At 71.3% G+C, this 52,887-nt stretch carries 17 protein-coding genes and 1 tRNA gene (1 of these 18 cut by a window edge); 14 read left to right on the top strand and 4 right to left on the bottom strand.

Annotated features, from left to right (window positions below; translation table 11 throughout):
- From ACZ4VF_RS34970 to ACZ4VF_RS34915, 12 genes are all read left to right on the top strand, one after another.
- Positions 1 to 7,965, top strand: a 7,965-nt coding sequence (locus ACZ4VF_RS34970) for an SDR family NAD(P)-dependent oxidoreductase (RefSeq protein ID WP_467931072.1), incomplete at its 5' end; no start/stop codon positions are given.
- Between the two features lie 45 nt (positions 7,966 to 8,010).
- The gene (locus ACZ4VF_RS34965; RefSeq protein ID WP_467931070.1) at positions 8,011 to 18,426 is read left to right on the top strand and encodes an SDR family NAD(P)-dependent oxidoreductase; all 10,416 of its coding nucleotides are present in this window, start codon (positions 8,011 to 8,013) and stop codon (positions 18,424 to 18,426) included.
- Positions 18,427 to 18,462: 36 nt separating this feature from the next.
- Positions 18,463 to 28,446 carry a type I polyketide synthase gene (locus ACZ4VF_RS34960; RefSeq protein WP_467931079.1) on the top strand — a complete coding sequence of 3,328 codons (9,984 nt, stop codon included), beginning with the start codon at positions 18,463 to 18,465 and terminating at the stop codon, positions 28,444 to 28,446.
- A gap of 4 nt (positions 28,447 to 28,450) precedes the next feature.
- On the top strand, positions 28,451 to 29,233 hold the full coding sequence (locus ACZ4VF_RS34955; protein ID WP_467931069.1) for an arylamine N-acetyltransferase family protein: 783 nt from the start codon (positions 28,451 to 28,453) through the stop codon (positions 29,231 to 29,233).
- 17 nt (positions 29,234 to 29,250) lie between these two features.
- A complete protein-coding gene (mhpA, locus tag ACZ4VF_RS34950) occupies positions 29,251 to 30,885 on the top strand; it encodes a bifunctional 3-(3-hydroxy-phenyl)propionate/3-hydroxycinnamic acid hydroxylase MhpA (protein ID WP_467931068.1) in 1,635 nt (544 codons plus the stop codon).
- A gap of 95 nt (positions 30,886 to 30,980) precedes the next feature.
- Positions 30,981 to 31,931, top strand: coding sequence for a class I SAM-dependent methyltransferase (locus ACZ4VF_RS34945; protein WP_467931066.1), 951 nt, complete (start codon positions 30,981 to 30,983; stop codon positions 31,929 to 31,931).
- Between the two features lie 96 nt (positions 31,932 to 32,027).
- A complete protein-coding gene (locus tag ACZ4VF_RS34940; RefSeq protein ID WP_467931065.1) occupies positions 32,028 to 39,863 on the top strand; it encodes an SDR family NAD(P)-dependent oxidoreductase in 7,836 nt (2,611 codons plus the stop codon).
- The gene (locus ACZ4VF_RS34935; protein ID WP_467931064.1) at positions 39,860 to 41,332 is read left to right on the top strand and encodes a tryptophan 7-halogenase; all 1,473 of its coding nucleotides are present in this window, start codon (positions 39,860 to 39,862) and stop codon (positions 41,330 to 41,332) included. Before ACZ4VF_RS34940 ends, ACZ4VF_RS34935 begins: the two co-directional genes overlap by 4 nt.
- A 148-nt stretch (positions 41,333 to 41,480) precedes the next feature.
- The gene (locus tag ACZ4VF_RS34930) at positions 41,481 to 42,356 is read left to right on the top strand and encodes a PhzF family phenazine biosynthesis protein (protein WP_467931062.1); all 876 of its coding nucleotides are present in this window, start codon (positions 41,481 to 41,483) and stop codon (positions 42,354 to 42,356) included.
- A gap of 286 nt (positions 42,357 to 42,642) precedes the next feature.
- Positions 42,643 to 43,050 carry a hypothetical protein gene (locus ACZ4VF_RS34925; protein WP_467931061.1) on the top strand — a complete coding sequence of 136 codons (408 nt, stop codon included), beginning with the start codon at positions 42,643 to 42,645 and terminating at the stop codon, positions 43,048 to 43,050.
- A 909-nt stretch (positions 43,051 to 43,959) separates the two neighbouring features.
- Positions 43,960 to 44,163, top strand: coding sequence for a cold-shock protein (locus ACZ4VF_RS34920; RefSeq protein WP_356317676.1), 204 nt, complete (start codon positions 43,960 to 43,962; stop codon positions 44,161 to 44,163).
- A 58-nt stretch (positions 44,164 to 44,221) separates the two neighbouring features.
- Positions 44,222 to 44,298 (top strand) — tRNA-Met (locus ACZ4VF_RS34915).
- Positions 44,299 to 44,484: 186 nt separating this feature from the next.
- On the opposite strand, the gene ACZ4VF_RS34910 is transcribed toward ACZ4VF_RS34915, so the two are convergent.
- The 3 genes from ACZ4VF_RS34910 to ACZ4VF_RS34900 all read right to left on the bottom strand — a co-directional run bounded on the left by ACZ4VF_RS34910 (position 44,485) and on the right by ACZ4VF_RS34900 (position 48,325).
- Positions 44,485 to 45,360 (bottom strand): geranyl diphosphate 2-C-methyltransferase, encoded by an 876-nt coding sequence (locus tag ACZ4VF_RS34910; protein ID WP_467931060.1) that lies wholly within the window; start codon positions 45,358 to 45,360, stop codon positions 44,485 to 44,487.
- Between the two features lie 15 nt (positions 45,361 to 45,375).
- On the bottom strand, positions 45,376 to 46,830 hold the full coding sequence (locus ACZ4VF_RS34905) for a family 2 encapsulin nanocompartment cargo protein terpene cyclase (protein WP_467931058.1): 1,455 nt from the start codon (positions 46,828 to 46,830) through the stop codon (positions 45,376 to 45,378).
- Positions 46,831 to 46,909: 79 nt separating this feature from the next.
- A complete protein-coding gene (locus ACZ4VF_RS34900; RefSeq protein WP_467931057.1) occupies positions 46,910 to 48,325 on the bottom strand; it encodes a family 2B encapsulin nanocompartment shell protein in 1,416 nt (471 codons plus the stop codon).
- An 884-nt stretch (positions 48,326 to 49,209) separates the two neighbouring features.
- On the opposite strand from ACZ4VF_RS34900, the gene ACZ4VF_RS34895 reads away from it, so the two are divergent.
- Both ACZ4VF_RS34895 and ACZ4VF_RS34890 read left to right on the top strand, forming a co-directional pair.
- Complete coding sequence (locus ACZ4VF_RS34895; RefSeq protein ID WP_467931056.1) at positions 49,210 to 50,646, top strand: carotenoid oxygenase family protein; 1,437 nt, start codon at positions 49,210 to 49,212, stop codon at positions 50,644 to 50,646.
- Between the two features lie 720 nt (positions 50,647 to 51,366).
- Entirely contained in the window at positions 51,367 to 51,882 is a 516-nt protein-coding gene (locus ACZ4VF_RS34890) for a transglycosylase SLT domain-containing protein (RefSeq protein ID WP_467931055.1), read from the top strand.
- 193 nt (positions 51,883 to 52,075) lie between these two features.
- Here the strand turns inward: ACZ4VF_RS34890 and ACZ4VF_RS34885 are convergent, their stop codons facing one another.
- Positions 52,076 to 52,887 carry the 3' portion of a cupin domain-containing protein gene (locus tag ACZ4VF_RS34885; protein ID WP_467931053.1) on the bottom strand. Its footprint extends 118 nt past the window's final position, so 812 of the gene's 930 nt are visible here — the last part of the coding sequence; its start codon lies beyond the right edge, outside the window — the gene reads right to left on this strand; the stop codon is at positions 52,076 to 52,078.

The raw sequence follows: 52,887 nt of genomic DNA, 5'->3' as shown, positions 1-52,887 counted from the left end.
GTGGTGGCGCGGCGTAGTCAGGTGATTGCGTCGTCGCTTGCTGGTGGGGGTGGGATGTTGTCGGTGGGTTTGCCGGTGGGTGTGGTGGAGGGGCGGTTGGGTGGGGGGTTGTCGGTTGCCGCGGTGAATGGTCCGTCGTCGGTGGTGGTGGCGGGTGGGGTGGATGTGTTGGGGGTGTTGGAGGAGGAGTTGCGTGCGGAGGGGGTGCGGGTTCGTCGGGTGCCGGTGGATTACGCGTCTCATTCGGTGGAGGTGGAGCGGGTCGAGGGTGAGTTGGCGGGGGTGTTGGAGGGTGTGTCGGCGGTGTCGTCGGGGGTGCCGTTTTATTCGACGGTGACGGGTGGGGTGGTGGATACGGCGGTGTTGGACGGGGGTTATTGGTATCGGAATCTGCGGGAGCGGGTGCGTCTTGAGGAGGTGACGCGTGCGTTGTTGGGGGAGGGGCGTCGGGTGTTCGTGGAGGTGAGTCCGCATCCGGTGCTGGGTTTTGTGCTTGCGGAGACGATGGGTGCGGTGGGTGTGGACGGCCTGGTGGTGGGGTCGTTGCGGCGTGGTGAGGGGGGTTTGGAGCGGTTCTTGCGGTCGGTGGGTGAGGTGTTCGCGGGGGGTGTGGACGTCGACTGGACAGCGGCGTTCGACGCGGGGTCCGCGCGGCGGGTGGAACTGCCGACGTATCCCTTCCAACACCAGAACTACTGGCTCGACGCCAACGACGTTCCCGCCGTCGAGGCCGATCCCGTCGACGCCGCCTTCTGGGCCGCCGTCGAAGCCGGCGACACCGACGCCCTCGCCGACGACTTCCAGGTCGAGGCCTCCGTACTCGGCGAAGTCCTGCCCGCACTCTCCTCCTGGCGCCGCCGCAGGCAGGAAGGGTCCGTCGTCGACGGATGGCGCTACCACCTCGGCTGGGACCGGATCGACACCACCGGCACCCTCACCGGCACCTGGCTCATAGCCGTCGGCACCGACGGCGGCCCGCTCGCCGATGCCGTCGCCACCGGTCTCACCGAACGCGGCGCGCAGACCGTGCGCGTAGAGGTCGACACCGAGAACACCGACCGGGATGCGCTGGCCGCCGCCCTGCCCGACGAGCCCCTCACCGGAATCGTGTCGCTCCTCGCACTCGACGGACGACCGCACCCCACACACACCACCTGGTCGCGCGGCACCATCGGTACCGTCACCCTCGTCCACGCCCTCGGCGACACAGGCATCGAGGCACCCCTGTGGGCGGTCACGGCCGGCGGCGTCGCCGTCGCCGACCCCGCCGAGCTGACCGACGTCTCCCAGCACGTCATGTGGGGCGTCGGCACCGTCCTGGCCCTGGACAACCCCCGGACCTGGGGCGGCCTCGTCGACCTGCCCTCCGCCACCGGCGAACCCGACCCGCACACCCTCGACCTGCTGTGCACCGCCCTCTCCGGAGCCGACGACGAGGACCAACTCGCCGTACGGCCGGACGGCCTGTACGCCCGCCGCATGCACCGCGCCCCGCTGGACGGCGCCCCCGCCCCGAAGCCCTGGACGCCGCGCGGCACCGTACTGATCACCGGTGGCACGGGCGGCACGGGAGCCCACGTCGCCCGACGGCTGGCCGAACAGGGCGCCGAACACCTCGTACTGACCAGCCGGCGCGGCCCCGACGCCCCCGGCGCGGATGAACTGCGGGCCGAGCTGGAGGCCCTCGGCGCCCAGGTCACCATCACCGCCTGCGACATCGCAGAACGCGACGCGGTCGCCGCCCTCCTCGACGCCGTACCCGCCGAACGGCCGCTGACCGCGGTCCTGCACCTCGCGGGCTCGCCCCAGACCGAATCACCCCTGTCCAGGCTCACGGTCGAGCAGTTCGCCGAGATGGGACGTGCCAAGATCGCCGGTGCCCGTCACCTGGACGACCTGCTCGGCGACCGCGACCTCGACGCCTTCGTCCTCTTCTCCTCCGGCGCCGCCGCCTGGGGCAGCAACGGCCTCACCTCGTACGCCGGGGCCAACGCCCACCTCGACGCGCTGGCACACCACCGTCGCGCCCGCGGGCTGACCGCCACCTCCATCGCCTGGGGCGCCTGGGACGGCGGCGGCATGGTCGACGCGTCCATGGCGAGCGAGTTCGCCAAGCTCGGCGTCACCCTGATGGACCCGGACCTCGCCGTCACCGCACTGGTGCAGGCCGTCGAGCACGACGAGACCCACGTGGTCGTCGCCGGCATCGACTGGAGCCGCTTCGCCCCGGCCTTCACGCTCTCCCGTCCCCGCCCGCTGCTGCGCGGCCTGCCCGAGGTCGCCGAACTCCTCGCCGCCGGCACCCAGGACCGCCCCGACACCGACGGGTCCGCCCTCCGCGCCGAACTGCTGGAGCTCTCACCGGCCGAACAGGAACGCCTGCTGGTCCGCCTGGTACGCACCGAGGCCGGAGCCGTCCTCGGCCACGCGGACGCCGAAGGCGTCGAGGAGGAGAGGGCGTTCAAGGAGATCGGGTTCGACTCGGTCACCGCGGTGGAACTGCGCAACCGTCTCAACGCCGCCACACGACTGCGGCTGCCCGCCACCCTCGTCTTCGACTACCCGAGCCCCAGGGCCCTCGCCGACCACCTTCGCGCGGAACTCGTCGGCGACCGTACCGCGGACCTCGTCGGCGACCGGACCGCCGCCGCCCAGCCCGTCGTCACACCGTCCCCCGTGACCGACGACCCGATCGCGATCGTCTCCATGAGCTGCCGCCTCCCCGGCGGCGTCACCTCGCCCGAGGACCTGTGGACCCTGCTCGTCGAGGGCCGCGACGCGCTCGCCGACTTCCCCGCCGACCGCGGCTGGAACCTGGACGGCCTCCTCTCCGACGACCCGGACGCCCCCGGCACGACGTACGTCCGCAAGGGCGGCTTCCTGCACGGAGTAGCCGACTTCGACGCCGACTTCTTCGGCATCAACCCCCGTGAAGCGCTGGCGATGGACCCGCAGCAGCGGCTGCTGCTGGAGACCTCCTGGGAGGTCTTCGAGCGTGCGGGCATCGACCCGACCTCACTGCGGGGCAAGGACGTCGGTGTCTTCACCGGCATGGGAGCACAGGACTACACACCCCGCCTCGGCGGCGGCACCGAGGGCACCGAGGGCTACGCCCTGACCGGCAGCGCGGGCAGCGTCGCCTCCGGCCGCGTCTCCTACGCCCTGGGCCTGGAGGGACCCGCGCTCACCATCGACACCGCGTGCTCCTCGTCGCTGGTGGCGATGCACTCCGCGATGCAGGCCCTGCGCAACGGCGAGTGCTCACTCGCCCTGGCCGGCGGCGTCGCCGTCATGTCCAGCCCCGGAGTCTTCGTCGAGTTCTCACGTCAACGGGGCCTCGCACCGGACGGACGCTGCAAGGCGTTCGCCGAGGGCGCGGACGGCACGGGATGGGCCGAGGGCGTAGGCGTCCTCCTGCTGGAGCGCCTGTCGGACGCTCGCCGCAACGGCCACGAGGTGCTGGCGGTGGTCCGGGGCAGTGCGGTGAACCAGGACGGAGCGTCCAACGGCCTGACCGCGCCGAACGGTCCTTCACAGCAGCGCGTGATCCGGCAGGCGCTGGCGAACGCCGGCCTGTCGGCGGCCGAAGTCGACGCGGTCGAGGCGCACGGCACGGGTACGGCGCTGGGTGACCCGATCGAGGCCCAGGCCCTGATCGCCACCTACGGCCAGGAGCGACCGGGTGATGACCGTCCGCTGATGATCGGGGCCCTGAAGTCGAACCTCGGTCACACCGGCGCCACCGCGGGTGTGGCGGGTGTGATCAAGATGGTGCAGGCGATGCGGCACGGTGTGCTGCCCAAGACGCTGCACGTGGACGCGCCGTCGTCGAAGGTGGACTGGTCGGCGGGTGCGGTGGAGTTGCTGACGGAGTCGCGGGCCTGGCCCGAGGCCGACCGTCCTCGGCGTGCGGGTGTGTCGGCGTTCGGTATCAGCGGCACGAACGCGCATGTGATCCTGGAGGGGGTCGAGCCCGCGGCTCCGGCGGAGCGTGTGGTGGCGCCGGACGATGTGGTGTCGGACGGTGTGGTGCCGCTGGTGCTGTCGGGCAAGTCACCGGAAGCCGTGCGTGCGCAGGCGGAGCGGTTGGCGGGTTTCCTGGGTGAGGGTCCGGGGGTGCGTCTGACTGATGTCGCGTATTCGCTGGCGACGACGCGTGCGCGTTTCGATCACCGTGCGGTGGTGGTCGCGGGCTCGGTGGACGAGGCGCGGGAGGGCCTGGCGTCGTCGGTGCGTGCGCAGGCCGTGGTCCCGGGCCGTCTGGGTGTGCTGTTCACCGGCCAGGGGTCGCAGCGAGTGGGTATGGGTCGTGAGTTGTATGCCGCCTTCCCGGTGTTCGCGGATGCCTTCGACGAGGTGTGCGCGGCCGTCGACAAGAGTCTGGGCTGCTCGCTCAAGGACGTGGTCTTCGAGGGTGGGGACCTGATTGATGAGACGCGGTATGCGCAGCCGGCTCTGTTCGCTGTCGAGGTGGCGCTCTTTCGTCTTGTCGGGTCGTGGGGTGTGGTTGCTGATGTTCTGGCGGGTCATTCGGTCGGCGAGGTGACGGCTGCGTATCTGGCGAGCGTGTGGTCGCTGGAGGACGCGGCGGCGCTGGTGGTGGCGCGTGGCCGGCTGATGCAGGCCTTGCCCGCTGGTGGGGTGATGGTCGCGGTGGAGGCGGCGGAGGACGAGGTCACGCCGTTGCTGACATCGGGCGTGAGCGTCGCCGCGGTGAACGGGGCGGCATCGGTGGTGCTGTCGGGTGACCAGGTGGAGGTCGAGGCGGTGGTGGGCCGTCTTGAGGGGCGGCGGGTGAAGCGCTTGAGGGTCTCGCATGCCTTCCACTCGCCGTTGATGGATCCGATGCTGGAGGAGTTCCGGCAGATCGCGGCCGGGCTGACCTACCACCGGCCGTCGCTTCCGGTGGTGTCGAACCTGACCGGTGAGCTGGCGGATCCGGAGCGGCTGTGTTCGCCGGAGTACTGGGTGGAGCACGTGCGGGGCACGGTCCGCTTCCACGACGGTGTGCAGGCTATGCGGGCGGAGAAGGTCTCGACCTTCTTGGAGTTGGGCCCTGATGGTGTGTTGTCGGGGATGGTGGCGGAGGACTGTGTGCCGTCGCTGCGGCGGGATGTGTCCGAGGACCGCGCCCTGATGGCGACCCTGGGCCGGCTGCACACGCGTGGTGTCGACGTCGACTGGGAGAAGGTCTTCTCCGGCACCGGCGCCCACCGCGTGGCCCTGCCCACGTACGCCTTCCAGCACCAGCGTTACTGGCTGAATCCGACGCCGTCCGGCGGGGACCCCGCACTGGCGGCTGGGCATCCTCTGCTCGACATCGTCGTGGGTGTGCCCGACACCGGTGGCGTGGTCGCCACGGGGCGCTTGTCGCTTGCCGCGCAGCCGTGGCTGGCGGATCACACCGTGGCGGGTGTGGTGACGCTGCCGAGTGCTGCTCTGGTGGAGTTGGCGATTCGGGCGGGGGACGAGGTCGGTGCGCGTTCTCTGCGTGAACTGATCACCGACACTCCGCTGGTGGTCCCTGATCACGGTGGAGTGCGTATCCAGGTGTCTGTCGGTGAGGACACGGACGGTGTGCGGCCGGTGGCGGTGTATTCGCGGCCGGACGACGCCGAGCCCGACACGCCCTGGGTGCGCCATGCGAGCGGTCAGCTAGGTGAGGACGCGCCGGTTCCGGACGCCGCCTTCGGGGTCTGGCCGCCGGAGGGGGCGCAGCCTGTCGACCTGACCGGTTTCTACGCGGACCAGGCGGCCGCAGGTTATGGGTACGGGCCGCTGTTCCAGGGGCTCAGGTCGTTGTGGACGCTGGGCGAGGACATCTACGCCGAGGTCGCGCTCCCGGAGGAGGATGCGGAGGCGGCGGCCGGGTTCGGTGTGCATCCCGCGCTTCTCGACGCGGTCCTGCACTGCGGGGCCTTCACGGAACGGAAGGCCGAGGAGGGCAAACTCATCCTGCCCTTCGCGTGGAACGGAGTGACGCTGCACGCCTCCGGCGCGGCCGCCCTGCGGGTGCGCATGACGCCCACCGGACCCGAATCCGTCACGCTCGAACTCGCCGACGGCGAGGGCGCCCCGGTCGCGTCGGTGGAGTCCCTCGTGCTGCGGGCGGTGGCTGATGACCAGTTGAGGGTGTCCGGGGCGGGTGACGGTGGGTCGCTGTTCCGGGTGGAGTGGTCGCCGATGGCGGTGCCGGTGTCTGAGGGTGCGGGCGGTGTCGAGGTGGAGGTCTTGGAGGTTCCCCGGTCGGGCTCTGTGGATGCCGTGGTTGTGCGTGAGGTGTCGGCTGGTGTTCTGGCTGGGGTGCAGTCGTTCCTTGCGTCGTCGGGTGGGGGCCGGTTGGTGGTGGTGTCGCGGGGTGCGGTGGTGGCTGGTGGTGATGCCGGTGTGGTGGATCCGGTGGCGGCTGCGGTGTGGGGGTTGGTGCGTTCGGCGCAGGCGGAGAGTCCTGGGCGGGTGGTTTTGCTGGATGTGGGTGTGGGGGGTGTGGTGCCGGCGGGTGGGGTGCTGGCGGGTGTGGCTGGTGGTGGTGAGTCGCAGGTCGCGTTCCGCTCGGACGGGATGTTCGTGCCGAGGCTGGTGGGTGCCGGGGTGGTGCGTGCCGGGGTGGAGCGGTCTGCGGGGCGGTCGGTGTTCCGTGCTGGTGGGACGGTGCTGGTCACCGGCGGTACAGGAACGCTGGGTGGCCTGGTGGCCCGGCATCTTGTCACGGCGCATGGTGTGCGCAACTTGCTGTTGACGAGCCGTCGTGGTCCGGAGGCGCCCGGCGCCCGGGAGCTGACGGCGGAACTGGAGGCGGCGGGAGCGACGGTCACTGTCGTGGCGTGTGATGTGGCGGATCGTGAGGTGTTGGCGGGGTTGTTGGCGCGGGTGCCTGTGGATGCTCCGTTGGTGGGGGTGGTGCATACCGCGGGTGTGTTGGATGACGGGGTGTTCTCGGGTCTGACCGCGGAGCGGTTGGCGGGGGTGTTCCGGCCGAAGGTGGACGCGGTGTTGGCGTTGCATGAGGCGACGCGGGGCGTGGATCTGGATGCGTTCGTGTTGTATTCGTCGGCGTCGGGTGTGCTGGGTGGTGCGGGTCAGGGGAATTACGCGGCGGCGAACGCGTTTGTGGATGCTTTCGCGGGGTGGCGTCGTGGGCAGGGTCTGCCGGCGGTGTCGTTGGCGTGGGGGTTGTGGGGTGAGGCGAGTGCGATGACAGGTTCGCTCGGGGAGTCCGATCAGGCGCGGATGCGGCGCAGTGGTATCCGGCCGCTGTCCGCGGCAGAGGGCATGGCACTCTTCGATGCCGGCCTCACCGCCGACGAACCCGCCCTGGTACCCGTCAAGTTCGACCTCCCCACCCTCAGCGCACAGGCCGCGGCGGGCGAGGTGCCGCCGATGCTGCGAAGCCTGGTCCGCCGGCCGCGCCGGATCGTCCGCACCGGTGCCACCGATCGCGCCGGCGCTGCGCCCGGAGAGACCCTGATCGACCGGCTGGGGACGATGGCTCACTCCGAGCGGCAGCGCGCCCTGGTCGACCTGGTCAGCGCCGATGCCGCGGCCGTGCTGGGCGGACGCCGGCGCAACGCGATCGCGCCGGACCGTGCCTTCAAGGACCTCGGTTTCGACTCGCTCACAGGTGTGGAACTGCGCAACCGGCTCGCCGCGGCCACGGGTCTCCAGCTCCCCGCCTCGGCGGTGTTCGACTATCCGACGCCAGCCGCCCTCGCCGACGTCCTTCTGGAACAACTCGGCGTCTCACCGATGTCCGTGCTCGCCGAACTGGACCGGCTGGAAGCGGCGTTGAGCAGTACGTCGCTGGACGATGACGTGATGGCCCAGACGGCCAAGCGCCTGCAGACCTTGGCCTCCCGGTACGCGTCGTCCGGTGCCCCTGCGGAGGACGAGGCGCACTTCGACCTGGACTCCGCCTCCGACGACGAACTCTTCAGCTTCGCGGAGAACGAGCTCGGCTCTTCCTGACAGCAGCGCCGGCCCACCACACCTGTTGAGCAGGAGGAACTTTCGATGAGCACGAACGACGACAAGCTGCGCGACTACCTCAAGCGAGCCCTCGCCGACCTCAGCCAGGCACGCAAGCGGCTGCGCGAGGTCGAATCCGAGAAGACGGACCCCATCGCGATCATCGCCATGGGCTGCCGTCTCCCGGGCGGCGTCTCCTCGCCGGAGGAGCTGTGGGAGCTGGTCGCCGGGGGCCGCGACGCCATCTCGCCGTTCCCGACCGACCGCGGCTGGGACGTGAACGGGCTGTTCGACCCCGACCCCGAGCGCCCCGGCAGGTCGTATGTCAGGGAGGGCGGTTTCGTCACCGACGCAGCGGAGTTCGACGCCGCCTTCTTCGGGATCAGCCCGCGCGAGGCCGTGGCGATGGACCCACAGCAGCGGCTGCTGCTGGAGACCTCCTGGGAGGTCTTCGAGCGTGCGGGCATCGACCCGACTTCGCTGCGTGGCCGCAACGTGGGTGTGTTCGCCGGTACCAAGCCGCAGGACTACATCCCCAGCCTTGAAGGCGGGGAGTCCAGCACCGAGGGGTACGCCTTGACCGGCAGCGCCGGCGCGGTCACCTCCGGCCGTGTCTCGTACACCTTCGGCTTCGAAGGCCCCGCGGTCTCCATAGACACCGCCTGCTCCTCGGCGCTGGTCGCCATCCACCTGGCCGCCCAGGCACTGCGCAGCGGGGAATGCTCGCTCGCGCTCGCCGGCGGTGTGTCCGTGATGGCCACGCCGGGCGCGTTCGTGGCCTTCTCACGGCAGCGAGGGCTGGCGGCGGACGCTCGCTGCAAGGCGTTCGCCGAGGGTGCGGACGGTACGTCGTGGGCCGAGGGTGTGGGCCTGGTCCTGCTGGAGCGCCTTTCGGACGCTCGCCGCAACGGCCACGAGGTGCTGGCGGTGGTCCGGGGCAGTGCGGTCAACCAGGACGGAGCGTCCAACGGTCTCACCGCTCCCAATGGCCCCTCGCAACGACGCGTCATCCGCCAGGCACTGGCCAACTCAGGGCTGCTCGCCGCGGACGTCGACGCGGTGGAGGCGCACGGTACGGGTACGGCGCTGGGTGACCCGATCGAGGCGCAGGCCCTGATCGCGACGTACGGCCAAGGGCGCCCGGCGGACCGGCCGCTGTGGCTCGGCTCGGTGAAGTCCAACCTCGGTCACACCCAGGCGACCGCGGGTGTGGCGGGTGTGATCAAGATGGTGCAGGCGATGCGGCACGGTGTGCTGCCGAAGACGCTGCACGTGGACGCGCCGTCGTCGAAGGTGGACTGGTCGGCGGGTGCGGTGGAGTTGCTGACGGAGTCGCGGGCCTGGCCCGAGGCCGACCGTCCTCGGCGTGCGGGTGTGTCGGCGTTCGGTATCAGCGGCACCAACGCGCACGTCATCCTGGAAGCCGTCGAGAACGACCGTCCCGAGCCGACCAAGACGCGCGGTGTCGTACCCCTCGTTCTCTCGGGCAGGACGGCCGACGCGGTGGACGCGCAAGCCCGGCGCCTAGCCGACCATCTGGAACGGCACCCGCAGGTGAGCCTCACGGACACGGCCTACTCCCTGGTGACGACGCGTGCGCGTTTCGATCACCGTGCGGTGGTGGTCGCGGGCTCGGTGGACGAGGCGCGGGAGGGTCTGGCGTCGTCTGTGCGTGCGCAGGCCGTGGTTCCGGGTGGTCTGGGTGTGCTGTTTACCGGCCAGGGGTCGCAGCGGGTGGGTATGGGCCGTGAACTGCACGATGTGTTCCCGGTGTTCGCGGATGCGTTCGACGAGGTGTGCGCGGCCGTCGACAAGAGTCTGGGCCGCTCGCTCAAGGATGTGGTCTTCGAGGGCGGCGACCTGATCGACGAGACGCGGTATGCGCAGCCGGCCCTGTTCGCCGTCGAGGTCGCGCTCTTCCGTCTCGTCGGGTCGTGGGGTGTGGTTGCTGATGTTCTGGCGGGTCATTCGGTCGGTGAGGTGACGGCTGCGTATCTGGCGGGCGTGTGGTCGCTGGAGGACGCGGCGGCGCTGGTGGTGGCGCGTGGCCGGCTGATGCAGGCCTTGCCCGCTGGTGGGGTGATGGTCGCGGTGGAGGCGGCGGAGGACGAGGTCACGCCGTTGCTGACCGCTGGTGTGAGCGTCGCCGCCGTGAACGGGGCGGCCTCGCTGGTGCTGTCGGGTGACCAGGTGGAGGTCGAGGCGGTGGTGGGCCGTCTTGAGGGGCGGCGGGTGAAGCGGCTGAGGGTCTCGCATGCCTTCCATTCGTCGTTGATGGATCCGATGCTGGAGGAGTTCCGGGAGATCGCGGCCGGGCTGACCTACCACGAGCCGTCGCTTCCGGTGGTGTCGAACCTGACCGGTGAGCTGGCGGATCCGGAGCGGCTGTGCTCGCCGGAGTACTGGGTGGAGCACGTGCGGGGCACGGTCCGCTTCCACGACGGTGTGCAGGCTATGCGGGCGGAGAAGGTCTCGACCTTCTTGGAGTTGGGCCCTGATGGTGTGCTGTCGGGGATGGTCGCGGGGGACTGCGTACCCTCCCTGCGGCGGGACGTCCCCGAGGACCGCGCCCTGATGGCGACCCTGGGCCGGCTGCACACGCGTGGTGTCGACGTCGACTGGGAGAAGGTCTTCTCCGGTACCGGCGCGCACCGCGTGGCCCTGCCCACCTACGCCTTCCAGCACCAGCGTTACTGGCTGAATCCGACGCCGTCCGGCGGGGACCCCGCACTGGCGGCTGGGCATCCGTTGCTCGACATCGTCGTGGGTGTGCCCGACACCGGTGGCGTGGTGTGCACCGGCCGGCTCTCCCTGGCAGCGCAGCCGTGGCTGGCGGATCATGCGGTGTCGGGTGTGGTTCTGCTGCCGGGTACCGCCCTGGTGGAACTCGCGGTCCGTGCGGGCGACGAGGTCGGTGCGCGTTCCCTCAGCGAACTGATCATCGAGGCGCCTGTGGTGATCCCCGACGCCGGCTCTGTTCGTGTCCAGGTGTCCGTTGGCGAGGACACGGGCGGTGTGCGGGCGGTGGCGGTGTATTCGCGGCCGGACGACGCCGAGCCCGACATGCCCTGGGTGCGCCATGCGAGCGGTCGACTCAGTGCGGAGGCTCCTGCTCCCGCGGCCCCTCTCGGCATCTGGCCGCCGGAGGGCGCGGCGGCTGTGGCGGTGACGGACCTGTACGAAGAGTTGGCTGACCGCGGTTATGGCTATGGGCCGGTGTTCCAGGGGTTGCATGCGGTGTGGCGGCGTGGGGACGAGGTGTTCGGCGAGGTCGCTTTGCCGGCGGGTGAGGTGGAGTCGGCGGGTGGGTTCGGTCTGCATCCGGCGCTGTTGGATGCCGCGTTGCATGCGGGAGCTTTCCTGGGTGAGCGGGGGCCTGAGGGTGGGGGGTTGTTCCTGCCGTTCGTGTGGAGTGGTGTGTCGCTGCATGCCGCGGGTGCGTCGTCTCTGCGTGTGCGGCTGACGTCCACGGGGCCGGAGTCGCTGTCGCTGGATCTGGCCGATGGTGAGGGTGCGCCGGTGGCGTCGGTGGAGTCCCTTGTGCTGCGGGCGGTGGCTGAGGAGCAGTTGAGGGCGCCCGGAGCTGGTGGTGGGTCGCTGTTCCGGGTGGAGTGGTCGCCGATGGCGGTGCCGGTGTCTGAGGGTGCGGGCGGTGTCGAGGTGGAGGTCCTGGAGGTTCCCCGGTCGGGCTCTGTGGATGCCGTGGTTGTGCGTGAGGTGTCGGCTGGTGTTCTGGCTGGGGTGCAGTCGTTCCTTGCGTCGTCGGGTGGGGGCCGGTTGGTGGTGGTGTCGCGGGGTGCGGTGGTGGCTGGTGGTGATGCCGGTGTGGTGGATCCGGTGGCGGCTGCGGTGTGGGGGTTGGTGCGTTCGGCGCAGGCGGAGAGTCCTGGCCGGGTGGTTTTGCTGGATGTGGGTGTGGGGGGTGTGGTGCCGGCGGGTGGGGTGCTGGCGGGTGTGGCTGGTTGTGGTGAGTCGCAGGTGGCGGTGCGTTCGGACGGGTGGTTCGTGCCGAGGCTGGTGCGTGCCGGGGTGGAGCGGTCTGCGGGGCGGCCGGTGTTCCGTGCTGGTGGGACGGTACTGGTCACCGGTGGTACAGGAACGCTGGGTGGCCTGGTCGCCCGGCATCTCGTGGCCGCGCACGGTGTGCGCCACCTGTTGCTGACGAGCCGTCGCGGTCCGGAGGCGCCCGGCGCCCGGGAGTTGACGGCGGAACTGGAGGCGGCGGGAGCGACGGTCACCGTCGTGGCGTGCGACATGTCCAAGCGCAGGGCGGTGAAGAAGCTTCTCGCGACCGTCTCGCCCGACGCGCCGCTCACCGGGGTCGTGCATACGGCGGGAGTTCTGGACGACGGTGTGATCGAGAGCCTTACACCGGAGCGGATCGGTACCGTCTTCCGGCCGAAGGTCGATGCGGCACTGAACCTGCACGAGCTGACACGCGACATGAACGTGGACGTGTTCGTCCTGTTCTCCTCGGCCGCCGGTGTGATCGGAGGTCCGGGGCAGGGCAACTACTCGGCCGCGAACGCGTTCCTGGACGCCTTCGCCCAGTGGCGTCGCGCGCAGGGCCTGCCGGCGCTGTCGCTGGCCTGGGGTCTGTGGGCCGAGTCCAGCGCGATGACGGGGTCGCTGCAGGAGTCGGACCAGGCGCGTATGCGGCGCAGCGGTATTCGGCCGCTGTCGGCCGAGGAAGGCATGGCACTCTTCGACACCAGCCTCGCCGTCAACGAACCCAGCCTTGTTCCCGCCAAGTTCGACCTCCCCACCCTCACCGAGCAGGCAGGCAATGGTCAGTTGCCTCTGATGATGCGGGGGTTGGTGCGTCTGCCGCGTCGTGTGGTGAGTGGTGCGGTGGTGGCTGGTGGGGGTGTGGGGGATTCGTTGGTGGGCCGGCTCGCCGTGCTGTCTCGTGAGGGGCAGGAGCGTCATCTGGTGGAGTTGGTGCTGGGTGAGGTCGCGGGAGTGTTGGGGCATGCGGACGCGGCGAGTATCGGTGCCGGGCAGGCGTTCAACGATCTGGGTTTTGATTCGTTGACGGCGGTGGAGTTGCGGAACCGGTTGGGTGCCGTGACGGGGCTGGGGCTGTCGGCGACGCTGGTCTTCGATTATCCGTCGCCGGTGGTGTTGGCGGAGTTCTTGCGTGGGGAGTTGGTGGGCGAGGACGAGGGCCAGGCCGCGGGGGCGGTGGTCGGGGGTGTGGTGTCTGCTGCTTCGGTGGCCGATGATCCGGTCGCGATCGTGGCGATGGGGTGTCGTCTGCCGGGTGGGGTGGGTTCGCCGGAGGATCTGTGGCGTCTTGTGGTGGAGGGGCGTGAGGGGATCTCGGAGTTTCCGGAGGACCGGGGCTGGGATGTGGCGCGGTTGTTCGATCCTGATCCTGACCGGGTGGGTAAGTCGATGGTGCGTCATGGTGGGTTCCTGCATGATGCGGGGGAGTTCGATCCGGGGTTCTTCGGGATCAGTCCGCGTGAGGCGTTGGCGATGGATCCGCAGCAGCGGTTGCTGTTGGAGACGTCGTGGGAGGTGTTGGAGCGGGCGGGGATCGATCCGACGTCGCTGAAGGGCAGCCGCACCGGCGTCTTCGCCGGCGCCATGTACCACGACTACAGCGAGGCGGTTGCCGCCGGCAGCCTCGTGTCCGGCCGCCTCTCGTACACGCTCGGGTTCGAGGGTCCCTCCGTCACGGTTGATACGGCGTGTTCGTCGTCGCTGGTGGCGATGCACTCCGCGATGCAGGCCCTGCGCAACGGCGAGTGCTCGCTCGCGCTCGCCGGCGGCGTCGCCGTGATGTCCACGCCCATCGCGTTCGTACAGTTCTCGCGGCAGCGGGGTCTGGCGGCGGACGGCCGGTGCAAGTCGTTCGCGGCCGGTGCGGACGGTACGTCGTGGGCGGAGGGTGTCGGCCTGGTCCTGCTGGAGCGCCTGTCGGACGCTCGCCGCAACGGCCATGAGGTGCTGGCGGTGGTCCGGGGCAGTGCGGTCAACCAGGACGGTGCGTCCAACGGTCTGACCGCGCCGAATGGTCCTTCGCAGCAGCGTGTGATCCGGCAGGCGTTGGCGAGTGCCGGTCTGTCGGCGGCTGATGTCGACGCGGTCGAGGCGCACGGTACGGGCACGTCGTTGGGTGACCCGATCGAGGCACAGGCCCTCATAGCCACCTACGGTCAGGAGCGACCGGGTGATGACCGCCCCTTGTGGCTGGGGTCGTTGAAGTCGAACATCGGTCATGCACAGGCCGCGGCCGGTGTGGCGGGTGTGATCAAGATGGTGCAGGCGATGCGCCACGGTGTGCTGCCGAAGACGCTGCACGTGGACGCCCCTTCGCCGAAGGTGGACTGGTCGGCGGGTGCGGTCGAACTGCTCACCGAGTCACGGGAGTGGCAGACACAGGAGAACCGTCCTCGGCGAGCTGCGGTCTCCTCCTTCGGTATCAGCGGCACCAACGCGCATGTGATCCTGGAGGGGATCGAGCCCGAGGCTCCGGTGGAACGTGCGGATTTACCGGACGGTGTGGTGCCGCTGGTGCTGTCCGGCAGGACGGCCGACGCGGTGGACGCGCAGGCCCGGCGCCTGGCCGACCATCTGGAACGGCACCCGCAGGTGAGCCTCACGGACACGGCCTACTCCCTGGCGACGACGCGTGCGCGTTTCGATCACCGTGCGGTGGTGGTCGCGGGCTCGGTGGAGGAGGCGCGGGAGGGCCTGGCGTCGTCGGTGCGTGCGCAGGCCGTGGTTCCGGGCCGTCTGGGTGTGCTGTTTACCGGCCAGGGGTCGCAGCGAGTCGGCATGGGCCGTGAACTGCACGCTGCGTTTCCGGTGTTCGCCGATGCGTTCGACGAGGTGTGCGCGGCCGTCGACAAGAGTCTGGGCTGCTCGCTCAAGGATGTGGTCTTCGAGGGTGGGGACCTGCTGGATGAGACGCGGTATGCGCAGCCGGCTCTGTTCGCCCTGGAGGTGGCGCTCTTCCGTCTTGTCGGGTCGTGGGGTGTGGTTGCTGATGTTCTGGCGGGTCATTCGGTCGGTGAGGTGACGGCTGCGTATCTGGCGGGCGTGTGGTCGCTGGAGGACGCGGCGGCGCTGGTGGTGGCGCGTGGCCGACTGATGCAGGCCTTGCCCGCCGGCGGGGTGATGGTCGCGGTGGAGGCGGCGGAGGACGAGGTCACACCGTTGCTGACCGCTGGTGTGAGCGTCGCCGCCGTGAACGGGGCGACTTCGCTGGTGCTGTCCGGTGACCAGGTGGAGGTCGAGGCGGTGGTGGGCCGTCTTGAGGGGCGGCGGGTGAAGCGGCTGAGGGTCTCGCACGCCTTCCATTCGTCGTTGATGGATCCGATGCTGGAGGAGTTCCGGGAGATCGCGGCCGGGCTGACCTACCACGAGCCGTCCCTTCCGGTGGTGTCGAACCTGACCGGAGACCTGGCCGACCCGCAATGGCTGTGCTCGCCGGAGTACTGGGTGGAGCACGTGCGGGGCACGGTCCGCTTCCACGACGGTGTGCAGGCTATGCGGGCGGAGAAGGTCTCGACCTTCTTGGAGTTGGGCCCCGATGGTGTGCTGTCGGGGATGGTGGCGGAGGACTGCGTACCCTCCCTGCGGCGGGATGTCCCCGAGGACCGCGCTCTGATGACGACCCTGGGCCGGCTGCACACGCGTGGTGTCGACGTCGACTGGGAGAAGGTCTTCTCCGGTACCGGCGCGCACCGCGTGGCCCTGCCCACCTACGCCTTCCAGCACCAGCGCTACTGGCTGAACTCGAACGTGTCTTCCGTTGATCCCGCGTTCGCGGTCGAGCATCCGCTGCTCGACTCGGTCATCAGTGTTCCCGACACGGGAGGTGTCCTCGGCACGGGTCGGTTGTCACTTGCCGCCCAACCGTGGCTGGCGGATCACGCCGTGTCCGGCACGGTCCTGCTGCCGGGAGCGGCATTGGTCGAATTGGCCGTTCGTACTGGTGATGAGGTCGGCACGGGGGAGCTGCGGGAGCTCGTCATCGAGGCTCCGCTGGTGGTTCCCGACGCCGGCTCTGTTCGTGTCCAGGTGTCCGTTGGCGAGGACACGGGCGGTGTGCGGTCGGTGGCGGTGTATTCGCGGCCGGACGACGCCGAGACCGATGTGCCGTGGGTCCGTCATGCCACGGGTCAGCTCGGTGAGGACGCGCCGGTTCCGGACGCCGCCTTCGGGGTCTGGCCGCCGGAGGGGGCGCAGCCTGTCGACCTGACCGGTTTCTACGCGGACCAGGCGGCCGCCGGATACGGCTATGGGCCGGTGTTCCAGGGGTTGCATGCGGTGTGGCGGCGTGGGGACGAGGTGTTCGGCGAGGTCGCTTTGCCGGCGGGTGAGGTGGAGTCGGCGGGTGGGTTCGGTCTGCATCCGGCGCTGTTGGATGCCGCGTTGCATGCGGGAGCTTTCCTGGGTGAGCGGGGGCCTGACGGTGGGGGGTTGTTCTTGCCGTTCGTGTGGAGTGGGGTGTCGCTGCATGCTGCGGGTGCGTCGTCTCTACGTGTTCGGCTGACGTCCACGGGGCCGGAGTCGCTGTCGCTGGATCTGGCCGACGGTGAGGGTGTTCCGGTGGCGTCGGTGGAGTCTCTTGTGCTGCGGGCGGTGGCTGAGGAGCAGTTGAGGGTGTCCGGGGCTGGTGGTGGTGGGTCGCTGTTCCGGGTGGAGTGGTCGCCGATGGCGGTGCCGGTGTCTGAGGGTGCGGGCGGTGTCGAGGTGGAGGTCCTGGAGGTTCCCCGGTCGGGCTCTGTGGATGCCGTGGTTGTGCGTGAGGTGTCGGCTGGTGTTCTGGCTGGGGTGCAGTCGTTCCTTGCGTCGTCGGGTGGGGGCCGGTTGGTGGTGGTGTCGCGGGGTGCGGTGGTGGTTGGTGGTGATGCCGGTGTGGTGGATCCGGTGGCGGCTGCGGTGTGGGGGTTGGTGCGTTCGGCGCAGGCGGAGAGTCCTGGGCGGGTGGTTTTGCTGGATGTGGGTGTGGGGGGTGTGGTGCCGGCGGGTGGGGTGCTGGCGGGTGTGGCTGGTTGTGGTGAGTCGCAGGTGGCGCTCCGTTCGGGTGGGATGTTCGTGCCGAGGCTGGTGCGTGCCGGGGCGGTGCGGTCTGTGGGGCGGTCGGTGTTCCGTGCTGGTGGGACGGTGCTGGTCACCGGCGGTACAGGAACACTGGGTGGCCTGGTGGCCCGGCATCTTGTCACGGCGCATGGTGTGCGCAACTTGCTGTTGACGAGCCGTCGTGGTCCGGAGGCGCCCGGCGCCCAGGAGTTGACGGCGGAACTGGAGGCGGCGGGGGCGACGGTCACTGTCGTGGCGTGTGATGTGGCGGATCGTGAGGTGTTGGCGGGGTTGTTGGCGCGGGTGCCTGTGGATGCTCCGTTGGTGGGGGTGGTGCATACCGCGGGTGTGTTGGATGACGGGGTGTTCTCGGGTCTGACCGTGGAGCGGTTGGCGGGGGTGTTCCGGCCGAAGGTGGATGCGGTGTTGGCGTTGCATGAGGCGACGCGGGGCGTGGATCTGGATGCGTTCGTGTTGTATTCGTCGGCGTCGGGTGTGCTGGGTGGTGCGGGTCAGGGGAATTACGCGGCGGCGAACGCGTTTGTGGATGCTTTCGCGGGGTGGCGTCGTGGGCAGGGTCTGCCGGCGGTGTCGTTGGCGTGGGGGTTGTGGGGTGAGGCGAGTGCGATGACGGGTTCGCTCGGGGAGTCCGATCAGGCGCGGATGCGGCGCAGTGGTATCCGGCCGCTGTCCGCGGCAGAGGGCATGGCACTCTTCGATGCCGGCCTCACCGCCGACGAACCCACCCTGATACCCGTCAAGTTCGACCTCCCCACCCTCAGCGCACAAGCGGAAGCCGGTCGACTGACTCCCATGCTGCAGGGCCTGGTGCGCCGGCCTCGGCGTGCTGCCGCCGCGGGCGTACCTGTCGGTGCCGACTCCTTCTCGGCCCGATTGGCGGGGCTCCCGGAGGAGGAGCAGTCCGAAACACTGCTGAATCTGGTCCGCGACGAAGTCGCCGTCGTACTCGGGCACGCCGACGCCGAGAACATCACTCCGGGACAGGCATTCAGCGACATGGGATTCGACTCGCTCACCGCGGTCGAGCTTCGCAACCGCCTGAGCGGGCTGACGGGCATCCAGCTGCCCGCCACCCTGATCTTCGACTACCCGTCACCCGCCGCGATCACCGAGTACCTGCGCGCCGAACTGGTTCCGACCGCTGCGACCGGAGCTGTGGAGCTCACCGACGTGGACGAGGCCGAGCTGCGTAAGGTCCTCGCTTCCGTCCCGCTCAAGCGGCTCGAAGAAATCGGCGTACTACGGCAGTTGATGCACCTGGTGGCTGCGGTCCCAGGAGCCGCGGATCACGGTGCGGCTATTGCCGACTCTTCGGAAGTACGGCAGAACGCCGCACACCTGATCGCCGACATGGACGTCGCCGACCTCATCGAACGCGCGATGGGCAACACCCACAACTGAGCCCGCCGCGGCCTACGGAGGATTCCAAGAATGTCTGTGTCCCAGGACCAGCTTGTCGCGGCACTGCGCGCCTCGCTCACGGAGAACGAGCAACTCAAGGAGGAACGCGACCGGGCCCTCGCAGCCTCTTCCGAACCGATCGCGATCGTGTCGGCCGCGTGCCGACTGCCCGGTGGCGTCTCCTCACCGGAGGACCTGTGGCGTCTCGTGGTCGAAGAACGTGACGGCATCACACCGTTCCCGGAGGACCGAGGCTGGGACGTCGAAGGCATCTACGACCCCACCCCCGGCCTGGCCGACAAGTCCTACGTTCGCGAGGGCGGCTTCCTCCACGAGGCCGGGGAGTTCGACCCGGCGTTCTTCGGGATCAGTCCGCGTGAGGCGTTGGCGATGGATCCGCAGCAGCGGTTGCTGCTGGAGATGTCGTGGGAGGTGCTGGAGCGGGCGGGGATCGACCCGACCTCGTTGAAGGGCAGCCGCACGGGCGTCTTCGCCGGAGTGATGTACCACGACTACGAGGCGGCCGTGGCCGCCGGCAGCATCGTCTCGGGCCGGGTGTCGTACACCTTCGGGTTCGAGGGTCCGGCGGTGACGGTTGATACGGCGTGTTCGTCGTCGCTGGTGGCGATGCACTCCGCGATGCAGGCCCTGCGCAACGGCGAGTGCTCCCTCGCGCTGGCCGGCGGCGTCGCCGTCATGGCCCAGCCCGGGAGCTTCATCGAGTTTTCGCGGCAGCGGGGGCTGGCGGCGGACGGCCGGTGCAAGTCGTTCGCGGCGGGTGCGGACGGTACGTCGTGGGCGGAGGGTGTGGGCCTGGTCCTGCTGGAGCGCCTGTCGGATGCTCGCCGTAATGGCCATGAGGTGCTGGCGGTGGTCCGGGGCAGTGCGGTGAACCAGGACGGTGCGTCCAACGGTCTGACCGCGCCGAATGGTCCTGCGCAGCAGCGTGTGATCCGGCAGGCGTTGGCGAGTGCCGGTCTGTCGGCGGCTGATGTCGACGCGGTGGAGGCGCACGGTACGGGTACGTCGTTGGGTGACCCGATCGAGGCGCAGGCCCTGATCGCGACGTACGGTCAGGAGCGACCGGGTGATGGCCGCCCCTTGTGGCTGGGGTCGTTGAAGTCGAACATCGGTCATGCACAGGCCGCGGCCGGTGTGGCGGGTGTGATCAAGATGGTGCAGGCGATGCGCCATGGTGTGCTGCCGAAGACGCTGCACGTGGACGCCCCTTCGCCGAAGGTGGACTGGTCGGCGGGTGCGGTCGAACTGCTCACCGAGTCACGGGAGTGGCAGACACAGGAGAACCGTCCTCGGCGAGCTGCGGTCTCCTCCTTCGGTATCAGCGGCACCAACGCGCACCTCATCCTGGAAGCCGTCGAGAACGACCGTCCCGAGCCGACCAAGACGCGCGGTGTCGTACCCCTCGTTCTCTCGGGCAGGACGGCCGACGCGGTGGACGCGCAGGCCCGGCGGCTGGCCGACCATCTGGAACGGCACCCGGAGGTGAGCCTCTCGGACACGGCCTACTCCCTGGCGACGACGCGTGCGCGTTTCGATCACCGTGCGGTGGTGGTAGCGGGCTCGGTGGATGAGGCGCGGGAGGGTCTGGCGTCGTCGGTGCGTGCGCAGGCCGTGGTCCCGGGCCGTCTGGGTGTGCTGTTCACCGGCCAGGGGTCGCAGCGGATGGGTATGGGCCGTGAACTGCACGCCGCCTTCCCGGTGTTCGCCGATGCGTTCGACGAGGTGTGCGCGGCCGTCGACAAGAGCCTGGGCCGCTCGCTCAAGGACGTGGTCTTCGAGGGCGGCGACCTGATCGACGAGACGCGGTATGCGCAGCCGGCCCTGTTCGCCGTCGAGGTCGCGCTCTTCCGTCTCGTACGGTCCTGGGGCGTGCGTCCCCACTGTCTTGCCGGTCATTCGGTCGGTGAGGTGACGGCTGCGTACCTGGCGGGCGTGTGGTCGCTGGAGGACGCGGCAGCGCTGGTGGTGGCGCGTGGCCGGCTGATGCAGGCCTTGCCGGCCGGTGGGGTGATGGTCGCGGTGGAGGCGGCGGAGGACGAGGTCACACCGTTGCTGACCGCTGGTGTGAGCGTCGCCGCCGTGAACGGGGCGGCCTCGCTTGTGCTGTCCGGTGACCAGGTGGAGGTCGAGGCGGTGGTGGGCCGTCTTGCGGGGCGGCGGATGAAGCGGCTGAGGGTCTCGCACGCCTTCCACTCGCCGTTGATGGATCCGATGCTGGAGGAGTTCCGGGAGATCGCGGCCGGGCTGACCTACCACGAGCCGTCCCTTCCGGTGGTGTCGAACCTGACCGGAGAGCTGGCCGACCCGCAACGGCTGTGCTCCCCGGAGTACTGGGTGGAGCACGTGCGGGGCACGGTCCGCTTCCACGACGGCGTCCGCGCCATGCGCGAGCAGAAGATCACCACCTTCCTGGAACTGGGCCCCGATGGTGTCCTGTCGGCAATGGTCGAGCAGGACTGCGTACCCTCCCTGCGGCGGGACGTCCCCGAGGACCGCGCCCTGATGACCACCCTGGGCCGGCTGCACACGCGTGGTGTCGACGTCGACTGGGAGAAGGTCTTCTCCGGTACCGGCGCGCACCGCGTGGCCCTGCCCACCTACGCCTTCCAGCACCAGCGCTACTGGCTGAACCCGGCGCCGTCAGGCGGGGACCCCGCACTGGCGGCCGGACACCCCTTGCTCGACACGGTGATCAGTGTTCCTGACACGGGTGGTGTCGTATCCAGCGGCCGACTCTCCCTGGCAGCGCACCCGTGGCTGGCGGATCATTCCGTGTCCGGAACGGTCCTGCTGCCGGGTACCGCCCTGGTGGAACTCGCGGTCCGTGCGGGGGACGAGGTCGGTGCGCGTTCTCTGCGGGAATTGATCATCGAGGCGCCTGTGGTGATCCCCGACAAGGGCGCGGTACGCATCCAGGTTTCCGTCGGTGAGGAGACGAACGGTGTACGGCCGGTGGCGGTGTACTCGCGGCCGGACGACGCCGAGTCCGACACGCCCTGGGCGCGCCATGCGAGCGGTCAGCTAGGTGAAGACGCGCCGGTTCCGGACGCCGCCTTCGGGGTCTGGCCGCCGGAGGGGGCGCAGCCTGTCGACCTGACCGGTTTCTACGCGGACCAGGCGGCCGCAGGTTATGGGTACGGGCCGCTGTTCCAGGGGCTCAGGTCGTTGTGGACGCTGGGCGAGGACATCTACGCCGAGGTCGCGCTCCCGGAGGAGGATGCGGAGGCGGCGGCCGGGTTCGGTGTGCATCCCGCGCTTCTCGACGCGGTCCTGCACTGCGGGGCCTTCACGGAACGGAAGGCCGAGGAGGGCAAACTCATCCTGCCCTTCGCGTGGAACGGAGTGACGCTGCACGCCTCCGGCGCCACCGCCCTGCGGGTGCGCATGACGCCCACCGGACCCGAATCCGTCACGCTCGAACTCGCCGACGGCGAGGGCGCCCCGGTCGCGTCCGTCGAGTCCCTCGTACTGAGGGCGGTCGCAGAGGACCAGGTCAAGGCCGCCGGCCGAACCGGTACCGGGACGGACTCCCTGTTCTCCGTCGAATGGACCGCGCTGCCGGACGGGGCGACGGCCGGCGCCGCCGCCGCGGTCGTCCCGCACACCGTGTCCATGGCCATGGACATCGAGGAGCTGGTGCGGTCCGGCACGTCGATGCCCGACGTACTGGTCGTCGACGCCGTCGACGGTGTCGTCAGCCCCGAACGGGCCCGGGGCCTCGTCGGCCGTGTCCTCGGCATCCTCCAGGCGTTCCTTGCCGCGCCGGAACTCGATGCCTCGCGCCTGCTCGTCGTCACGCGCGGCGCGGTCGGTGTCTCCGACGACACCGAGGTGACCGACCCGGCGGGCGCCGCGGTCTGGGGTCTGGTGCGCGCGGCGCAGGCCGAGAACCCGGACCGCGTCCTCCTCATGGACGTGGACGAGATCCAGGCGTCCCGGCCGGCCCTGGCGGGCGTACTGGCCACCGGAGAACCGCAGGTAGCGGTGCGCGCCGGTGCCCTCCACACACCCCGGCTGGTGCGGGCGGCGGCCGATTCCGGTACCGGGCCCGAGCTGGACCCCGAGGGCACGGTACTGGTCACCGGCGGTACAGGAACACTCGGCGGCCTGGTGGCCCGGCATCTCGTGGCCGCGCACGGTGTGCGCCACCTGTTGCTGACGAGCCGTCGTGGTCCGGAGGCGCCCGGCGCCCGGGAGCTGACGGCGGAACTGGAGGCGGCGGGAGCGACGGTCACCGTCGTGGCGTGCGACATGTCCAAGCGCAGGGCGGTGAAGAAGCTTCTCGGGATGGTCTCGCCGGATGCACCGCTGACCGGGGTCGTGCATACGGCGGGAGTTCTGGACGACGGTGTGATCGAGAGCCTCACACCGGAGCGGATCGGTAGTGTCTTCCGGCCGAAGGTCGATGCGGCACTGAACCTGCACGAGCTGACACGCGAGATGAGCGTGGACGTGTTCGTCCTGTTCTCCTCGGCCGCCGGTGTGATCGGAGGTCCGGGGCAGGGCAACTACTCGGCCGCGAACGCGTTCCTGGACGCCTTCGCCCGGTGGCGTCGCGCGCAGGGCCTGCCGGCCGTCTCACTGGCCTGGGGGCTCTGGGCCGAGTCCGCCGGCATGATCGCGACGATGAGCGAGTCGGACCGGGCCCGCATGGGCCGGGGCGGAGTCCTCCCGCTGGCCACCGAGGACGGCATGGCCCTGCTCGACACGGCCCTGGCCGGCGAGGCGTCCACCCTTGTGCCGCTGAAGTTCGACTTCGCCGCCCTGACGGAGCAGGCACGGGCGGACCGATTGCCGCCGGTGCTGCGGGGGTTGGTGCGTCTGCCGCGTCGTGTGGTGAGTGGTGCGGTGGCGGCTGGTGGGGGTGTGGGTGATTCGTTGGTGGACCGGCTCGCCGTGCTGTCTCGTGAGGGGCAGGAGCGTCATCTGGTGGAGTTGGTGCTGGGTGAGGTCGCGGTGGTGCTGGGGCATGCGGACGCGGCGAGTATCGGTGCCGGGCAGGCGTTCAACGATCTGGGTTTTGATTCGTTGACGGCGGTGGAGTTGCGGAACCGGTTGGGTGCCGTGACGGGGCTGGGGCTGTCGGCGACGCTGGTCTTCGATTATCCGTCGCCGGTGGTGTTGGCGGAGTTCTTGCGTGGGGAGTTGGTGGGCGAGGACGAGGGCCAGGCCGCGGGGGCGGTGGTCGGGGGTGTGGTGTCTGCTGTTTCGGTGGCCGATGATCCGGTCGCGATCGTGGCGATGGGGTGTCGTCTGCCGGGTGGGGTGGGTTCGCCGGAGGATCTGTGGCGTCTTGTGGTGGAGGGGCGTGAGGGGATCTCGGAGTTCCCGGAGGACCGGGGCTGGGATGTGGCTCGGTTGTTCGATCCTGATCCTGACCGGGTGGGTAAGTCGATGGTGCGTCATGGTGGGTTCCTGCATGATGCGGGGGAGTTCGATCCGGGGTTCTTCGGGATCAGTCCGCGTGAGGCGTTGGCGATGGATCCGCAGCAGCGGTTGCTGTTGGAGACGTCGTGGGAGGTGTTGGAGCGGGCGGGGATCGATCCGACCTCGTTGAAGGGCAGCCGCACCGGCGTCTTCGCCGGCGCCATGTACCACGACTACGCCACCAACCTCACACGCGTACCGGAGGAACTGGAGGGATTCCTCGGCAACGGCAACGCGGGCAGCTTCATCTCGGGCCGGGTGTCGTACACCTTCGGGTTCGAGGGCCCGGCGGTGACGGTTGATACGGCGTGTTCGTCGTCGCTGGTGGCGATGCACTCCGCGATGCAGGCCCTGCGCAGCGGTGAGTGCTCGCTCGCGCTGGCCGGTGGCGTCGCCGTCATGGCCACGCCCGGCAGTTTCGTGGAGTTCTCGCGGCAGCGGGGCCTGGCGGCGGACGGCCGGTGCAAGTCGTTCGCGGCCGGTGCGGACGGTACGTCGTGGGCCGAGGGTGTGGGCCTGGTCCTGCTGGAACGTCTGTCGGACGCGCGCCGCAACGGCCACGAGGTACTGGCCCTGGTGCGGGGTGCGGCCATTAACCAGGACGGTGCGTCGAACGGCATCACCGCGCCGAATGGTCCTTCGCAGCAGCGTGTGATCCGGCAGGCGTTGGCGAGTGCCGGCCTGTCGGCGGCTGATGTCGACGCGGTCGAGGCGCACGGCACGGGTACGTCGTTGGGTGACCCGATCGAGGCGCAGGCCCTGATCGCGACGTACGGTCAGGAGCGACCGGGTGATGACCGCCCCTTGTGGCTGGGCTCGTTGAAGTCGAACATCGGTCATGCACAGGCCGCGGCCGGTGTGGCGGGTGTGATCAAGATGGTGCAGGCGATGCGCCATGGTGTGCTGCCGAAGACGCTGCACGTGGACGCCCCCTCGCCGAAGGTGGACTGGTCGGCGGGTGCGGTCGAACTGCTCACCGAGTCACGGGAGTGGCCGCAGGTCGACGGTCGCCCCCGTCGCGCCGCCGTCTCCTCCTTCGGTCTGAGCGGTACGAACGCGCATGTGATCCTGGAGGGGGTCGAGCCCGAGGCTCCGGTGGAACGTGCGGATCTGCCGGGCGGTGCGGCGCCGGATGACGTGGAGCGGGACGGCCTGGTGCCGGCTGGAGTGGTGCCGCTGGTGCTGTCCGGCAGGACGGCCGACGCGGTGGACGCGCAAGCCCGGCGTCTGGCCGACCATCTGGAACGGCACCCGGACGTGAGCCTCGCAGACACGGCCTACTCCCTGGCGACGACGCGTGCGCGTTTCGATCACCGTGCGGTGGTGGTCGCGGGCTCGGTGGACGAGGCGCGGGAGGGCCTGGGGGCGTCGGTGCGTGCGCAGGCCGTGGTCCCGGGCCGTCTGGGTGTGCTGTTCACCGGCCAGGGGTCTCAGCGGATGGGTATGGGCCGTGAGTTGTATGCCGCCTTCCCGGTGTTCGCCGATGCGTTCGACGAGGTGTGCGCGGCCGTCGACAAGAGTCTGGGCCGCTCGCTCAAGGATGTGGTCTTCGAGGGCGGCGACCTGATCGACGAGACGCGGTATGCGCAGCCGGCCCTGTTCGCCGTCGAGGTGGCGCTCTTCCGGCTCGTACGGTCCTGGGGCGTGCGTCCCCACTGTCTTGCCGGTCATTCGGTCGGTGAGGTGACGGCTGCGTATCTGGCGGGCGTGTGGTCGCTGGAGGACGCGGCGGCGCTGGTGGTGGCGCGTGGCCGGCTGATGCAGGCCTTGCCGGCCGGTGGGGTGATGGTCGCGGTGGAGGCGGCGGAGGACGAGGTCACACCGTTGATGACCGCTGGTGTGAGCGTCGCCGCGGTGAACGGGGCGGCCTCGCTGGTGCTGTCGGGTGACCAGGTGGAGGTCGAGGCGGTGGTGGGCCGTCTTGAGGGGCGGCGGGTGAAACGGCTGCGGGTCTCGCACGCCTTCCACTCGCCGTTGATGGATCCGATGCTGGAGGAGTTCCGGCAGATCGCGGCCGGGCTGACCTACCACGAGCCGTCCCTTCCGGTGGTGTCGAACCTGACCGGTGAGCTGGCGGATCCGGAGCGGCTGTGCTCGCCGGAGTACTGGGTGGAGCACGTGCGGGGCACGGTCCGCTTCCACGACGGCGTCCGCGCCATGCGCGAGCAGAAGATCACCACCTTCCTGGAACTGGGCCCCGATGGCGTCCTGTCGGCAATGGTCGAACAGGACTGCGTACCCTCCCTGCGGCGGGACGTCCCCGAGGACCGCGCCCTGATGACGACCCTGGGCCGGCTGCACACGCGTGGTGTCGACGTCGACTGGGAGAAGGTCTTCTCCGGCACCGGCGCCCACCGCGTGGCCCTGCCCACCTACGCCTTCCAACACCAGCGCTACTGGATCGAAGGCGGCGAACCCGCCACTCGCGGGAGCGGGAGCGGGAGCGGGAACGGAACCGGGACCGGGAGCGAAACCGGACCCGTGGCCGATCCGGTCGACGCGGCGTTCTGGGACATCGTGGACAGCGGTGACGCCGACTCGCTGGCGCGGTCCCTGCGGCTCGAGGCGACAGCCCTGGACGGTGTGCTGCCCGCCCTCTCCTCGTGGCGCCGTCGCCACCGGGACCAGGCGGTGCTGGACGGCTGGCGGTACCGCATCGACTGGCAGTCCGTCACGGACTCCCTGGCACCGGGCGCGGCCGACGCCGACGGCACATGGCTGATGCTGGTGCCCGCGGGGCAGGCCGAGGCGATGGCGGAGGCCACGAGTGCTGCGCTGACCGCGCACGGCGGCCGTGTCGTCCGGGTGGAGGTGGACGGTCAGGACCGGAACGGCCTGGCGGAGCTCGTCCGGGCGTGTCTCGACGCGGTGCGGGGCGTACCGGCCGGCGTGGTGTCCCTGCTGGCGCTCGACGAACGGCCGGACGCCGGCCACCCCACCCTGTCCCGGGGTACGGCGGCCACCATCACCCTCGTCCAGTCGCTCAGGGATCTGGACGTCACCACCCCGCTGTGGTGCCTGACCTCGGGTGCCGTGGCGGTCCGGGAGGACGGGGAGGTGAGGAGTGAGACCCAGCCCATGCTGTGGGGGCTCGGCACCGTACTCGCCCTCGATCACCCCAGGACCTGGGGCGGGCTGGTCGATGTGGCCGACGGGCCGGACGAGACGGCGCTGGGCCGGCTGGTCGCCGTGCTCTGCGGCGAGCACGGCGAGGACCAGGTGGCGATCCGGCCCTCGGGTGCGTACGCGCGCCGTATGATCCGCGCCGCGTCCGCCACGGCCGACAGCACGGCGTCCGGGGAGCCCTGGACACCGCGGGGAACGGTCCTCGTCACCGGTGGCACCGGCGGTATCGGCGCCCACGTGGCACGCTGGGCCGCGGGCCGGGGCGCCGAGCACCTGCTGCTGCTCAGCCGCCGCGGCCGCTCCGCCGAGGGGGCGCAGGCACTGGAGGCGGAACTGACCGCGCTCGGCGCCCGCGTCACCGTCGCGGCCTGTGACGTGACCGACCGGGCGGCGCTCGCCGAGGTGATCGCGGGGGTACCGTCCGACGTCCCCGTCTCCGCTGTCTTCCACACGGCCGGCGCCGCACAGGAGCCCAGGCAGCTGCCGGACAGCACCGTGAAGGAGTTCGCCGAGGTGGGCCGGGCGAAGGTCGCCGGTGCCGTACACCTGGACGCCCTGCTCGCCGACCACCAGCTGGACGCCTTCGTGTTGTTCTCCTCCGGAGCCGCGGCCTGGGGCGGTACGGGCCAGGGCGGCTACGCCGCCGCCAATGCCTTCGTCGAAGGGCTGGCGCGTCGCAGGCGTGCCCACGGGAGGCCGGCGACCGCCGTGGCCTGGGGGGCCTGGGGCGGTGGCGGCATGGTCGACGCCTCCGTGGCCGAGGAGTTCGCCGAGGTCGGCGTCGAGCTGATGCGTCCCGAACTCGCGGTCGAGGCCCTGGGCCTGGCGATCGAGCGTGACGAGGGGCACCTCGTGGTCGCGGGCATCGACTGGTCGCGGTTCGCACCGGCCTTCACGGCCGCCCGGGAACGTCCGCTGCTGCGCGGCCTGCCCGAGGCCGCCGCTCCCGGTGCCGCCACCGCCGGCACCGGCGCCGGCAAGGACACGGGGACCGGGGACGACGGCGAGGCGCTGCGGGCGCGGCTGCTGGGCACTTCCCCGCAGGAGCGGCTGACGGTACTGACCGACCTGGTGCTGGCGGAGGCCGGGCAGGTACTCGGCCACGCCACCGGCTCGACGGCCGTCGAGGACGGGGTCGCCTTCCTCGACGTCGGCTTCGACTCGCTGACCGGTCTCGAACTGCGCAACCGGCTGAACCGGGAGTCGGGACTCGATCTGCCGCAGGGCCTGATCTTCGACTTCCCCACCGCAGGCATGATCGCCGAGCTGATGCTCGACGCCCTGGAGCCCGCACTCACCGTCACACCGGAGGCGGTCGCAGAGGAGATCGGCAAGCTGGAATCGGCGCTGACCCCGGCGCTGCACGACGACGCGTCACGTGCGCGGGCCGTCTCGCGGCTGCGCGAGCTGCTGGCCAAGTGGGACCACACGGAGAAGGGAGCGTAACCGGATGTTCCAGGTCGAGACCTACCTGCGCCGTCTGGGTTTCACGGAGGTGCCCCGGCCCAGCGTCGAGACGCTGCGCCTCCTGCACAAGAACCACCTGATGTCGCTGGCCTACGACAGCAGCCACTTCATCGACAGCTTCACCGGCTTCCGCAACGTCGTCGACATCGACATCGACGCCACGTTCCAGGCGATCGTCGTCGACGGCGCGGGCGGCGTGTGCCACGACCTGAGTGGTCTGTTCCGCAGGCTGTTGACGGAACTCGGCTACGACGTCTCGATCCTGGCCGCGGCCCAGCGCTGGCCCGACGGGAAGTTCGGGCCGGACTTCGAGCACACCTTCACCGGCGTGCGGCTCGACGGGGAGACCTGGCTCGTCGACGTGGGATTCGCCGGCCCGTCGTACCTGGAGCCGCTGCGGATGACCGACGAGGTGCAGTACCAGTTCGGCTGTGCCTATCGGCTCACCGCGGACGGCACGCGTCACGTACTGGAACGCAGGGCCGCCACCGGCGACTGGCGGCCGGTGTACCGGTTCGAGCTGACGGACCGGGCCGTCTCCGACTGGGACGACCCGCGGGACACCGCCGCCGAGCAGATCGTGAAGAAGTCGCTGTTCGCCAACACCGTGCTGCGTGGCCGCGCCACCGACAACGGGCAACTGGTCCTCACCGGCAGGCGGCTGCTGACGGTGGAGAACGGCCACGAGACGATGCGCACCCTGATCGACAAGGAGGAGTTCGAGAACGTGGTGAAGAACATCCTCACCGGCACGGGCAACGGCTGAGGCGGGGCCGGACCGAGATGACATCGGAAACGCACACCGCCCGTACCGACGCCGGCGCCGCCACCGACACGGACGTCGCCGTCGTCGGCTACGGCCCGGTGGGACAGGTGCTGGCGATCCTGCTGGCCCGGCGGGGCTGGCGGGTCACCGTCGTGGAGCGCTGGTCCCGGCCGTACCCCATGCCGAGGGCGGTCGGCTTCGACGACGAGGCCGCCCGCATCCTGGCCGCCGCCGGCATCGGACCTTTCCTCGGCACGTTCGGGGAGAACTCGCGGGACTACGCCTGGCGCAACGCCGCCGGCGACACCCTCCTGCACCTGGAGAGCTCCGAGAACGGCCACTGCGGCTGGCCGCAGGCGACGGCCGTGTACCAGCCGGGACTGGAGGCCACACTGATCGACCGCGGCGCCGACTTCCCGAACCTGCGGGTCGTCCGCGGGCAGGAGGTCGTCGAACTCGACGACCGTGGCGACCTGGTCGAGGTGATCTCCGAGGACGCCGACGAGCAGGAACACACGTTCACCGCGCGATACGTCGTCGGATGCGACGGGGCCAACAGTTTCGTGCGGGAGTCGATGGACGGCTCCCTCACGGACCTCGGGTTCTTCTACGACTGGCTGATCTGTGACGTCGTACTGCGGGAGCCGCGCGACTTCCGCCCCAACAACCTTCAGATCTGCGATCCGGAGCGGCCGCGGACCGCCGTGTCGGCGGGCCCCGGTCACCGCCGCTTCGAGTTCATGCGGCTGCCGGGCGAGAACATCGAGGAGCTGCGGCGCGAGGAGACCCTGTGGCGCATGCTGAAGATGTTCTCCGTCCGCCCGGACAACGCCACGCTCGAACGGCACGCCGTCTACACCTTCCAGGCCCGCTGGGCGGGGGAGTGGCGCAAGGGCCGGCTGCTGATCGCGGGGGACGCCGCACACCTCATGCCGCCCTTCGCCGGGCAGGGCATGTGCTCGGGCTTCCGCGACGTGGCCAACCTGTCGTGGAAACTGGACCTGCTGCTGCGCGGCCTCGCGGACGACTCCCTGCTCGACACCTACACCGTCGAACGCCGGGCGCACGTCCAGAACGCCGTCACCACGTCCGTGAAGCTCGGCAAGGTGATCTGCGTGACGGACCCCGTCGCGGCAGCCGACCGGGACGCCGTCATGCTGGCCGCGCGCAGCCGGGAGGACAGCGGCGCGCTGCCGATGTCGACCGCGATCCCCCTGACCGAAGGACTCCTCCACCGCGCCGACGACGGCACCCCGCTGCTGCCCGCCGGCACCCTGTTCCCGCAGGCGCGCGTGGCCGGACCCGACGGTGACGGGCTGCTGGACGACGTCATCGGCCTCGGCTTCGTCCTGCTCGCAAACGACAGCCCGGCGGCCCTCCTCGACGACGCGCGGCGCGCCTTCCTCGACGGCCTGGGCACCCGCTACGCGCAGGTGCTGCCCGTGACCGAGGGATCCCCGACGCCGGGCCCGGGCACCGTGGTCGACATCGAGGACCGCTATCTCCCGTACCTGGCCGAGAACGCTGCGACAGCCGTGCTGGTGCGCCCCGACTTCACCGTCTTCGGTGCGGCACACGGAGCGGAGTCACTGGGCTCGCTGGTGGACGAACTCGCCCGTCGGCTGCGAGCACCGGTCCCAGCCGCCGGCTGAGTTCTCCGCGCCGGCAGAAGACACCACTAGAACACCACTGACACCACAAGAACACCACTGACATCACGAGACACCATGCGAAGGGACCACGGGACATGGGCACACGCGAGGACATGTACGGCCTGTTCACGAGCGTCAACGAGATCAACCTGACCGACGACCAGGACGGGCAGAGCGCCAGGGAGGGCACGCACAAGAAGAACATCTCCACCAGTTACGACCTGCAGGCCCGGATGTCGAAGAAGGGCATCCTGTGGAACTGGGGCTACCACGACGACCAGGTGGCCAAGGAGATCAACGACCGCATACCCGGCTTCCTGGACTACGACACGGACGGCTTCTCCGAGGAGCTGTACTTCGCCGCCCTGAGGGAGGTGCCGCTCGACCTGGACGACTACGCGGACAAGTTCGTCCTGGAGGTCGGCTGCGGACTGGGCGAGGGCCTGAACTTCCTCTCCCGCGTCGTCGACGCGAAGAAGATGGTCGGCCTCGACCTGTCGGACCAGGCCATCAGGCGGGCCAATGCCTCGCTGTCCCGCCCGGGCCTGCGCTACGTCCAGGGTGACGCGGAGAACCTGCCGTTCGAGGACGCCAAGGTCGACGTCCTGGTGAACATCGAGAGCGCGCACAACTACCCGAGCCTGGAGACGTTCCTCCGGGAGGTGGCGCGGGTCCTCAAGCCGGGTGGCTACTTCACCCACGTCGACCTCTACACCACACAGCGCCACGCCTTCCTCGAGCAGCTCAAGGGGAAGGACCTCGGTCTGGAGTGGGTGGTCGACCGTGACATCTCCGACCAGGTGCGGGCCGCGATCCACAGGCGGCTGGCCCCCGAGGGCTCCTTCCACAAGGCGCTGCGGGAGCAGCGGGTCGGGGCCGTCCAGCGTCACATGGCCAAGCGGGTCGGCCCGGAGGCCGTGGGCGGGTCCTTCGCCGGTTACACCGACAGTGGCTCCACCCGGCTGCTGAAGAGGATGGGTGTGCTGCCGTCCCAGTTCATGCCGCCCGTGGACAGCTACCGGCTGTACGTGGCGAAGAAGGTCTGATCCCGGTCCGCACGGCCCCCGCCCCGAGCCCTGTCGCTCGGACCGTCCCGGCGCTGCAGGGCCTGGTACGCACAACGTCCCGGAGAGGGAAGGGACATGCGCGGCCGCGTGTCGCACGCCGTGCCGCCGTACGCTGGTCGGCGGGCCGGTACCGGCTGGATGCGGCGGAGCTGGGGGAAGAGCCAGGTGGGTGCGGGGGACGTGCACGAGGTGCGACCGGTGGCGGAGTTACTGCGGCGCAACTCCTTGCTCCATGGTGACAGGGTCGCCTTCGCCGACGACCGGCGCGAGGTCGGCTGGGCCGAACTGGAACGCAGGACGGCCCGGTTGGCGGTGCGCCTCGGCGCCGGCCGGGGCGACCGGGTGGCGTTCTGCCTCGACAACGCGGTGGAGCTGGCCGAGGGACTGCTCGCCACGGTACGGGCGGCCGCCGTCGGCGTGCCGTGGAGCGCGCGCGGCACCGACGCCGAACTCGCCGCACTGCTGGCCGACTGCGACCCTGCCGTGCTCGTCACCGACCGGCGGAACCTGCCGCGGATCAGCCGGCTGACGGCGGACCGGCCGATCCGGCTGCTGGTGACCGGCGAGGGCCCGCTGCCGGGCGGCGCCACGGGCTACGAGGCCCTCGTCGCCGTACCCTCGCCCCCGCCCCCGGACGACCTGGGCCTGGACGAACCGGCCTGGCTGCTCTACACGTCCGGCACCTCCGGCACCCCCAGGGCCGCGGTGTCCAGCCAGCGGTCCGCGCTCTGGTCCTCGGTCGCCTGCTATCTGCCGCGGCTCGGCCTGTCGGCGTCGGACCGAATCCTGTGGCCGCTGCCGTTGTCGCACACCTACGCCCACTCGCTGTGCGTGCTGGGTACCACCGCGGCCGGGGCGAGCGCCCGGATCACCGCGCACACCGAGCCGGCCGCACTGGCGCGCCTCGCGGGCGCCTACGCGCCGACGGTCCTGGCCGGTGTCCCGCTGACCTACCGGCAGCTGCTCGACGCCGGCCTCGGCGCCGTCCCCTCGCTGCGGTTCTGCGTCACCGCCGGCGCTCCCAGCGACCCGGAGCTGCGGACGCGGGTCGCGGAGCGGTTCGGTGCCCCACTGCTCGACGGCTACGGCAGCACCGAGACCTGCGGCAAGATCGCCATGGAGTCACCGGACCAGCCGGGGGCACCCGGTGGAAGCGGGGCCCCGCTGCCCGGCACGGACGTCCGGATCGTCCGTCCCGGGACGACGGAGGACGCCGGCGCCGCCGAGGACGGCGAGATCTGGGTGCGCGGCCCCGGCGTCATGCTCGGCTACCACCACCGGCCCGAGGAGACCGAGGCCGCCCTGCGCGACGGCTGGTACCACACCGGTGACCTGGGCCGGATCGACGAGACCGGCGGTCTGACCGTCACGGGGCGGGCCGGCGACCGGATCGTACGCGGCGGCGAGAACGTCGACCCGGCCGAGGTCGAACGGGTCCTGCGAGACCTGCCCGGGGTACGCGACGCGGCCGTGGTGGCGCGCCCTCATCCGCTGCTGGGCGAGGTCCCGGTGGCGTTCGTCGTACCGGAGCACCGGGCTCTCGAACCCGCCGCTGTGCTGCGGGCCTGCGCGGAGGTGCTCTCCGCGCACAAGGTGCCCGAGGAGATCCTGTTCACCCCGGCCGTACCGCGGACCGGCGCCGGCAAGCCACGCCGGGCCCTGCTGCGCGAGACGCTCACCGCATCCCGTGCCGACCCGGTCCTCCCGCCGTGGGCCGGCCGGACGCCCGCCGCGCGGCGGGATGCCCTGACCGGCCTGGTCCGCGAGGAGACCGAGGCGATCTGCGGGACGCCGGCCGAACCCGCCGTCGCCTTCGCCGATCTGGGCCTGACCTCGATGGACGCGATGACCCTGTGGCACCGGCTCGCTCGGCGCACCGGCCTGAGCCTGCCGGCCACACTGGTCTGGGACCATCCGAACCCGGCCGCCGTCGCCGCCTACCTGGACACCCGCCTGCACGGAAGCGCCGTACCCGCCGCGCCCGCCCCACCGCGCGGTCCGCGGGCGGAGCCGGTGGCGGTCGTCGCCGTTGGCTGCCGCTACCCGGGCGGGGTGAACTCGCCGGAGGACCTCTGGCGCCTGACGGCCGACGGCGTGGACGCCACCGGTGACTTCCCCACCGACCGGGGCTGGGACCTGGACCTCCTGCACCACCCGGACCCCGACCGGCTCGGCACCACCTACGTCCGCCGTGGCGGGTTCCTCGACGACGTCGCCGGCTTCGACCCGCTGTTCTTCGGCATGTCGCCCCGCGAGGCCCTCGCCACCGATCCACAGCAGCGGCTGCTGCTCGAGGTCGCCTGGGAGACCCTGGAACGGGCGGGCATCCCCGCACCCGACCTGCGCGGCTCCCGCACCGGCGTCTTCGTCGGCCTCATGCACGCCGGCTACGGCACCGGCGTCTCGCCGCACGAGCTGGAGTCACAGGTCGGCATCGGCTCGTCGGCCAGTGTCGCCTCGGGCCGCGTCTCCTACGTCCTGGGGCTGCGCGGCCCGACCATGACCCTGGACACGGCCTGCTCCTCCTCACTGGTCGCCCTCGACCTGGCCGCCAGGTCGCTGCGGGCCGGGGAGTGCACACTCGCGCTGGCGGGCGGGGCGACGGTGCTGTCGGGCCCGCAACCGTTCATCGCGTTCAGCCGTCAGCGCGGCCTGTCCCGGGACGGCCGCTGCCGATCGTTCGCCGCGGGAGCGGACGGCACCGCCTGGGCCGAGGGCGTCGGTCTCGTACTGCTGGAGAAGCTCTCGGACGCCCGGCGCAACGGCCACCCGGTGCTGGCGGTGCTGCGCGGCTCCGCCGTCAACTCGGACGGCGCGTCGAACGGCCTGACCGCGCCCAGCGGCGAGGCCCAACGGGAGCTCGTCCGGCGGGCGCTGGCCGATGCGGGTCTGGAGGCGGCCGACGTGGACGCGGTCGAAGGACACGGCACCGGGACCGCACTCGGCGACCCCGTCGAGGCGGGTGCTCTGCTGGCGACCTACGGGCAGGACCGTGATCCGGCGCACCCGCTGTGGCTCGGCTCGGTGAAGTCCAACCTCGGCCACACCCAGGCCGCCGCGGGAATCGCCGGGCTGATCAAGATGATCGAGGCGATGCGCCACGACGAGCTGCCCCCCTCGCTGTACGCGGACCGGCCGTCGCCGCACGTCGACTGGTCCTCCGGGGCGGTACGGCTGCTCGACCGAACCAGGCCCTGGCCGCGCCGCGGGCGACCGCGCCGCGCGGCGGTCTCCTCGTTCGGCATCGGCGGCACCAACGCCCACGTGATCATCGAGGAGCCGCCCGGCGCGGACGCCGTCGACCCGGTGCCGGTGCGCCGGTTGCCGGTCACGCCCTGGCTGGTCGGCGGCGGCGACGAGACGGGCCTGCGCGCCCACGCGGCCGTACTGGCCGCCGGGCCGGCGGGAGAAGAGAGTGCGCTGGACGTCGCGTACTCACTGGCGACGACCCGGGCACCGCTGACCCACCGGGCCGCCGTCGTGGCCCCCGACGCCCAGGGCCTGCTCGCCGGACTGCGCGACCTTGCCGCCGGCGTCGACAACCCGGCCCTGCTCCGGGGCACGGCGCGGACCCGCCCGAAGGTGGCCCTGCTCTGCGCCGGCCAGGGCGCCCAGCGGACCGGCATGGGCCGCGAACTGCGTGCCGCCTTCCCGGTCTTCGACGCGGCGTTCGGTGCCCTGTGCGAGGAGTTCACCCCCTGGCTCGACCGGCCGCTGCTGGAGGTGATCGACGCTCCCGACGACGGCCTGCTGCACCGCACCGACTACGCGCAGCCCGCCCTGTTCGCCTTCGAGGTCGCCCTGCACACGCTGCTCACCGAGTTCGGGGTACGCCCGGACCACCTGGTCGGACACTCGGTCGGCGAACTGGCCGCCGCCCATGTCGCCGGGGTGTTCTCGCGCACCGACGCCGTGCGGCTGGTCGCCGCCCGTGGTCGGCTGATGGCAGCACTGCCCGGCGGCGGTGCGATGGCCGCGGTCCGTGCGCCGCTGGCCGAGGTGACGGCCAGACTCGGGGACGTACCGGGCCGGGTCGCCGTCGCCGCGGTCAACGGTCCCTCGTCGGTCGTGCTCTCCGGTGACGAGGACGCGGTGACGGCGCTGGCCGGCCTGCTCGGACGGCCGGCCCGCCGGCTGCGGGTCAGTCACGCCTTCCACTCGCCGCTGATCGATCCGATGACGGCCGAGTTCCGCGCGGTCGCCGAGTCGGTGACCTACCACCGGCCCGCCGTCCCAGTGGTGTCGACGCTGACCGGCCGCCCCGAGACGGAGGCCCTCGCCACCGCCGACCACTGGGTACGCCAGGTCCGAGAGCCCGTCCGCTTCGCCGACGCGGTGGCCCGGCTCTCCGAGGACGGCGTCGGCGCGTTCGTGGAGGCCGGTCCGTCGGCCTCCCTCGCGGCGGCGGCCGAGGAGTGCGTCGCTCCGGACAGCGGGGCGGTGTTCACGTCGTGCACCGACCCGCGTACGACGCTGGAGACGCTGGCCGCGCTGCACGTGCACGGCGTGGACGTGGACTGGCGGGCGGTGTACGCGGACAGCGGTGCCCGCAGGCGCCCGCTGCCGACCCACCCCTTCCAGCGGCAGCGCTACTGGCTGGACGCCGTACGGCACCCGGTCCCGGCCGGCCATCCCCTGATCGGGCACCCACAGCCCGACGCCGACGGACCCGCTGTCCGGCACACCGCCGAACTGTCCACCACGCGCCACCCCTGGCTGGCCGACCACCTCGTCGGCGACCGGGTCCTGGTCCCGGCGACCCTCTTCGCCGAGATGGCCTGCCGCGCCACGGGCGCCGACGGCCCGGTCCGGCTGACCGACCTGGTCTTCCACGAACCGCTCCCGCTGACCCGGGCGCGGCCGACACGGGTCCAGGTGGTGGCCGGCGCCCCCGACGACTCCGGTGAACGGCCGGTCGCGATCTGGGGCCGCCCGGCCTCGGGAACGGCAGGCTGGACCCGGCACGCCACGGCTACGCTCGCCGCCGCGGCGGCTCCGCCGCCGACCGGTCCGAGCGGGCCCTGGCCGCCCCCGGACGCCCGGCCCCTCCCGGTCGACTATCCGCGCCTGGCCGCCCACGGCCTGCGCTACGGCCCCGCGTTCCGCGCGGTGACCGCACTGTGGCGACGGGACGACGAGGTCTTCGCCGACCTGGCCCTGCCGCCGGGCGAGGCGGCGACGGCCGCCGCGTACACCCTGCACCCGGCGCTGTTCGACGCGGCCCTGCACGCCGCGCTGCTGGCCGAACCAGCGTCCGCGGTACCGGACACGCCCCGGGTGCCGCTCGCCTGCACCGACGTGACGGTCCACGCGACGGGCGCCTCCGCCGCGCGGGCCGTGGTACGACGGCTCGGCCCGGACGAGTTCCAGGTCACGCTCAGCGATCCGGAGGGCCGCCCCCTCGCGGCCGTGACGTCCGTGGTCACCGGGAGGATCGCGGCACCCACCGAGACGTACCGCCTGACCTGGCGGCCCACGGCACCGCCCCACGGCACCGGCGGCGCGGACCAGGAGCACGAGGTGCTGGACCTGGCCCGCACGGCCGCCGCCCTGCCCGAGGGAACCGGCATGCCGCAGCGAGTACGCGCGCTGGTGTCGGCCGTGCTGGAACGGGTGCGGGACCGCACCTCCGGCGACCGGCCGGGCCGTCTGCTGGTGCTCACCCGCAACGCGACCGGCGAGGACCCCGACCCGGCCGAGGCGGCGGTCGCCGGACTCGTGCGCAGTGCCCAGTCCGAGCACCCCGGCCGGATCGTGCTGGCCGACCAGCGTGGCACCCCGGCCTCCGAGAGCGCGCTCGCGGCGGCGCTGCGATCGGGTGAACCGCAGGTCGCCTTGGACGCGGGAACCGTCCTGGTGCCCCGGCTGCTGGCCGGCGACCCGCCCGCGGAAGCGCCGCTCGCCCTGGGCCCCGAGGGCACGGTGCTCGTCACGGGCGGCACCGGTGCGCTCGGTGCGAGCCTGGTCCGGTACCTGGTCGCCGACCACGGGGTGCGGCACCTGCTGCTGACCAACCGCAGCGGCCGTACCCCCGGGTGGGCGGCCGAGGTACCGGCCGGGATCAGGGTGACGGCGTGTGACATGGGCGATCGCGACGCCGTGCACGCCCTGGTGGCATCGTGCGGGCCGGCACTGCGGGCGGTCTTCCACCTCGCCGGTGCCCTCGACGACGGCGTGGTGGGCACCATGACACCCAACCGGCTCGGTGCGGTGCTCGCGCCGAAGGCCGACGGCGCCTGGTACCTCCACGAGGCGACCCGCGACCTCGATCTGTCCGCCTTCGTGCTCTACTCCTCGGCGGCCGGAGTCCTCGGCCGCCCCGGGCAGTCGAACTACGCCGCCGCGAACGGCTTCCTCGACGCGCTCGCCCGGCACCGCGCCGCCCATGGGCTGCCCGCCCAGGCGCTGGCCTGGGGGCCGTGGGCGACGGCGGGCGAGGCCGGCATGGCGGGCGGGATCACACCCGTCCGGCTCGCCGAGGGCGGTGTCCTGCCCGTCACCGAGCGCGAGGGCATCGCACTCCTGGACACGGCACTGCGAACCCCGGAACCGGTCCTGGTGCCCCTCCGTCTGGACCGCGCCGCCGCAAGCCGGCCGGAAACCTCCCCGCTCCTCGCGGACCTGTTGCCCGCCCCCACGCCGCCGACCGAACGGACCGGCTCACCCGTGGGGGAGGGCGACACCCCGGCAGCACGGACACCCGGCGCCTGGCGGGAACGGCTTACCGCGGTCGCCGAGCACGCACGCGAGTCCGTGCTCGCCGAGTTGATCCGCGCGGAGGTCGCCGCGGTCCTGGGCTTCCCGGACCCGGCGGCCCTCCCCGCCGACCGTCCCTTCACCGACCTGGGATTCGACTCCCTGACCGCCGTGCAGGTCCGCAACCGGCTCAGCGCGTTCACCCGGGTGCGGCTGGCCCCGACCGTCGTACTGGACCACCCCACACCGGCCCGGCTGGCGGCGCACGTCCACGCGGCCCTGGTCGCGGCGGGCGCGATGCCCCCCGATGCCCCCGATGACGCCGAACGGGAGACGCGGCCGGAGACCGGAGTCCCCGCGCCGTACCGCTTCAGCCCCCTCTACCACCACGTGCTGCGCGAAAAGGGCCCCTTCGAGGCCATGGGGCTGCGCCACCTCGCGTCCTACGCCCTGCCGGTCTTCTCCGACGCCGAGCGCACCCGGTACGCGGTCCCTCCGGTCCGGCTCGCCCAGGGCGACGGCACCCCGGTCGTGTACCTCCCGGACCACCTCTCGTCGCACTACCGCGTCCCCCACGCGCTGGCCGAACGGCTCGACGGCGAGCACGACGTGTTCCTGCTGGAACATCCGGGGCTGGGGGAGCGCCGGGGCGTACCGGACGGAATGGAGACGGTGGTCCGGGCACACGCCGACACCGTCCGTGCGCTGCCCGTCGACGCGCCGCCCCTCCTCGTCGGCTTCTGCGCCGGAGGCCTGATCGCCCACGCGGCGGCCCGGTACCTCGCGGAGACCGGGCGGCCGCCGGCCGGTGTCGTCCTGATCGACACCCACGCCGACGTACTGCGCCGGGACGATCCGCGGGGGCTGGCCCTGATGGCCGCCGGCACCGGGCTGCCGGAGGACGTCGTCGCCGAGTCGGACGACTCACTGCTCATCGCCGGGGGCGGCTATGCGCGCGTGCTGGAGCACTGGCGGCCCGAACCCTCCCCGGTGCCCACCCTGCTGCTCCGCGGCCGGCCCACGGCGGAGATGCGGCGCACCGACCCGGACGCGGACTGGCGACCGCACTGGCCGCTCCCGCACGACGGCGCGGACCTCGCCGGCGACCACCACTCCGCGCTCCACCGGGACGCCGGCGACACGGCGGCGGCGATCCGCGCCTGGCTGGACCTGACGACCGGGGCCACGCACCCGAGACGAGGAGACCAGCGATGACCTCGCACCACGACCTCATCGTCGTGGGCGGCGGGCCGGCCGGCTCGACCGCCGCGACGGCCGTGGCCCTGCGCGGGCACCGGGTGCTCCTGCTGGAGCGGGACACCTTCCCCCGCTACCAGATCGGCGAGTCACTGCTGCCCGCCACCGTCCACGGCCTGTGCCGGATCCTCGGCGTCGCCGACGAGGTCGCGCGGGCCGGCTTCACCCTCAAGCGCGGCGGCACCATGCGCTGGGGCCGCGACCCGTATCCCTGGCGGTTCTCCTTCTCCATGACGCCACGCCTGCCCGATCCGACGGCGACCGCCTTCCAGGTGGAGCGTTCGCGCTTCGACGAGATCCTGCTGCGCAACGCCGAACGGGTCGGAGCCGAGGTCCGCGAGGGCTGCACCGTGCACCGGGTGTGCGCCGAGAGCGGACGGGTGCGCGGGGTGGAGTACACCGGTCCGGACGGGACCGCGCGCACGGCTCACGCCCGGTTCGTGATCGACGCGTCCGGCAGCACCAGCCGACTGCACGGCCAGGTCGGCGGTGCCCGGGTGTACTCGGACTTCTTCCGCAACCTCGCCCTGTTCGGCTACTTCGCCGGCGGCGGACGGCTGCCCGAACCGGACGCCGGCAACATCGTCTGCGCCGCGTTCGACGCCGGCTGGCTCTGGTACATCCCGCTGCGCGCCGACCTCACCAGCGTCGGCGCCGTGATCGCACCGGAACACCACGCGGCCGTGCAGACCGACCCGCGCGGCGCCTGGCGGGACATGATCCGGGCCTGCCCGGACATCGCCCGGATGCTCACGGGCGTATCGGTGGCGACCGAGCCGCCGTACGACCGGGTCCGCGTCCGCAAGGACTACTCCTACTGGAAGCAGTCGCTGTGGCGGCCGGGCATGGCGCTGGTCGGTGACGCGGCGTGCTTCGTGGACCCCGTGCTCTCCTCGGGTGTTCATCTGGCCACCTACGGCGCCCTGTTGGCCGCCCGCGCGGTCAACTCCGCCCTGGACGGCAGCCTCCCGGAGGAACGCGGCTTCGCCGAGTTCGAGGCACGCTACCGCCGCGAGTACGGCGTGTTCTACGACTTCCTCGTCGCCTTCTACGACATGGAGCGCAACGAGGACTCCTACTTCTGGTCGGCGAAGAAGATCACCCGCGTCGACGGCGACGAGGCCGCCGCCTTCGCGGAACTGGCCGCGGGCATGGCCTCCGGCGACACGACCGTGCTCGACGCCGCACGGCAGACCGGCCGCTGGAGCGCCGCCGCGACCGAACTGGACGAAGCGGTGAACAGGCTGGCGACCGGCGACGGCCGCGGGAACCCGCTGCTGTCCGCCGGGATCGTCAAAGATACCTTCCGCACCGGCAACGCCCTCCAGGAGCAGGCCCTGTTCGGCGGCCCGCTCGACGGCCCGGACCCGGCGGACCCCGGCGGACCGGCCGTCGCGGAGGACGGGTTGTCGTGGGTGGCGCCGTGAGGCGGCGGCCCCGCGGTCGCCGCCGGACGGGTACGAGCAAGGTGGGGGAGATCCGCCCGGCGGGGCGCCCCCGCCCGCCCACGGCCGGCTCGCCCACCTTCGCCTGCCCCCGGGAAATAGCTGCGGGCCGATCATGGTTGCCGTCAGCATGACGACGAATGCGCCCCGACCCGAGGTGTTGCGATACACCGCCTTCTCCCACGTCCCCGATGGCGGAAACCCCGCCGGCGTCGTTCTGGACGCCACCCACCTGGACGACAGCGACATGCTGGCCATCGCCGCCGATCTCGGATACTCCGAGTCCGCGTTCCTGACCGCGCCACCGGATGGGCTCGGTGGCCCGGAGGGGCGTGCGTACAGCATCCGCTACTTCAGCCCCAAGGCGGAGGTGCCCTTCTGCGGGCACGCCACCATCGCGACCGCCATCGCGCTCGCCGAGAGGACGGGCCCGGGGGAGCTGGTGTTCGCCACGCCCGCCGGCACCGTGCCGGTGGAGGTGACCGAGGAGAACGGGACGGTCAGGGCCACCCTCACCAGTGTCGAGCCGCACATCGAGGAGATCGCCGACGCCGACCTCACGGAGGCGCTCGCCGCGCTCGGCTGGCCGGCCGCCGATCTCGACCCGGCGTTCCCGCCCCGGGTGGCGTTCGCGGGCGCACGCCATCTCGTGCTCGCGGCCGCGACGCGCGAGCGCCTCGCCGAGCTCGCGTACGACTTCGCGCGCCTCGAAGCCCTGATGCACCGCCTGGACCTGACCACGCTCCAGTTGGTGTGGCGGGAGTCGGCCACCGTCTTCCACGTCCGCGACCCGTTCCCCGTCGGTGGCGTCGTCGAGGACCCGGCGACGGGCGCCGCGGCCGCCGCGTTCGGGGCGTACGCCCGTGAACTCGGCCTGGTCCCGGAGGACGCCGTCCTCACCCTGCACCAGGGCGAGGACCTGGGCCGCCCTGGTGAACTCACGGTCACCCTGCGCGGGAGCGACCCGCGCGTCCGTGTCAGCGGCACGGGAACGCGCATCGGCTGAGAGCCGGCGTCGACTCGACGGCCCCGGTGTTCGGACCGTGCACCGCCCTCCCGTATGACTCCGCAGGAGCTCCCCGCCGTGGTCGGTCCGACCCCGGAGCCGACCACGGCGTGGGGCTCATGGCAAGGCAGCTCGTGGGCGACTCCGACGCCGCGTGGCCGGTGATGACACCGTCTCCATCGCCCGCGCGCCGACAGGTGCTCAAGAACATTGAGCGCAGCGGAAGTTGCCTCACATGCGACCTCGCCGACAGGGCATCCGGTCCTCACACGGAAGGGGGACACGGATGAAGTCGGGGCTGGAGGTCACACTGGCGCGCGGCGGCACGGACGATCCGTCCGACTGGGCGTGGATCGCCACGATCTTCGCGCTCTACCTGCTGTTCGGCTACGGGCTGGAGTACCGGTCGAAGAAGCGCAGAGGCATCGCGCGCCCGGCGAAAGCCGCGGCGAAGGGCCTGTTCTCCGAACGTGACGGCATCGATCCGGGGCAACGCTTCGCCAGCCGCATGCTGATGCTGTGCGGCGCGCTGGCAACGGGAAGTGCCGGGTACCTCACCCGGAACACACCCACGGCGGTGCGGTTCCTGACGGTGGGCGTCGTGGCGCTGCTCTGCATCTTCGCGTGGGCGTACTTCGACCACCGTACGGAGCCGCGCAGCGAGGACATGGGGGGCCGGCCCCAAGGCGGCTGACGGACGCAGCGCACGGACCGCCGCCCAGCCTCCCACGGCTGGGCGGCGCCGGCGCTGGTCACTCACCGAAGAGCGGCACCTGAGCCACCTCGATGTCCGTGCGGACGCGGTGCGCCCGAGCGGGCTGTCGCCACCGCCCTGCGGCATCCCGGGCCACGCGCGACGGCCCCGGCCCAGACCGGCCGGCCACGCCGTCGGCCGGCCCTGCGTCAGGCTGGGCACGAAGATCCACCTCGCAGCCGACGCCCGCTGCCGGCCTCTGGCGTTCATCCACCCCGCGGGGCTGGGCGGCGGCGCATCCGCGTTCACGGACGTCATGGCTCGCCTGAGCGTCCCCCGGCGGCGTGGTCGCCCCGCACCAGGTTGGACATGGTCCTGGCGGACAAGGCCCACGGCCCACTCGTCCCGCGCGATCCGCGATCACCTGCGCGGACGCCGCGTCCGGGCGGTCATCCCGGTGCCCGCCGAACAGGGGGGCCACCGGCTGCGACGCGGCAGCCGGGGGCAGACCACCGGCCTTCGACCGCGAGGCCCACAAGCAGCGCGACACCGCCGAGCGGTGCATCGAGCGTTGTCCGTCTCTCTACCGGCCTGACCACGTGTGTGGTGTCCCGAACACGGCGGATCTCTCCTCGACCGCTACCGTCGCCTCCCCGGAAACGGCGAGCCGGAGGACGTCGCCGACGGCCACGAGAGCAGTACTCCCACCGGCGGGCGGCCCCGTCCTGCGAGGGCTGCGCCCGACCCTCGCACGCCGCCGCGGTGCCCGTCGCCCGCGACGGAAGCTTACCGATGGTAATGATCGGATAACCGGGCCGTGGGTGGGGTAGGACGAACGTCGGGTGCCTTCGCCTCGGAAGGCCCCATCTCATCCGACTGGGTTTCCCAGCGAGAACGAAGGACAGCAGCATGGCCAGCGGCACGGTGAAGTGGTTCAACGCCGAAAAGGGCTTTGGTTTCATCGCTCAGGACGGCGGACCGGACGTCTTCGCGCACTACTCCAACATCACGGGCAACGGGTACCGGGAACTGGTCGAGGGGGAGACCGTCACGTTCGACGTCACCCAGGGCCAGAAGGGCCCCCAGGCCGAGAACATCGTCCGCGGCGGCTGACGTCCGATCCGACCCCGCCAGATCCACCGTGTTCCACCGTGTAGAGTGGCATCACCGACGCGGGGTGGAGCAGCTCGGTAGCTCGCTGGGCTCATAACCCAGAGGTCGCAGGTTCAAATCCTGTCCCCGCTACCAGAAGAAGGGGCCCGCAAGCGCGGGCCCCTTCTGCGTTGGCTCAGCGGGACGGACAGCACGTTGCGGGCCGGAGCCGCCCTCGCCCCCGTACTGCCGGACGACCTGCTCAACACTCACGTCGGTGACGGACCCGGGGACCGGGGAGCCGACGCGGCCCCCGGTCCTCCCGACCCCGCGAGGTGGGACTCACACGCGGTCGGCCGCGATCAGGACGTACTGGAAGGAGCCGTCCCGGTAGGACTCGATGAAAGCCTCCTCGATGCCGGTGACCAGCGAGGACGTCGCCCGCAACTCCCAGTAGGGCAGGGTGTCCGCGGTGAGGTCGACGATGGTGTGCGGCACGAGCCGGTTGTCGGCCATGGCACGCAGGTACTCACGACGGGAGTGGATGTTGCACTCGAAGTGGGCGTTGATCTGGGAGACCCACTTCGACGGCTGCCCGTAGCGGGGGTTCCAGCAGCCGGTGATCGTCACGTACCGGCCGCCCACCTTCAGGAAGCGGGAGTGCTCGGCGAACAGGTCGTGCAGGTCGACGTACATGGTCGACTCGTTGTTCCACGAGGCCGCGATGCTGCCCTTCTCGAAGGGCGTGTCGAGCATGTTGCACACACGGGAGCGGACGTGGTCCTCGATACGGAGTTCTCGCGCGCGGCGGTTGCCGAAGTCGGCCTGGGAGGCTGACAGGGTGACGCCCTCGACCTTGCAGCCGAAGCGATGGTGCGCCATGACCATGGACCCGCCGCGTCCGCAGCCGGCGTCGACCAGGGTGTCGTCGGGGCCGATGGCGCCGAGGTGGTCCAGGAGGAGCTCCGCCTGGGCCGACTCCAGCCGGTGCAGCTCCGCGATGAGCTTCTTCTCGTACTCGCTGTGCGCCGGGTCGCCGAGCGCGGCGTGGTCCACGGCGCCGATGCCGTAGTGGTGGTGGTAGAGCCCGTCCACGTCCCCGAGGCGGAGGTTGACCGGCCGCGCCTCGTTGTTCCAGTAGCGGGCGATGTCCTCCTGGTACGGCGTGGCCGGAGCCGGGATCTTCGGGGTGGCGGTGGTGGTCGTCTCAGTGCTCAAAGAAATGTCCGTTCTCTACCAGAAGTCGGGCAGGCTGTAGCGATAGGTGTTGGTCCGGTGCCAGTCGTGGTTGCCGTCGACCCAAGCGGCCACGCCCTTGAGGAAGCGCAGGACGGCGGGCAGGGGGCAGGCCTCCGCGAGGTCGGCCGCGGCGGCCTCGAAGGCTCGCTGCAGTTCGTTGTGGACCTCGACGGCCTTCAGATACGCGTCACGTTCGGAGAGCCGCTCGCGTTCCGCGATCACCACCGGAAGGTTCAGGTGCCGGCCCGGGCTGTCGAGTTCCTTGGTGTACGAGTAGAGGTCGTTGACGATGGTCGTCGCGTTGCCGGCGAGGGCGATGACCCGTTGCATGTCCGGCCGGGCGTGCAGGTCGGCGGGGAGTTCGTAGCCGCCGACCGTGTCGGTGATCGTGGGGCAGGGGCGGAAGTTGTTGAACTGGCGCATCGCCAGGTACTCCCACACCTCCGGGACGTGGCCGGTCTGCGCCCAGGCCGCCTCGGCGAGGTATCCCATGTGCAGCCGGGCCATGTCGTGCCGGTAGCGGTCGGCTTGGGAGGGGGTGGCCGCGCGCACGAAGTAGTCCATCGCACTGCGGTACGCCCGACGCGGGGCGTCCGAGGTGAGGGACTCCTGCCACGCCGGCGCGTACTCCGCGGTGGTGTGGAAGTGGTCGAGCGCGGTGTGCGCGAGGAGGAGGCGGCCGCCGAGACCGACGGGTGACCCGCCGTGGTCCTCGCAGTAACAGTCGTCCACCGCGTTCTCCGCGACCATCAGCCGGGTGGCGAGCATCAGGTGGTCGACCGTCGGGGCGTCGGGGTGGCAGACGACCATGTACCGGCCGACGGAGAAGCCGTCGAACTGCCCCTCCCACTCCTCCGGATAGAGCTGGACCTCGTCCTCGGCCCAGCACTTGATCCGGCGGCTCACCTCCTCGACGCGCACCGGGTCGGGCTCCGGGACAGGGTGGTAGTAGAGGCCGGGGACTGCCCGCCCCGCGGCGGGTGGAGCCGGTGGCGCGGACACCGGATCCGGAAGCGTGGGCTTGTACGTGCCGGCAAGGTCGAGCGAGCTCGTGCCCAGTCCGGTCGGTCCGCGCAGGACGCCCTGGAGAGCGGAGGCGGCCGCGCGCGTGTCCGGCACGTCGGGTACGGAGGAGGCGGGCGCTCTCAGGTCCGGCGTCTCAGGTACGACGGAGGCGGCCATCGGGGGCGATGACGGTGCCGGTGGCAGTGACGGTGGTGAGGGCAGTGACGGTGCCGGTGGCAGTGACGGTGGTGAGGGCAGTGACGGTGGCGGTGACGACTGGGCGGCCGGGAGCGTGACCGTCGGATGCAGTGCTGCCAGGAAGGCGGACGCGGCCGGCGTGACCGCAAGGTCCGCGACCACCGGCGTGGGGGCGTCCGGCACGGCTGTGGGCGGCGTCGGCCGTTGCTCACGGTGGGATGACCCGAGGGGCCCGGAGTCGGGCATCGGTGGCTCCTAGATGCGATGAGGTGGGCGCTCGTTGCGCGAGGGGCGTGTCAGGCGTGGACCTGCAGCGACCCGGCGCTCAACGCGGCCCGGGGGCGATCTGTACGTTCTCCAGCACGCCGAGGGCGTCGGGCAGGAGCACCGCGGTGGAGTAGTAGGTGCTGACGAGGTAGGAGGTGATCGCCTGTTCGTTGATGCCCATGAACCGCACGGACAGACCCGGTTCGTACTCGTCCTCCAGGCCCGTCTGCCGCAGGCCGATGACGCCCTGGTTCTCCTCGCCCGTGCGCATCGCGATGATGGAGCTGGTCTGCTCCTTGGTGATCGGGATCTTGTTGCAGGGCAGGATGGGGACCCCGCGCCAGGCGGGGACGGACTGCCCGCCGAGGTCGACGTGGTCGGGGTAGAGACCACAGGCGCTGAAGCCGCGCCCGATGGCGGCGATGGTCCTGGGGTGGGCGAGGAACAGCTTGGTGCCGCGCCGGCGGCACAGCAGATCGTCCATGTCGTCCGGGGTCGGCGGACCGGAGCGGGGCTGGATGCGCTGCTTGAAGTCGGCGTTGTGCAGCAGTCCGAACTCGCGGTTGTTGATCAGCTCGTGTTCCTGGCGCTCCCGCAACGCCTCGACGGTGAGTCTGAGCTGTTCCTCGCTCTGGTTCATCGGGCCGTTGTAGAGGTCGGCGACCCGGGTGTGGATCCGCAGAACGGTCTGTGCGACGGAGAGTTCGTACTCACGCGGCTTCAGCTCGTAGTCGACGAAGGTGCCCGGCAGATCGGCCTCGCCCACGTGACCGGCCGACACGGCGATCTCGGCCTCACCGTGCTTGTTCTGCCGCTGCCGCGCGCGGGAACCGAACGCGTCGACGTGCGCTCGCAGGTGGGGCGCGGAGGCCTGGACGGCGGTGAAGTCGGCGCGGGAGAGGGTCAGGAGGGTGCCGGAGGTCTCGGCGGTGACGGTGCAGGGGTGGTGGGCGTCGGAGTCCGACAACGCGTTCTCACCGAAGTGGTCGCCGTCCGCGAGCACCGCGATGACGACCTCTCCGCCGTACTTGCCCTCGGAGGTCTGTCTGACCCGCCCGTGGGCGATCAGGTGGATCCGGTCCATGGGGCTGCCACGCTCGGCGAGTACTTCGCCCGCCGCGAAGTCGCGCTGCGTGCACCGGTCGGCGAGTGCGGTGAGGACGTCCGTGTCCTCGAACCCGCGCAGAACGGCCAGTTCACCGAGCTCCAGGGGGATCACGCGGACCGTGGCGCCCTCCTGGACGAACTCGATGCGTCCGTCGCCGAGGGTGTGGCGCAGCCGCCGGTTGACCCGGTAGGCGCCGCCCTTGGCCTCGACCCAGGGCAGCATCCGCAGCAACCACCGGGAGGTGATCTCCTGCATCTGCGGAGCGGACTTGGTCGTGGTGGCGAGGTTGCGGGCGGCGGCGGTGCTCAGGGACTGCTGCGGCGCTTCGGGTGTGGTCCGAGCTTCCGGGATGCTGTCGACGGACATCGGAGGACTTTCTCCTTGTGCGACGGGTCGTCCGGCGCACACGGGGGCGCCGACCGGGAGACAGGGAGGGTGGGCAACGAGCGGGCGGGATCACGGGCATCCGTCCACCTGCAGAAAGCTAGCCGCTGGACGCCCCACAGCCACCAGGAAGACCAGATGCTTACCTCGAAGCAGTGACAATCAGTTGATTGGGGTTTAACACTCGTCATGCGTGATCGCCCGCCCGCGCCTTACGGGGGCAGGACGCTGCCGGTGAGGACGGGCGGTCCTCTCGTCCCACGGCGCGCAACACCGGGGCCACGCAGGCGAGTACGACCACTCGGACGCCGTCGCGGGAGCCGATCCGGGACGGACACGGAGGCTGCCGGTGTGCAGCAGTCCACCGCCCGGCGCAGTGAATCCCCGCGACGGGGACGGCCCAGCCCCGCGGACTGGCGTCGTACCCCTCCTACCGGCCCTGCACACCGACGAGGCACGGCCGCACCCCTCCCACCGGTCCTCCATACCGACGGCGCCGCCCCCGCACCACCGCCCGCTCCCGCCTTCACAGCGACCGGCGACGGCAGACAACGACGGCCGCCGCCGGACGACGGCACGCCACGACACCGGAACCGCTCAGGCCGAAGAGGCGCCCCTGTCCGGCCGGCGCCGGCGCCCGCGCGCCCCTGCGGCAGCAGTCCACTCAGTTCGCCACCGCCCGCCCGCGGAGGTTGCCTCCCGTCCCCACGGGTCTCCGCGTCGACGCGGCCGCTCTCGCCGGTTGCCCGCGGGCCTGCAATGATCACGGGCCGGCGTCACTGGGTGCTTCCCGCGCTCGGGGTGGCGGTGGCGAGCGATCGGCATTTGACTGGCCATGTGCCGTCGCTCCATCTGGGGGTGATCTCGTGGCCGCACCCGCCGACGCATTCGATCCGACGCGTATCGCCCATCTCACCGGCCGCTTCGCCCCTGTGACAGAGGAAGTCGACGCGGTGGATCTCGAGGTCACGGGGGAGCTGCCTACCGACCTCGATGGTGTCTATCTGCGTAACGGCCCCAATCCGCGCTTCAGTCCGATCGGCAGCTACCTCTATCCGCTCGACGGTGACGGGATGATCCACGGCGTGTGGCTGTCCGCCGGCCGTGCCCGGTACCGCAACCGCTTCGTCCGCACGCCGGCCATGATCGCGGAGGAAGAGGCGGGCCGAGCGCTGTGGGGCGGACTGGAGTCCATGATCCTTCCCGGGGTCGAAGAGGTCGGGGACGTACTGGCGAACACGTTCAAGCCGCTGCCCGACATCAACGTCGTCCAGCACGCCGGCCGCCTGCTCGCCCTGGCCGAGTCCGACTGCCCGTACCTGATGAGCCCGGACCTCGCCACTCTCGGCAAGGAGACGTTCGGCGGGCAGTTGCCCGCGGGCATCACCGCCCATCCCAAGATCGATCCGGTGACCGGAGACATGGCCGTCTTCTGCTACGCCCTCAGCCCCCCTTGCCTGACCTGGGCTGTCATCGGCCCGGACGGCGTCGTCCGCAGGGGCCCCACACCGGTGGACGGTGTCACCGAACCGCAGATGGTCCACGACATGGCCCTGACCCGCCGGTACCTCGTCCTGGTCCTGGCCCCGGCGTTCTTCGACATCGAGGGCGCCATGGCCGAAGGTTCCTTCATCACCTGGCGCCCGGACCGAGGCACCCGCGTGGCGTTGATCCCCCGTGACGGCGGACCCGTCCGGTGGGCCGACGACGACGCGTTCTGGCTGTGGCACACGGTCAACGCCTATGACGGTCGTGACGGACGTGTGGTACTCGACTTCGTCCAATGGCCGTCACTCACTCTCGGCCCCGGCTCCCCCGGGAGCCGGTCCCGGGAAACCGGGCGGCACGGCCTGACACGAGCCCTCATCGACCCGGTCGCGGGCACGGTAGGACGCACGCTGCTGGACGACGCCCGGGTCGAATTCCCCCGCATCGACGATCGAGCCCTGACGAGTCCGCACCAGTGTCTCGCGGTCGCCTCCGACAGCGGCCGGACCGACGGCCTCCTGCCCGGTGAGTACGATGCGCTGCGCTGGTACGAGGCAGGTGCGAACAACGTATCGGCGCGGTCCTGGAACGCCGGGAACCTGTCGGTCGGCGAGCCCGTTTTCGCCCCGGCTCCCGGGGCGTCCGGCAGCGAGCGCGGCTACTGGATGACCTTCGCGACCGACCGCACCGACAGCACCAGCTGGCTGCTCGTCCTGCCCGCCGATGACCCCGCCCAGGGTCCTGTCGCCCGCGTCCGCATCCCCGTACGAGTGCCGCTGGGCCTGCACGGCAGCTGGCTGCCGACTGAGGAGTGACGACGACCGGAGCGACACGCGTGCACCGCGTCGGCGCGGCACGTGCCCTCACGATCGCCGCCCTCGTCGGAGCGGACGTCGGGGCGGGTACCGCGGTCCCGCGTCGAGAGCGCGAAAACCAACCAGTCCTGGACGGCGCACGACGATATCGACGAGGTCGCGACCGGTAGAGGCACACAGTCTCGCCCACGGACGGGCAGACATTCCTGCGCCGACCCTGCCGGCCGCCCCCTCGGCCTGCCCCGCCGTCCGCAGCGGCTTGCCGCCCGTGCTCGCGGGCCGGGTCCCCTTGGCGTCGGCACCGCCGTACGCCTTTGCCGATCTCGCGGCGCTGTCCCGACAGGGGCTCATCCGGAGGTGGTGGAGTGTCCGGATCGCGGCGGATTCGTCCGTTTGACGGGTGACGCGGCCCATAGGGGCCATGTCACATCCTAAGAGGGGTCGTAGAGGCACGTTCCGATAAACAGGCGTGAAAGTAGGTAAATGCCTGTTTTGGGTCATTCCTCCGAAGCTGGATAGTACGTCACATTCTTGCCACGGCTCGGCGGGCCCCCTAAACATGTTTCTCGTTGCCGCAAGCCGCAGGGCCGACCGGGTGTTGATCGCCGGACGCCCCCGCCGCGCCGTGCAGCACAGGGCCTCACGCCGACGCCCTGCAGGCCGCGACCGGAGCTTCCGGCCGGCGCCTTCAACGACGTCCCACAGGAGAGTCCCTTTCTCATGACCGCGATCACCGCCACCCGCCGCCTTGCCCGCCTCCGCTCCCTCGCTCTGACCGGCATCGCCACGACCGGCGCCGCGGCCGCTGCCCTCACCCTGATGCCGGCCGCCGCGCATGCCGCCGAGGCACCGCAGGGCGCCCACGGCGTCACCGCCGTCTCGCGGGACAGCCGCACCGACTCCACCGCCGGCGGCGCGAACAACCTCGACGGCTGGATCAAGAAGTCCCTGGCCATCATGAAGGAGAAGGGCATCCCCGGCAGCTACGAGGGCCTGCACCGCAACATCATGCGCGAGTCCGGCGGCAACCCCAACGCGCAGAACAACTGGGACGTCAACGCGCAGCAGGGCACCCCGTCCAAGGGTCTGCTGCAGGTGATCGAACCGACGTTCCACGCCTACCACGTCGCCGGAACCGCCAACAGCCTCACCGACCCGGTGGCGAACATCACCGCGGCCGCCAACTACGCCGCGCACCGCTACGGCTCCATCGACAACGTCAACTCCGCGTACTGAGCCACACCCTGGCCCGTCACACCGGGCTGCGCCGTGACCACCCCCCTGCCCCCGCCCGTGAGAGTGGCGACGAGGCCCGGCCCCACAGGAGTTGCCAGCTGGCCCGGAGCGATGCTCCCGCCCGGGCGATGTCCGGCCGACCGGGCCGCGAGCGCCTCGCAGGATCGAACGGGTGGCACGTCCGCTCGGGTGCTCAGGGCCGGCGGTGGTCCGTGCGGTGGCGGCTCGGTGGCGTTCCCCACTGACGGGTGAAGGCCCGCGAGAACGCCGACACCGAGGTGTAGCCGACGCTGCCGGCCACGGCCGGCAGCGTCTCGGCGGTGTCGCGGAGGCGCCGGCCGGCCAGTTCCAGGCGCCAGCGGGTGAGGTAGGCCAGGGGCGGCTCGCCGATGAGGTCCGTGAAGCGCCGGGAGAGTGTGGCGCGGGAGACGCCCACCCGGTGTGCCAGTTCCTCGACGGTCCAGGGCCGGGCCGGGTCCTCGTGCAGGAGTGAGATCGCGGCAGCGACCTCCGGGTCGCGCAGGCCGAGGACCCAGGACGTACCGTGCTCGCCCTGATCCGCGGTCCACCGGCGCAGGATGTGGACGAACAGCACGTCGGTCAACCGGTCGACGACCGTCTGGGAACCCGGCCGGGGCTCGGCGAGTTCGGCTGTGAGCATCCGGAGGGTGTCGCCGAGTTCGGTCCGCTCGGACGCCTCGCCGTCGGCGGCGGGCAGGACCAGCACAGGCGGGAGTGTGAGCAGCGGGCGTGATACGCGCCCGTCGAAGCGGTACCCGCCGCAGATGATCCGGGTTCGGGGACCCGGACCGGGGACGTGGATCTCCGACTCCCCGCGACCGGGGCGCGCGGCCACGAGGTCGTCGTAGGGGGTCGTCGGCCCGCTCGGGGCGCCGGACATCACGTGGCCGGCGCCGACAGGCAGCAGGACCAGGTCGCCGGTGGAGAGCCTGACCGGTTCGGCCCCTGGGCGGCGCAGCCAGCAGGAGCCGCTGACGACGGTGT

It is taken from the genome of Streptomyces sp. NPDC029151, assembly GCF_055564315.1.
This window is presented reverse-complemented; position numbering and strand designations above follow the sequence as displayed.

Coding starts and splice junctions, on each gene's coding strand:
- ACZ4VF_RS34905 (WP_467931058.1), bottom strand. CDS start 46,830: ATGCCCGACTCCGGGCCCCTCGGGTCATCCCACCGTGAGCAACGGCCG.
- ACZ4VF_RS34965 (WP_467931070.1), top strand. CDS start 8,011: ATGAGCACGAACGACGACAAGCTGCGCGACTACCTCAAGCGAGCCCTC.
- mhpA (WP_467931068.1), top strand. CDS start 29,251: ATGACATCGGAAACGCACACCGCCCGTACCGACGCCGGCGCCGCCACC.
- ACZ4VF_RS34940 (WP_467931065.1), top strand. CDS start 32,028: ATGCGCGGCCGCGTGTCGCACGCCGTGCCGCCGTACGCTGGTCGGCGG.
- ACZ4VF_RS34925 (WP_467931061.1), top strand. CDS start 42,643: ATGAAGTCGGGGCTGGAGGTCACACTGGCGCGCGGCGGCACGGACGAT.
- ACZ4VF_RS34920 (WP_356317676.1), top strand. CDS start 43,960: ATGGCCAGCGGCACGGTGAAGTGGTTCAACGCCGAAAAGGGCTTTGGT.
- ACZ4VF_RS34935 (WP_467931064.1), top strand. CDS start 39,860: ATGACCTCGCACCACGACCTCATCGTCGTGGGCGGCGGGCCGGCCGGC.
- ACZ4VF_RS34930 (WP_467931062.1), top strand. CDS start 41,481: ATGACGACGAATGCGCCCCGACCCGAGGTGTTGCGATACACCGCCTTC.
- ACZ4VF_RS34890 (WP_467931055.1), top strand. CDS start 51,367: ATGACCGCGATCACCGCCACCCGCCGCCTTGCCCGCCTCCGCTCCCTC.
- ACZ4VF_RS34900 (WP_467931057.1), bottom strand. CDS start 48,325: ATGTCCGTCGACAGCATCCCGGAAGCTCGGACCACACCCGAAGCGCCG.
- ACZ4VF_RS34955 (WP_467931069.1), top strand. CDS start 28,451: ATGTTCCAGGTCGAGACCTACCTGCGCCGTCTGGGTTTCACGGAGGTG.
- ACZ4VF_RS34945 (WP_467931066.1), top strand. CDS start 30,981: ATGGGCACACGCGAGGACATGTACGGCCTGTTCACGAGCGTCAACGAG.